The following is a 54685-nucleotide window of genomic DNA, read 5'->3' as shown; positions in this document are numbered from 1 at the left end:
TCGACTTGCCCTGAAGGAACTGGAGGTCGTCGATGACCAGCACGTCGATGCCGCGCAGCGCTTCCTTGAAGGCGAGCGCCGTCTGCGTCTTCAGCGCGGCGACGAAGCCGTACATGAATTTTTCCGCGGTGAGATAAAGCACCTTGCGCTCATTGCCGGAATTGCCGGCCCATGTCACCGCCTGGAGCAGATGCGTCTTGCCGAGGCCGACGCCGGCATGGATGTAGAGCGGGTTGAACATCACGGGGTCGCCGCGGCGTCCTTCGGCGACCTGGCGCGCGGCCGCATGGGCCAGCGTGTTGGAGCGGCCGACAACGAAGCTCGCAAAGGTCAGGCGCGGATCGAGCGGCGAGCCGCCGAGCGCGTCGTGATTGGCCGAGACCGGCGCGGTCGCGGTCGAGCGCAATTCCGGGGTCGGCGCGCGGCGCGCCTCGATCGGGGCGGGCGCTTCCTTCGGCTGCACGACCGGACGCACCGCCGAGCGGACCGTGAGATCGATGCGATGCACTTCCGGCATCTCGGCCTGCCAGCACGACAGCACGCGCTCGGCATAATGGGCCTGGATCCAGCTCTTCAGGAAGCGCGTCGGCACCGAGAGCCGCACGCTCTCGTCCTGCACGCCTTCGAGATCCATGCGCGCAAACCAGCTCGTGTAAACGTCCTCGCCAACGGTCGAGCGCAGCCGACCCTTCACGCGTGACCAGCGATCCTGTTCCATTGTCATCGTCAGAAAACTTCTCTTGAGAGATATAGTTGCGTTGTGAGCGCCATGCAGACTTCCTGCCAGGGTCCTTGAACGCGACCCTTGGAATGGCGCGACCTCGAAGCGAGTCCATCGTCAGGCATGGCTCGACCGTCAGGCGCGAACGCCACATGGTCAGATCAGCGATGTCAGAGATGGAGGGGGCGCGAGGTCAGCGCGTACTCGGCGCTCCGTCACACGCGGAAGGCTGGACATCGGACAGAGCTGGAAAGGCATCGTTGGAATAGGAAACGTGCTTCAATACCGCGTTGATTCCGTAAGACATGATACCTCCCCGTCCTGCCGTGATAACTCACGACAAGGTCCTGCGTGTCCTGAAGACAACCGCGCCGTACTCCTGTCGCGGATGCCTGCCCATGTACTGGTCGTCCGCTCGACTTCGCCCACCTTGCGTGCCGGGGTCGCTCTGCGATGTCTCTCATTCTTGGCGCGAGAAGATCCCGCTTGGAGACATTCAGACAAAAAGCTACCATTCCCATATTGCTATGGGTTGTGAACCGACATCGCTTGTTGAAGCGTCGCCTCCGTGCACACCGCCGCCGATTTGCACGCTCGCCCCGTTTCCTAAACCGCGCTGGTCTGAAGATCGTGGGCGCCGCTGACGACTTAAGAAATACACTAAGCGGAAAGACTCGCAATGAAATTGATTCACACTTGAGGCATCAAAAAACTTGACCTCGGTTAACGCCGCACCCGAGTTGTGCACAGGCTCCGGACCAAGTTTTTGGATTCGTGCACAGAATCGAAAATGCCGCGCCTCATGTGACAATTCTCAGCCACCGCCAAAATTTTTTTACAAATCCGTCACGCGCTGGACGTGCGGGCGAATTTTCCAAATGCTTGTCGCTGCTATGTTGATAAGTGATTATTGAGTCATCGCTTTTCGAGACTCGTTTTGCAGGGTAACTCCACCGTGACACATTCCGGTGAATCTACGGTGTGTAGAACTTTCGTCGCCGGCGAATTCAATTCGAGCCCGCGGCACAGGGGTTTTTGCAACGCAGTGAAAGTTTCGACTGTTGCAGAATGTCGGCAGGTAGAATTACGGAACGAACAACAGCGCCGACGATGCAGATCTTCCAATCGACGATCGCATTTGGCGTGATCGCTTGCCTGAATATGACAGGCAACAAAAAAGCCCGGCGCGAGTGCCGGGCTGTTTGACGTGCTGATCGGATCGACCGATCAGATGATGTCACGAAGATTGCTTCGCGATCTCACTTGGCGATCTTACTTCGCGAGCTTGGCGATCTGCGCGGTGAGGCGCGAGACTTTGCGGCTGGCGTTGTTCTTGTGAATGATGTTGCGCTGCGCGGCGCGCATCAAGGCCGGCTCGGCATTCGCCAGCGCCTTGACGGCAGCGGCGCGGTCGCCGGTCTTGATGGCTTCCTCGACGCTGCGCACGGCACCGCGCATCTGGGTGCGGCGCGACTTGTTGACGGCGGTGCGGCGGGCGATCTTGCGCGTCGCTTTCTTGGCGGAAGTGGTATTGGCCATGGTCTCAATGTCCTTTGCGGTACCGGTCGCGTCTTGGTCGGGTAGCGCCGGCTGCTTGACCGCTGAATCGACGCTCGGATTTAGGGTGTTCGGTTGCTGGCCGTTCCCGGAACATGAGCGACGGCCTTGCGGCTGTCTCTGAGGCTCCAGAGACTCCTCAAGCTCGAGATGAGTCTTGAAGCTCAGGGCGCCTGCAACTGCTCAAAGAACAGCGGCGGCAGGATTGCGCCCACCGCCAGTTGGCGCCCTTATAGAGAGGCTCTTCGGCACCGTCAACGCTTTCGGAGCTGGAAAACCGGCCCAAACGGGCCCGGATGGGTGCTGTAACGCCCTGAAGAGGTTGAATTTCTGCCCTCGCCCCGCTATTGGCTGGCGACGTCTTGAAGGGTCGCCCGATCGGACGACCATGGTGGGTGAGGCATGATCCGCGGCTTTTTCAGACTGATTGGGCTGTTGCTGCTCGCCGGCGGGTTCATCTTCATGGTCTATGACGGCGCCCGCTGGGTGGCCGACCAGACCCTGAAGTTCACCCGGTTCGGCCAGTTCTGGAACGACATCAATCAGGCCAGCCAGACCGCGTTCCGGACCTGGGTCGAGGCCAAGGCGCCCTGGCTCTGGACCTCGGTGATCCGCCTGGTGCTGGATCAGCCGGTCTTCGCCGTCCTCGGCGTTCTCGGCATCCTGCTGCTGATCCTGTTCCGTCCGCGGAAACCGCTGATCGGCTATTCCCGGGATTGAGGGCGTGCGGGCCGCGTAACGATGCTGCCGCCCGCAGCGTAGATGCCTATATTCCCACCTGATCGCGAGCATGCCGCCTGAGCTCTTGTCTCATGCGACGACAGCTCGCTTGCGGAGACCCATCATGCTGTTCATGCGCAAGTCCACCGCATTGCCGAGTGCAGCCGAAGCGCTGCCCGGCCGTGCGCAACCGATCCCGGCCGCGACCACCCATTTCGTCAACGGCGCACAATTGCAGCCGCCTTATCCTGCAGGCCTGGAGCAGGCCGTGTTCGGGCTCGGCTGCTTCTGGGGCGCCGAGCGCAAGTTCTGGCAGCTCCGCGATGGCGTCTTTGCGACCGCCGTCGGCTATGCCGGCGGCCACACGCCGAACCCGACCTATGAAGAGGTCTGTTCGGGCCGCACCGCCCATACCGAAGTGGTGCTGGTGGTGTTCGATCCGAAGAAGATTTCCTACGAGAAACTCCTGAAGACATTCTGGGAGAGCCACAACCCGACGCAGGGCATGCGTCAGGGCAACGATGTCGGCACGCAGTACCGAAGCGCGATCTACACATACTCCGACGCGCAGAAGAACGCGGCCGAGCAATCGAAGGCGCTCTACCAGAAGGCGCTTGCCGCAAAGGGTCTCGGTGCCATCACCACCGAGATCGCACCCGCCGGCGCGTTCTATTTCGCCGAGGACTATCACCAGCAATATCTGGCGAAGAATCCAGCCGGCTATTGCGGCCTCGGCGGCACCGGCGTGTCCTGTCCGATCGGCGCCGGCGTGAGCGCGTAAGTCAGCCAAGTACTCGTCATGCCCGGGCTTGTCCCGGGCATCCACGTTCTTCGTGACACGCAAAGGTCGTGGATGGCCGGGACAAGCCGGCCATGACGCCGCGGGGACAGGCGTAGAAGTTGGCCGCTGTATGCGATGCCGCCGGCGCAGCCGCCGCTCAACGCTTTATTAACCATAACCGGTGCATCACTGGAGCTGTCTCGTTTCGAGGGATGGGTCCGGTGCCGGTTGCACGCGCGTTTCGATGGTCGAGTTTTGCAGCGTTCTTGGCCGCGTCCGCCGCGCTGGCCCTCGGCGGCTGCATGCAGACTACCGGCCCCGTCGCAGTGATGCAGCCGCGCGCCGATCTCGACTCCATGGCCTATGGCCAGCCCTATGGCGCGCCACAGCCGGTCGTCGTTGCCAACAATGGCGGTGGTGCCATCGCGGCGCTCAGCAATTCCTTTGCCGCTTCGCCTGCGCCCATGCCGGTCGGTTACGCCGCGCCGATGGCGGTGCGCAATGGCGCCTCCTACCATCTCGACGCCGGCGACAAGCTTCGCGTCGTGGTCTACGGCCAGGAAGGTCTCACCAACAGCTATGCGATCGACGCCGGCGGCTCGATCACCATGCCGCTGATCGGCGCCGTGCCGGCGCGCGGCCGCACCACGGCAGGGCTTGCCGGCGAGATCGCTGCACGCCTGCGCAACGGCTACATCCGCGAGCCTTCGGTCGCGGTCGAGATCGAGGCCTATCGCCCCTTCTTCATTCTCGGCGAGGTCCTTGCACCCGGCCAATATCCTTACGTGCCGAACATGACGGTCGAGAGCGCGGTCGCCATCGCCGGCGGCTTCTCGCCGCGCGCCAAGCGCGACATGGTCACCGTCACGCACACCGAAAACGGCGGTGCCATGCGCGCCGTCGTCCCGCTCGGCACGCCCCTGGCGCCGGGCGACACCGTGTTCGTCGGCGAGCGCTGGTTCTAAGGTTTCAGCCCAACTGTCACCTCCGTCATTCCGGGGCGCGACGAAGTCGCGAGCCCGGAATCCATAACCACGATCGGGAGTATGGATTCCGGGCCTGCGCCTCGCGTCGCATCCCGGAATGACCGGGGTGAGTTGCGCACGCTACTTCTGCAAATGCTTCCCAAAAAATTCCATGCTGCGCGGCCAGGCGATGTCGGCGCTGGCCTTGTCGTAGCTGGCACGCTCGTCGCAATGGAAACCGTGCTGGGCGCCCGGATAGACGAAGACTTCGACCTCGGGCCGCTTCGCCTTGATGGTCTCGACGTCGGCGAGCGGAATGCCGGCATCCTTCTCGCCGAAATGCAGCTGCGTCGGCACCTTCGGCGTCTCGTCGGCGAAGCGCACCACCGCGCCGCCGTAATAGCCGATCGCCGCTTTCAGCCCCGCCAGCCGCGTCGCCGCGACGAAAGCGATGCTGCCGCCGAGGCAAAAGCCGATGATGCCCACGGGGCCGATGCTCTTCACGGCATCGATGGCGGCTTGCGTGTCGCGCAGCATCGCGGCCCAATCCGGATTGGCGACGAATTTGCGCGCCTCGGCGATCTCGTCGGGCGAATAGCCCGACTGGAAATTCGGTGAGGCCCGATCGAAGATCGACGGCGCGATCGCGACATAGCCTTCTTTGGCGAGACGGTCACAGACCGAGCGGATGTGGTGGTTGACCCCAAAAATCTCCTGGATCACCACCACCGCGCCTTTCGGGCTGCCGGCGGGATCGGCGCGATAGGCGCCGAACTGGAAATTGTCGGAAGCCGTCAGCTTGATGTCTTGTCCCACGCGGGTTGTCCTTCTTGGTTGTTGCGAACTCTGCTCTCTCTCCTCATCCTGAGGAGCGCGCCCTTGCGCGCGTCTCGAAGGATGCAAGGCCCGTGACGCTTACTGCCGGAGACTTCATCCTTCGAGACGCTTGCTGCGCAAGCTCCTCAGGATGAGGGGAGGCAGTCGAGCGACTGCCCTCACTCCCACATCCAGTTCTCGCCGTAATCTTCCTTCCATCCTGCCAGCCGTCCATGACGGAATTGCAGGAACAGACGGTGGCGATAGGGGATCAGGCCGCTGCCGCCGATGTTGCGAAGCGCGAGATAGATCTCGTTGCCGGGACGGCCCCGCACATATTGCAGCGGCTGTCCGAGGGCGCGCGCGGTCTGATCGGCATCCATGCCGAAGGCGAGGGGAACGTTGTTGGACAGGGTGTTGACGAAAGGCTGGCGCGCCGGCACGGCGCCGAACGGCTCGGCCTGCGCCGATATCGACAGCAACATCGCGCCCGCAGCCAGCATCGCCCGCTTCATCGCCAACATCCCTGCTTGATCGGCTATTCCGGCAAGTTCTTCAGGAAAGGCGTGACCGCGTCAACAAAAGCCTCGGGCTGATCGATGTTGACGGAGTGTCCGGCGGCGGGGATCACGACCTTTTGTGCGCCGGGGATCTTCACCGCCATGTAGTCGGACGCCGCCAGGAACGGGGTGTCGTCGGCGCCGACCACGATCAGGCTGGGCACCTTGATGTGCGGGAGCAGCTCGATCACGCGGGCATCGCGCTGGGTCAGCATGCCGCGCGCGGCGAGCGCCAGCCCTTTGGCGTTGCGATGATTGGCGGTGGCGCGTTCGCGCGTCGCCGATTTCAGGACGTCGAGGCCCTCGCGGTCGAGCCTGTCGGCGGTGGCGAGCGCCCGCGCGTTCCCCAGGCCTCGCGCGCGTCGTCCTTCTTGAATCCGGGGCCGGTATCGATGATCAGCAGCGCGCGGGCGCGCTCCGGATGCGCGCGATAGAACGCGAGCGACATGTAGCCGCCGAGTGAGAGACCGCCGATGATGGCGCGCTTTGCGCCCACTGCATCGAGGATCGCCGCCATGTCGCCGACGGTCATGGCTTCACTGTAGGCGCCGGGATCATCGGGATAATCGGACTGGCCATGGCCGCGCATGTCCCACAGGATCAGCTTGTGATGTTTCGCGAGCGCATCGACCTGCCCATGCCACATCGCTGAGGTCGAGGAATAGCCATGGGTCAGCAGCAGCGGCGGCCCATCGCCACGAACCTCGTAGTGAATCCCGACGCCGTCCCGATCGATCTTCGGCATGGTTTCCCTCCCTGTTGTTTTATTCTTGCCGCGTCAGCCGGCCCTTGCGCGCGCACGGCCCTCGCAATTTGCCTCTCAAGGGATACCCCATCCGGTGCCTCGCGCCACCTCATTCCGGTCTGATTGAACTTGAGAAAAAATCTCTTGCTTATCAATGGCATCTCTACTGTGCATGGGGTTGTTTTCGACGCATGTTGGAATCATCACCAGCGAATTCCCTAAATTTGCGTGCATTCCGGAAGGTTCCATTGAGCACGCCTCTTAAGGGCCGGAGAACCTGATCCGGCTTAGGCTGGAGGCAAATATGCCCGTGCTCTCGGTATCTTTGGGGAAGTCATGAACGCCTCAGCCAAATCCGCCGCCAAACGCCGGCTTCTGCTCGCCTCCGACCGGAGCGACGAGAGCAGCGAGCTCGTCAGCATCCTGAAGGCGGTCGGCGACGTCTCGACGGTGACGACCCAGGATATTCCCGAGAAGCCGTCGCGTGATCTCTCCGGCCTCGTCGTCGACATCAATCTGCGCTCGCCCGAGAGCGTGCAGCGGGTGCGCAACAAGCTGCGCGGCGATGCCTATCGTTCGATGCCGCGGCTGTTCGTGCTCGCCGACGCCTTGCATCACGGCACCATGCAGGCCTGGGCGCTGGGCGCGACCGACACCATCTCGCGCCCGCTCCAGGCGGACGCCATCCTTCAGCGCATCCGCTCCGCTTTCCCGGACACCGCCGTCTATGACGCGACCGATCGCGGCAAGACGCTCAACCGCGGCGTCGAGGCCGCGCATGCCGTGCTCGCCAAGATGTTCGAGAAGCTTCCGCTCGGCGTGCCCCTGACTTTCGACGACGTCATCGCCGCCGAGAGCAAGATCCTGAAGGCGATCAAGCATTCCTCGCTGCGCGAATGGCTCACCACGGTCGGCTGCCATCATGTCGGCAGCTACCGGCATTGCCTGTTCGTCACCGGTTTCGCCGTCGCCTTTGCCCAGCATCTCGGCATGCGCGAGGACGACCAGCGCCGCCTGACCCGCGCGGCGCTGCTGCACGACGTCGGCAAGGCCTTCGTTCCCGCCGCACTGCTCGACAAGCCCGGCAAGCTCTCCGACGAGGAGATGGCCGAGGTCCGCCAGCATCCGCACCGCGGCTATGACGCGCTCGCAGCCCAAGGCGGCTTCCCGCCGGAGATGCTCGACGTCGTCCTGCATCACCACGAATTCCTCGATGGCTCCGGCTATCCCAATGGTCTGTCGTCGAACCAGATCAGCGACATCGTGCGCCTGACCACGATCGTCGACATCTACGCCGCCCTGGTGGAGAAGCGCGCCTACCGCATGCCCTTCACCCATTCCCGCGCGTTCACGATGATGGAAGGCATGGGCGGCAAGCTCGACCAGCAATTGCTGCAGGCGTTCCGCCCGGTGGCGCTGGGGTCGTTTTGAAGCAGCATTCTCTCCTGCCGTAGGGTGGGCAAAGGCGCGCTTTTCGCGCGCCGTGCCCACGTTCATCGCATCGGAGACTTTTGGTGGGCACGCTGCGCTTTGCCCACCCTACGGCAGTGTGCCGTTCCTACGGCAGTGTGCCGTTCCTACGGCAGTGTGCCGTTCCGCGACGCTGCTACCCCACCATCTTCCGCAGTTCCGCCTTCGCCACCTTCTCCAGCGTCGAGCGCGGCATGTCGTCGACGAGCCTGATCTCGCGCGGCACCTTGAAGTCGGCAAGGCCGGCGCGGCAGGCTGCTATCACGCGATCATGCAGGTCGGGCGCGGCGCCCGCGACGCCGCCCTGCGGGATGATGAAGACGACAGGCACCTCGTCCAGCATCGGATGCGCCTTCGCCACCACGGCCGCCTCGCGCACGCCCGGAACGAGCGCGATCACCTGCTCGATCTCGGAGGCCGCGACGTTCTCGCCGCCGACCTTCAGCATGTCCTTGGCGCGGTCGCCGAACTTGATGTAGCCGTTTTGCAGCCGCTCGACGCGGTCGCCGGTGAGGAAGAAACCGTGTTCGTCGAAGCTCTCGCGCGTCGCCTTATCGTTGTGCAAATATTCGGCGAACAGCGACAGGCCCGGGATGCCCTTGATCGCGAGATTGCCGGTGCCGCCGATTTCCGTCGGCCGGCCGTCGTCATCGGTGATGCGGATCCGATATTCCGGCGCCGCACGGCCGATCGACATCGGGATGTTGGGCTGATCGACCTCGCCGACGATGCCGTGGGTGATGGTCTCGGTCATGCCCCACCAGCCGATCATCTTGATGCCGAACGCGGCAAAAGCCGGCGGCTCGTTGATCGCCGTGCCCCACAGGCGGAATTTGTGATCCTGCGGGATCTCCTGCTCGAGCAGCGCCTTCATGCAGAACGGGATTGTCGAGGTCCAGGTCGCGCCGTGCTCGCGCGCGACGCGCCAGAACCGGCTGGCGGAGAAGCGCGGCTGGATCACGCAGGTGGCGCCGACCCACAAGGTCGCCAGCATGGAATAGGCTAGCGCATTGGTGTGGAACAGCGGCAGGTAGGTCTGGTGCACGTCGCCGGCATGCAGGTCTTCGTGCGCGGCGTTGATCTTGGCGCCCCACAACGCATTGGCGTGGGTCCACAGCACCGCCTTCGGGCGCGACGTCGTGCCCGAGGTGTATTGCACGCTGCATGGCGCGAGCGGATCAGTCGCGCGCCTGGGACGGTCGGCGCTGTCGGCGAACAGGGATTCGAAACTGTCGCCGCGCGAAGCCGCGTGTGCTGGTGCCGTGCCCGCATCATGCGAGGTCACCGCCATCCAGCGAATGTTGCGGCAGTTCTGTGCGACGATTTCGGCATAGGCCGGCTGCGTGATCGCAGCGACCGCGCCGCAATGATCGGCGAAATACGCGATCTCGGCCGGCGCCGAGCGCGTGTTGGTGGTGACAGCGATGGCGCCGAGCTCGACGCAGGCGAACCAGGCCAGCATGGCCTCGATGCAATTGTCGAGATGGATCAGCACATATTCGCCCGGCCTGACGCCGCGTCTTGCGAGGCCGGCGGCAAGCGCGCCGACCCGCTCGTGGAACTCGCCATAGCTCCAGCGCCGCGCCGGCGCCTCGAACGGCGCCCAGATCAGGAATGGATGTGAGCTGCGCACCTCGGCGCGCATCCTCAACAGCCAGGGCACGTCGAGCCCGTCGAACGGCCCCACGATTCCGGCGGCGGTTTGTTGGACGGGCATGTGTCCTCCCGTGCAGCCCGCATCTTATGGCGGCTGCCTTATGATTATTGCGTCTTCCTGCCATCGGATGGCGCGGGGCGCAAATCGGGGAGGGCGCATCGTCTCTCCATCGTCATGGCCGGGCTTGACCCGGCCATCCACGTCTTGCCACTCGAAGAGCGCGGATGCCCGGGACAAGCCCGGGCATGACGGCTGAATAAGGCGCGCGAGCGTGCCTTAGTCCTCATACGACGATATCTCGATCAAACTGCCATCGGGATCCCGGCAATAGACCGAGCGCAGCGTGCCGCGGGCGCCCTGCCTCGGACCCGGTCCTTCCTCGATCGCGACGCCATGGGCCCGCAGATGCGCCACCACCTCGTCGGGGGTGGCGGAGGTGAGGAAGCACAGATCCTCGGCGCCGGCGGTCGGATGATCGGCGGTGAACCACTCCACCTTGTCGGCATCACGTTGCCGGACGTTGATCCTCTGGTTACCGAATGTGAGGAAAGTCCGCGGCGCTTTGCCGCCGCCCGGATCGAACACCTTGACTTCCATGCCGAGAATCTTGCGGTACCACTCCGCGGTCACCGCGACGTCGCTGACATTGATCACGAGATGATCCAGGGCGTGAACCTCGACCGGCATGCCTTATCCTTTCGTCGTGACGCGCCCCGCGCACTTTCCGCACTCCGCAAGCTTTGTTACAACCCCGCCGACGCCGCTTTCAAGACACCGGCCTTTCAAGAACAACACTGGGAGAACCCTTGAGATGATCACTCGCCGTACCGCGCTGGGCCTGCTCGCCGCCAGTCCGCTCGCAGCCACCCCGCTGTCCAGGGCGCTTGCCGCCGATTATCCGGCCCGCCCGGTGAAATGGGTGGTCGGCTATCCGCCGGGCGGCGCCACCGACATCCTGGCGCGGCTGATCGGCCAGCGGCTGTCGGAAAAGCTCGGCCAGCAATTCGTCATCGAGAACAAGCCGGGCGCCGGCAACAACATCGCCACCGAATCGGTCATCAACGCCGAGCCGGACGGCTACACGCTGCAACTGGTCAATCCGGCCAACTACATCAACGCCTCGCTCTACAAGAACCTCAAGTTCAACTTCGTGGAGGATATCGCGCCGGTCGCCTCGTTCCAGCGCGTGCCGAACGTGATGACCGTCAACAAGGACGTGCCGGCGAAGAACGTCGCCGAGTTCATCGAATACGTGAAGGCCAATCCCGGCAAGGTGAACATGGCCTCGTCGGGCAACGGCACCTCGGTGCATCTGTCCGGCGAGATGTTCATGGCGATGACCGGCTGCAAGATGCAGCACGTGCCCTATCGTGGCGCGGCGCCCGCGATCACCGACATGCTCGCGGGGCAGGTGCAGGTGATCTTCGACAACATGCCTTCGATCATCCAGCACATTCGCTCCGGCTCGCTGCGCGCCATCGGCGTCACCACGACGGAACGCTCGCCGCAGCTGCCTGACGTGGCGCCGATCGCAGACACCGTGAAGGGCTATGAGGCGAGCGCGCTGTTCGGCATGGGCGCGCCGAAGAAGACGCCGAAGGACATCATCGCCAAGCTCAACGCCGAGGTCAACGCGGTGATCAAGGAGCCCGACATGGCCAAGCGTCTGGTCGAGCTCGGCGGCGAGCCGCGGGCGCAGACGCCCGAGGCGTTCGGCGAGGAGATCAAGGCCGAGACCGAGAAGTGGCGGAAGGTCGTCGATTTCGCCGGTCTGAAGGTCGAATAGACCGGATAGCAACCTTGCGGCCTTGCCGGCGTTTTCTGGAAGAGACTTCATTCCCGAGGCGTTCGGCAAGGAGCCCGCAGATGCGCAAGGCAATGCTCGCAATGCTCGCGTTGGCTGGATTGGGTATCGGCAGCCTTGCCGGCACCGGTCCAGCGGCGGCTTATGATTATCCTTGGTGTGCCCAGGGCCGAGGCTATGGTTACCCCGGTGAATGCGCCTACCGGACCCTGCAACAATGTCAGGCCAGCGTCTCCGGGCGCCTGCTGACCTGCGGGATCAATCCGCGCGCGGCCTACAATCAGCAGCGGCCATCGCGGCGGTATCAGCACGACTACTACGCGCCCTATTGAGGGCGCGAACCGGCGCCTTGATCCGGATAACGTGACTTGACGCAAGCTGGCAAAAAGAGGCGCTCTGTCCTCGTTGCACTGGAGGACGGACCGTGAGCAGGATTCAACTCGTTCGGGTGGCGCTAGCTGCCATCGGGCTCGCAGCCTTTGCCGGCGTTACGCCGGCCGCGGCCCGCGACTATCCCTGGTGCGCCCAGGGTGGCGAATACGATTATCCCGGCGAATGCGCCTACGGCACCTACGAGCAATGCCAGGCCAGCGTCTCCGGCCGGCTGCTGTTCTGCGACCGCAATCCTCGTTTCGCGTATGGCCTGGATCGGCCGCCGCAACCCCGGCCGCACCGGCGCGCGCGGGCCGTCGCACCGTACTGAAGGTATGAAGGCCTACCGCTTCGCATCGGCTTGTTCCGTGGCATTGCACGAGATCAGCATCGTGTAGGCCCGGGCGTTGGCGGCGATCTCGGTCGTCTTTAGCTCGGCCTTCGGCTCCGCGGTCTGGTAGGGCACCACCGAATTGTCGAGGAAGTCGCGCAGCGCGCCCGTCTTGATGGCGAAGTTGATGTTCTCGGGGATATTGCCGGTCGCGACTGCGATCCGCAGATTGTCGAGTTTTCCCGTGACAACACCGACGATCTGCCCGGTGGTGTCGAATAGCGGGCCACCGCTGTTGCCGGGCTGCACGGGCGCGCTGATCTGCAGAAAACGCGAATCGTTGCGCATGCCGCTCAGCGAGCTCACGATTCCGGTGGTCACGGTGAAGTCGGAGCTCAGCAGCCCGCGATAGGGAAAGCCGATCGCGACGACCGAGTCGCCGGAGCGTATCGAGCGGTCGCGGATTCGGACAAATTCTTTAAACGCCACTGACGACGGCGCCTGTAAAAGGGCGAGATCGTTGGTTGCATCGCTCGATACAACGCGCAAAGCGACCGCGGCCTCACCCGTGAGATTGCCCTTGAGGTCGCTGCAGCCGTCAATCACGTGATGGTTCGTGACGACGTGCCCATTGCCGCTGACCACGAATCCGGTGCCACTCTTGGACTTGGCGGACTTGCTGGCCGGCGGTGACGCCGGCTTGTCCGCCGTGGCCGCCGGCTTCGCAGCCCCCTTCGCGAAATCGCCCGCCTTGCTGAGTCCGTCGGTTTTTACTTTGGTGACGCAGTTCGCCAACGCCGTGATCACAGGACCGGTCGAGGCCAGGTTGAAATTCAAAACCGTGCGGCCGCTCGTCGCGACCATCAGGCTCGCCTTCTGAAACGTCCGCACCACATTGGGCGGCATCACGGAGGTGAGCATGTTCGGCTGATTGGCGGTGGCGAACAGCCGGGCCTGCTCCTGTCCGTCGAAGATGACGTCGATCGCGGCGTTCTCGCCCTGCTTGAAGCGGTAGTTCGGGCTTGCGAAAGCCAGCGTCCAGGTGCCGACAGAATTGTAGCCCACGACGAGGATGACGCCGTTCGCGTAAGGCGTCGTCGCCGCGCAATGCGAGAAAGCGCCGGTCTCATCATTGCTGAAGGCGCCGCCGATCCAGTTGCCGACATTGACACTGCCAAATGGACCCGCGGCCTGCGCGGATCCAGCGACGCTCACCTGCAAAAGGCACACAACGACAAACGACCTAAGCCACATACCAGCCCCCGGGAATGCTTTTGGATCCATCTTATCCGTCGGGACAGGTGTGGCGCAACCGCCAGTTGTCATTCAGGCCCGGACCTCTGCCCCGCATGAGGACTTGCCTTTACTTTGCAGTCCGATATACTTTGCATTACAAAGTTACGGGATCGAGAGTCCCGGAAACGCTCGGTTGGAACGAGGTTTTGGCATTGCCGATGCGCGATCTCGACAAGGCGCTGGCCGACATCGTGGCGATCCGCAGCCAGATTGCCGCCGGCACCGCCTTCCGCGGCTACGGCCCGGCAACCATGGCGGCGACCGGTGCCGTCGCGCTCATCACCGCGGTCCTGCAATCCTGGTGGCTCGACGATCCCACCGCCGAGCCGCTCGCTTTCTTCATCGGCTGGTTCGTTGCCGCCGCGCTCTCCGGCCTGGTGATCGGGATCGAGATGCGCGCGCGCTCGCGCCGCCATCATTCGGGCCTCGCCGATGCCATGATCCACCAGGCGGTCGAGCAATTCCTGCCCGCTGGCGTCGCCGGCGTGCTGCTCGCGGTGGTGATGTGGAAGTTCGCCGCCGAAACGCTTTGGCTGTTGCCCGGTCTTTGGCAGATCCTGGTGTCGCTCGGCATCTTCGCCTCGGTCCGCTCGCTGCCGCGCACCGTTGCGCTCGCCGGCGCCTGGTATTTCGCGTCCGGCTTCGCGGTGGTGGCGCTGGCGAGCCAGACCAAGCTGCTGTCGCCATGGACGATGGGCCTGCCCTTCGTGATCGGGCAGTCGCTGATGGCGGCCATCCTGTATGTCGCGTCGGGAGACCATGATGTCGAAGTCTGACAGCGCGCCCTTCTCGTATGAAGGGCTCGACCGCGTGATCCACGAGAAGGCGAGGCTTGGCCTGATGACCTCGCTGATGGCGCATCCCAAGGGCCTGGCCTTCGCCGATCTCAAGCAGCTCTGCGGCCTCACCGACGGCAATCTCAGCCGGCACCTGGCCGTGCTGCAAGAGGCGGGCCTCGTCGAGGTGACCAAGGGCTATGAGGGCAATCGCCCGCACACCACCTGCCGCCTGACCAAGACCGGCCGCCGCCGCTTCCTCGACTATCTCGCCGTGCTGGAGCGGCTGGTGCGCGATGCCGCCAAGGCCGCCGGCCGCGACGCGCCGCCGCTCGGACGCCTCGGCATCGCATCGACCTGATCATCCCCTTTTTGACCGGAGACTTTGTCATGCAAAGTAACCTCGTGTCCCGCGACGACAAGCTTCACGTCGGCATCATCATGGACGGCAACGGCAGATGGGCGACACGTCGCGGCCTCTCGCGCGTGCGCGGCCATGAGGCCGGTGTCGAGACGATCCGCCGCATCGTGGAGGCCGCGCCCAAGCAGGGCATCGGCACGCTGACACTCTACGCCTTCTCCACCGACAATTGGCGCAGGCCGAAGGTGGAGGTCGCCGCGCTGATGACGCTGCTGCGCTTCTACCTGTCCAACGAGGTGCAGAGCTTGGTCGAGAACGGCGTGCGCCTCACCGTGATCGGCCGCCGCGACCGCCTGCCCGACGGTATCGCCAGCGCGATCGCGCGGGCCGAAGCAGCCACCGCCGACGGCGGTACGCTGCATCTGCGCATCGCGGTCGACTATTCCGCGCGCGATGCCATCCTCAACGCCGCGGCGAAGGCGGCGGCCTTGACCAGCCTCACCCGCGAAGCCTTCTCGCAGCTGGTCACCGGCGAGGCCGGATTGCGCGACGTCGATCTCATCATCCGCACCTCGGGCGAGAAGCGGCTGTCCGACTTCCTGCTCTGGGAAGGCGCCTATGCCGAGCTGCACTTCACCGAGCGGATGTGGCCCGAATTCGACGCGGGCGATCTCGCCGAGGCGCTGGCCGCCTTCCATGGCCGCGAACGCCGCTTCGGCGGCCTCCAGGCGATCATGCCCGAGGAGGTGCCGTCACTTTCTCGCGCGTGAGGCGCATCCGCCGCGCGAGGTGCCGGGCGCGTCGGCCGGCTTGCAGGAAGTCCGAGCAGCCGCGCATCGCGCTCGAAAAACGCTGCAAGCCTCCCCGGATCGTGCTCTACTGCATTCTCGCGGCGGAGGTTCGCAACATGCGCGCAGTTCTGGATTATTGCAGCGGCGGCAAGGAGCGGCAGGTCCAAGCAGGTACGCTTCTCGTCACCGAAGGCGGCACCAGCGGCCATCTCTACGTGCTGATGCAGGGCAAGCTCGAAGTGCTCAAGGGCGAGATGGTGGTTGCCACCGTCACCGAGCCCGGTGCGGTGCTCGGCGAGATGTCGGTGCTGCTGGGCCAGCCGCACACCGCCACCGTGCGCGCCTGCTCCGATGCGGTCGTCTACGAATTCGAGGATGCCGCCTCGTTCCTCGAGAAGGAGCCCGGCGTGGCGCTGTTGATCGCAAAGATGCTGGCGCAGCGGCTCAATGCGGCCAACACCTATCTGGCCGATCTCAAGCGGCAATATGCCGGCCACGGCACGCAGCTGGCCATGGTCGGCGAGGTGCTCCAGAGTATGGTCAACCTGCCGCCGCGGGAGGTTTCGCCAGGCTCGGATCGGCAATCCGATCCAAGGATGTGAGCCAGTCGGGTGGCATCGCGATGGCAGCGGCCGGCCGCTGCAGCGGCGCAGTCAGGTCGATCCATTGTGCTTCACCCGCAGCAAGCCAGAAGGCCTTGTCCGCATCGAAGTCCAGCACGATGTAGGTCGGCGGGCGACCGGGCTGCAGGCCGGCGTTGAAGATCCAGGTCCGGTCCAGCCGGTCGTACCATGATCCATCCTGGATGAAGGGCGATTGGTGCACATGGCCCGAGATCACCATCGATGGCTGGTGCTGCGTGATCCAATGCACCAGCTCGACGTCGCCGAAGAAACGCTTGCCGCCCCAGCTCGTCGGTGACTCCGCCGGCGGGGCGTGATGCACCCAGATCCAGCGCTGCAGCCGGCCGGAAGCGGCGCGACCGAGCTGATCGACGATGCGCTGCCTGACCAGGGGCCCGTCCCACCACGGGCACACCGTGAACATCGCCTCGCCGATGACGAGGCTGTCGCCGTCGCAGGCAATGCCGATCTCGCGCAATTGCGAGATCCAGCGCGAGATCTTCTCGCCGTCGGCATTGCGCTCGTCGAGGTCGTGATTGCCGGAGCAGACGATCACGCGGGTCTGGGCGGCGAGCAGCGCGAGGTACTTCTTCACCACCACGATCTGGGCGCGGAAGTCCACGATCGAACCGATGTCGAGCGCGTCCCCTGCGAAAATCACGAGGTCGAATTGCGCGGCCGCGCTGACCAGCCAGTCGAACTGGGGCAGCGAATAATGCAGATCGGCCACGACCAGGCAGCGCATGGGAGACGTCCGCGAGAGAGTGAAAATGTCAGGGATTCCGGACTTCATGAAGCAAGAAGCGGACCAGCATGCTCGATTTTACCCGCGCAATCACCTCGGGACTGGACCGTATTGTTGAATTCTGATGTCGTAGCGCGCCCTCAACACGGATCTCCGTATGCCCCCCTTCAAGACCATTCGTGCCCGCGCCGAGAAACGCAAGGGTGGGCCCAAGGCGCTGGAGAAGTTGATGCCGGCCAAGCCGGACCTGAAGCGGCTGGCCAAGCTCGGCGACGACCGCATCCTCGCGGAAATGACCAAGCGGGTGTTCTGCGCCGGCTTTGCTTGGAGCGTGATCGACACCAAATGGGACGGCTTCGAAGAGGCCTTCCTGCGTTTCCAGCCGGCCAAGCTCAGCTTCCAGCCTGAGGATTATTGGGAAGGCCTGCTGCGCGATGCGCGGATCGTCCGCAACGGCGCCAAGATCATGTCGGTGCGCGACAACGCCGCCTTCGTCCAGGAGATCGCGAAGGAGCATGGCAGCTTCGGCAAGTTTCTGGCGAAATGGCCGTCGTCCGACGAGGTCGGCCTGCTCGATCTCCTCACCAAGCGCGGCAGCCGGCTCGGCGGCAACACCGGCCAGATGCTGCTGCGCTTCGTCGGCTGGGACGGTTTCGTGACCTCGAGGGACGTCGTCGCTTGCCTGCGCGATGCGGGCCTCGACATCGCCGAGGAGGTGAAATCGAAAGGCGATCTCGCCAAGGTGCAGGCGCAGTTCAACGCCTGGGCTGAGGAGACCAGCCTGCCTTACACGTATCTGTCACGCATCTGTGCGCTGTCGGTCGGCGAAAATAGCAGTGATCATTAGCTCAAGAGAACCAGGAGAACAAAATGGCCAAAGCCTATTGGGTTGCCACCTACCGCGCGATCAAGAATCCCGATGCCATGGCGGCCTATGTCAACGTGTCGCGCCAAGCCATCGAAGCGGCGGGTGGTCGTGTCATCGCGCGCGGAATGCCGGCTGCCGTCTTCGAACTCGGCCAGATGGAACGGGTGGTTCTCATCGAGTTCGACAGCGTCGAGAGTGCCAAGGCGGCGTATGCGAGCCCGGCCTATCAAAAGGCGCACGATCTGCTCGGAGACGGCGCCGACCGCGACATCCGGATCGTCGAAGCCGTCGATTGACGCACCTCTCGGGAGATCGTGTGCATCCTGTGGCAATCCCGTGCCGTCAGCGCGGCGGATGAAACCCGCGATCACGAATTGGATTTCTCAGGAACATTTGTGCGCAGCACCTGTTCGGGAGTCTGAGCCAGGCGCATATCGGCGCAGGGAACGCCCGCTCTGGCTCAGTCCACTGAAACCCGACGTGAAAGAACGGAGCAGCTCATGAAGCTCACATCCGAACAGGTGAAGCAGACCGTCAACCAACTCGGCGCTCAGGTGCTGCCCGACGAACATCCGGCCATGCCGCAGCTCAACAGCATGTTCGGCGAGCACACCTTCTTCGTCGACGAGATGGGCCTCAAGGTCCTCGAGCCCACACCCTCGCTCGGCACCGACCGCCAGAGCGGTGAAGTCGTCAGTCTCGCCGATTGGGGCGACTCCGACTTGACGCGCCTGATGGCGCACGAGCCCGAGCCGACCGGCGTGGTCATCGTGTTCGAGCAAGTGAGGCATTGAGCAGCCCCGAACCGGACGTTTGAGACACGTGCGCCACGGTGACATACGGATCAGTCCCGTGGCGCACGTCCATGGCATGATCGCGACGTGGCAAATCAGATCCGCCGCCTTGCGAACGATCCGGCGCCGATCGCATTACCCGCCACCAATGCTCTGTGCGTAGCGCCGCATTTCTCCGCGACAGGCCGGAAACAGCGCGACGATCGTGAGCGAGACGGCATACGACAGGCCGAAGCAGGCTGCCAAATCGGGAATCCCGCCGATCGAATGCGCGAGCAGCCAGCGATGGAGCAGACACGCAGCTCCGACAGATGCGAGGGCACCGGCGAGATGAGGCCCGATCACTTTCAGGAGGTCTCGATGGCGCACGGGGCCGTTTCGTCCGATCAGCCACCACAGGATGGGCGTGCGTATGCACTCGCTGATCGAATATGCAATGGCGACGCCGACCGGGCCGAACGGCAGTCCACAGATGAAGGCGCCGATGGACGTTGAGACGTTGAACAGGCCCCAGCGCATGTATTCCTTGGCACGGCCCTGACTGAGGAACAGCCAGGTGGCGGGGCTGTTGCTGGTCTGCAGCAGGCCGGCAATGCTGAGCGCGACGAAGATCGGCGCCGCCTCGCTCCATTGGTCTCCCAGCAGAGTTTCGACGAGCGTATCGGCGGAGGCGATCATGAAGGCGACGCCAGGCAGCACGAGGAGGAACGCCGGCAGCACCGCGCGACGAAACGACTCCCGATAGCGTTCAGGCTCCTTCAGCAGGCCCGACAACGTCGGCAGCATGATCCGCACCATCGGGTTGCTGACTTGCTGAAGGGGAAACAGCAGGAGCCGGTAAGCGCGGTTATAGGCGCCGAGCGAGGCTGTCCCCCAGACTTTGCCGATCAGCACCCCGTCCGTGTTGCGGGAAAGGAACTCCGCAAAATTGTAGCCGGTCACGCCGAGCCCGAACGTCAGCATGTCGCGTGCGGCCCTGATCGAGCCGGGTCTCGACGGCAACCATCCCGAACTCAGCCAGGCGCCGCCTGCGAGCATCAGACCCGATGCTAGGCTGCCGGCGAGGATGGCCCAATAGCTGTGATAGACCAGCGCGACCACGACCGAGGTCAGTAGTCCGGTCAGTGCGGCCGCGGATTCCAGGCCTGCCAGCGTCCAGAACCGCATCTGGCGCGTCAGCAACGACAGATGCTGGACGTCGGCGCCGCTGAGCAGCAAAGTGACACTCATGCCCGAGGTCAGTGGCGCCAGATTCGGCACGCTGTAGAACCTGGCGACGAGCGGCGATAGCGCCACCTGGGTGACGGCCAGGGCCGCGCCGACCGAGAGGTTCACCCAGAACAGCGCGCTCAATTCGGTCTGGGTCAATTCGTCCTTCTGCACGGTCGCGTGTCCCAGGCCGAGATCCTGGAACAGCACCGCGAAGGCGAGCACCGGCGAGGCCATCGCGTAAGTACCGAAGTCGATCGGCGTCAGCAGGCGCGAGAGCAGGATCACGGATCCGGTCTGCGTCGCAAGGCGCACGACCTGCGTGACGACTGCGGCGAGCGCACCATTCCGTACCCTCCGAGACTGCTCGTCCTCGGAGAAATGCATGTTGAGTTGAGTCACGATCAGCTCCTCGAGCGGCGAACGACGAAAACTTCAGGCGCAGTTCGAAAGCGAGACGGTGAACCAATGACGTTTCATGTTTTATGATTTCATGCGAGGCGCGCTTCATGCATGTGCGATCAATCGGACGCCGCTCATGCGCGGATCGCCGCGCATGAGTGACGTCGAACTTGTCGCGCGTGAGCAACGCCGCGAAACGCTGACGACTATCCGTCAGTACGTGTCATTTGAATGGCGCGAGCAAAATGCGTGCGCAAAAAGATTCGCACCGATTGTGCATGAACGAGAAGCAATGAAATGCAAACGGTGCGTCGAAGAAATCGAGGCTGGTCTGTCAGGTTGATGTCAGACACTGCCTCGAAGATCGTCAAAGGAAGACAGTCTGCCTGCCATGCAGTCATTGGGAACTGCTCGCAATGGCGTCAGGTCTCGCCTGTTTGCTATTGTCCTGTAACGCTCCTTCGACGGGAATCTCGATGACGATCCGAGTGCCCGGACCCGCCTTGCTCTCGAGTCGCAAGCGCCCGTTGAGCGATGAGCTGACCAGATTGAATGCGATATGCAGTCCCAGGCCGGCATTGCCCTTCTCGCGGCTTGTCGTGACGAATGGATCGAACACATGCGCCTGCAGGTGCTCGGGGATTCCGACGCCTTCGTCGGCACAGACGAGACGGACTGATTTCGAATCCGTCTGGCTGACCGTGATGACGAACCTACCGCCCTTCTTGTCGGGGTAAGCGTGCCCGGCCGTGTTGAGAGCGAGGTTGCTGATGACCTGCGCGAGCGCCCCGGGGTAACTGTTGAGCGTAATTCCCGCCGGGCATTGCACCTCGACCGTCAGGCCATGATGCGACAGCAACGGCCCGAGCTTGGACGTCAACTCCGACAGCCAATCGCGAAGCTCGAAGCTGCGCCGGTCCTCGTCGGCCTGGTGCACCGCGACCTGCCTGAAACTCTGCACCATCTCGGAGGCGCGGTGCAGGTTCTCGAAGGTCAGGTTGAGCCCCTGCTTGAGCCTGTCGATTCCCTTGGTCATGTCGGATCGCCGAACCGACGCTCCGCCCAAGGCGTCGGCCATTGTCTGCAGGTCCGCCTGCATGGTCGTCGAGGTCGTCAAGGCAATGCCCAGCGGGGTGTTGACCTCATGCGCGACGCCGGCCACCAATTGTCCGAGCGAGGCGAGCTTCTCGGCCTGCACGAGCTGCTCCTGGGTCGCGCGCAGCTCGCGCAGCGATTTCTCCGAGCGTTCCTTCTCGCGCTGCAGCGCCTCGGCCGTCCGGAATTGCTTTCGCGCCCGGAATTCGCGCGCAGCCACGGCATAGAGCGATAACGCGTAGGCGTTGCCGACGAGCGAGTGATTGATGAAGCTCAAGCCCGCCGGCATCGTCTCGGCGAATGTCTCGGCGACCAGCAGTGCCGTCGACGAGAGCAGGCAGAAGATCGCCAGCGAGCCGATCCGCAAGGGCAGCATGGTCGAGACGAACAAGATGATCATCATCATGCCGGGCGCGGCAAAGGTGAAGCCCGACGGCAGGAAGAGGTAAATGCTCGGCAGGATGCAGCCGGGAATGACGCAATAGACGAGGAAGATCGTCTCGGCCCAGGGCTTCATCCTGCGCCGCGACAGCAGCGCGGTCAGCGGCAGCAGGATGAAGAGGGCGGTGCCGCCGCGGATGGCGAGCGTGGTCGGAACCACCTCCGGATACAGCACCCAATCCCACAGCGTGTAGCCGGCATAGGTGGCCGCACCCAGCAGCATCGCGATCTGCGTCCAGCCGAGACTGCCTCGGACGTACTGGTCGACGAACCGGCGTTCCTCGATGCGGTCTTCGAAGCGAAGACCGAGGCGTATCAATAAAGCAAGCATCCCAGCATCAATCGCGAAAAAGCGTGTTTTGGTGTCTCTACGACAGGTTTTGGGCCGCGTCGCGGACAAAGATGTCGCGTTTGGCGGGGGAGCCAGCCGGCTCGGTCAAATGCCGAGTGTCAGCTGCGGCTCGGCCTCGTCGCCGGCCTGCAGCGCGGACAGCGAGACGCCCAGCAGCCTGACGCGCTTGGGCAGCGGCATCTCGATTTCGAGCAGGCCCAAGGCCAGCCGTTCCAGATCGTCCCGCCTCGCAACCGGCAGCGCGACGGACCTGCTGCGCGTGATGATCTCGAAGTCGGCGAACTTGATCTTCAGGGTGACGGTGCGGCCCCGATTGCCGGTCGCTTCGCAGTGACGCCAGACCTTGTCGACCAGGGGCCTGAGCTCGGTGGCGAGCGCGTCGAGTGCGTCGAGGTCGGTCGAGAACGTGTTCTCCGCCCCAATCGACTTGCGGATCCGGTTGGCCCGGACCGGGCGCTCGTCGACGCCGCGCGAGATCCAGTAGTAATACGCGCCCGACTTGCCGAAATTCGCGTTCATGAAGTCCAGCGTCTGGTTGCGGATGTCGAGACCGGTGAACAGGCCGAGCGCGTTCATCTTCGCGGCGGTCGCGGGACCGATGCCATGGAACTTGCCGACCGGAAGCGTCTCGACGAAGGCGGGCCCCATCTCCGGCGAGATCACGAACTGACCGTTGGGCTTGCGATGGTCGGAGGCGAGCTTGGCCAGAAACTTGTTGTAGGAGATGCCCGCCGAGGCGTTGAGACCGGTCTCCGCCTTGATCTTCTCGCGGATCTTCAGCGCGATGTCCCGTGCCAGCGGAATGCCTTGCAGGTTCTCCGTCACGTCGAGATAGGCTTCATCCAGCGACAACGGCTCGATGATATCAGTGTGCTCGGCGAAGATGTCGCGGATCTGCCTGCTGATCGCCTTGTACACCTCGAAGCGCGGCTTGACGAAGATCAGATCCGGACATTGCCGCTTCGCCGTCACCGATGGCATCGCCGAGCGCACCCCGAACTTGCGCGCCTCGTAGCTCGCGGCCGCGACGACGCCGCGCTCCGCCGAACCTCCGACTGCGACCGGCTTTCCGCGCAGCTCCGGATTGTCGCGCTGCTCCACCGACGCATAGAAGGCATCCATGTCGATGTGGATGATCTTGCGCACGGGCGATGCGTCGCCGGTCATCGTGTCGGAATCGCTCATGCAGAGATGATACAATCGGGCGAAGGGAAGCGCGAGGTGAGGGATGCTGCAGTTGTTGGTCTTCGTGGCGGGCGTGGTCGGCATCGGCTGGCTGATTGGCGCCACCAACCTTCCCGGCGCGTGGTATGCGGGCCTCGCCAAGCCGGACTTCGTGCCGCCGAACTGGGCCTTCCCGATCGCCTGGACCGTTCTCTACGTCATGATCGCCATTGCGGGTTGGCGGACCTTTCGCCGTGAACCCAGCGGCAAGGCGATGCTGGCCTGGGCGACGCAGATGGCGCTGAACTTTGCCTGGTCTCCGGTCATGTTCACGATGCACCAGATCGGCGCCGCACTCGTCATCCTCATCGGCCTGTTCGTCGCGATCGTGGCTTACATCGCTCTGGAGCTGTCACGCGACAGGCTCGCCGCCGCCCTGTTCGTGCCCTACGCAGCCTGGGTCGCGTTTGCCGGCGTGCTCAATGCGGCGATCTGGCGTTTGAACTGAGGCGTTCACCTGAGAGTTCTTCAAAGAAGAATCTCAGGCTTGTGAGTGGCAAGCATAGCCGCGCGACCTCATATGGGGTCGCGGAGGACAAGCCAATGCAATACAGCTCCGAGCTCATTCACACGATGCGTCAAGCGCTGGAAACCGTGATGGCGAGCGTACCGGCCCATCAATCGGTGTTCGGCCTGAAGGCCGCCGTCGCCGAATGCATCCTGAACGCGGCCGCACACGGCCAGACGTCATATGACGGGCTGGTGACGACGGCGTCCGACCAGATCCAGGCGATTGTCGCGATGCTGACGTGAGGGGCGTTTGTATTTTCCGGGCAGCCTTTCGCGATTCAGGATCTCGCTCACTGATCGCGAAAATGGAACTCGACGCCGACCTAAGCCTAGATGAGATATCGCGATAGCTCTTCGCTGTGAGGCGGCCGGTCTCCGCGAGATCCTTTAATCGCCGCGCGAATAGCGAGGAGGTCGCGATTCGCTCCTCATCTCCTAAGGCGTCTATCCATTCCGCATCGTCACCTTTCTATAGCGGCACATCTGCGATGAGCGGCGTCTTGGCTAGGGTATCATAACTGCCGGCCGCCCGCGCTTCCTAGGCGTCCAGCCGTCGCCGTGCCGCGAACCGGCGCGATCCGAATGCGAAAGTCGTCGCGCATCGTCGCCTCGAGCTCGTCCACTGTATACGTGCGCCAGCCCAGAGCACGCGTGATCTCTCTCATCCGCTGCGTGTGCGCTGCTCTCTCGAGGTCAGTCAGCGTGGCCGGGTACTCGCCGAACTTGTAATCGAGATAATCCTCCCCAGCGTAGTCGTGCGCCCCGCAGAAGCGCGCCGGTGTCGGCCACCTTCAACGCCCCCGCGGCGACCAAGCATCATGCGTCATCTGGGTGCGCTCCATCTCCTGAAGCGTGGTCTGCTGCATCCGCACAGCGTGGATTTGGCAGGCGGCTTCACAGTCGAACCCTTGTGAGGAACGACAGAACCTACCAAAATCGAGGGATTGCCTATTGGAGATTTCAAAATGCCCCTTACTACCGACCCGTCTCGCGATATCGAATTCCGGCTTTTCGAAGGTATCGCGTTTGCGATGTTCGACAGCGAACAGCGCGTCCTTTGCTTCGTCACCTGGGCTGCCTTGCTCGATCGCGCTGCAAAGGATGGGACCCGTCAAACGGACGTCAGAGGCACGTTCGAGCAGTACCGCTGGAAAATCGAACTGATCGCGAGCAGGAACTACGACCAGGGGGAAACCAGGCCTGTGATCCGCACCGAGCAGCTCACCCCGCGCTAAGGGCTCCTGCGGATTTATGGCTCGCGACCCCAGGCAGCAGAGATGTGGCCGTCGTGAAAGCCATCCTGGACGTCATTGTCCAATACGCTGTTCCTCCGGCGGGTAACAGGCAAATAGCTGTGGCGACCGGCATCAGGCCGGCCGCTTGCATCCAGTCGTTGCCTTCCAATCCTCCGGCAAATCGTTCCGCGCACCAACTCGGTTGTTCGGTGTCTGATCGCTGATCTGCGCATGGTCACGATCGGCACAGAGCGAGGGGGCTGCGGCCCAGAGAACGACGGGCGGCAAGCCCTCCGATTCACACTGGCGGCGCCTAGCTCATCGAGAGGGCCTTGGTTGGCGGTGCAAACCGATCTGAGAATGTTGCGGCTTTTGCATCCCGGGCTGCGGAAACGGCGGCGGAAATAAACGTCGAACATCCGATCGTTGCCAGCGCCAGGAGAGCCGCACCAAAAATCAGGCTACGCATCTGAGCCTCCGTAGACGTGTCACCACAGCATCGGATTGTATTGTTTCAGTTTCGCTTCACGGGCCGCCCTAAGTGGTTTCGTACACGCGGCCGTGAATCGAACGCTGCCGGGCTCGAAATTGGTGTCCCGGCAGCGTTTCCATTCTCGAACTGAGCGCTGAAATCCCAGTTAGCCCAGCTTTAGCAAGGCTCATGCCATAGGTGCCTGACGAGACGCAAAACGGCCTCAAGCAGGTTCCGGGGCTGGCTCGGACGCTGAGGCCGTTCGGCGCGGCCCCAAAGAGACCCGCATTGCATATTTCTGCCGATCGTTGCCAGATTCGCAAGGAATACTTGGACCAACCGTACATTATCTGCCGGGCCGGGGGCAGCATCAAATGATAGACCCAAACCTGCCGAGAGACGGCGCCGGCTCGCAACTCCGCGGCTCTGTTGGCCTTATGCTTCGAGAACCCGAGAGCCAACAAACGTCCCCCCACTGCTGAAGGAAGCGGTGGACGAAGCCACGCAAGCCTTCACCGATCTTGTGAGTGCTTACCTGGAGTTCTTCGAGAAGAATGAGGAGCTGAGCAACTAGTTGATTTACTGGCGCACCCGACACGATTCGAACGTGTGACCTTTGCCTTCGGAGGGCAAAGGTGGGGAAATTGCCCCTGCTTACCTGAAATGCCTTGGAATTGCTGATCCCCACATATAGGCTAAAACTAGCCTGATTTGGGGGGCTACGGTCGTTACTCCGAATTTCCCTCGTTTTCCGGCGTCTGCTTACCCAGTGCTTACCCGAGGGAAAGTTGCCGAAGCTGACGATACGCACTGTCGATGCGGCGGAAACGACCGGCAAGGATCTGTTCCTCTGGGAGGAGGAGTTGCCGGGGTTCGGCCTGCGCGTCAAGAAGAGCGGCGCGAAGTCCTTCGTAGTGCAATATCGGAACGCGAACGGCCGCAGCCGACGGCTTACTCTGGGCCGGTATGGCGTCCTCACCCCTGAAGAAGCTCGCCGCGACGCCAAGCTGGCACTGGCGGATGCTGTCCGCGGCGCAGATCCGGTGGAAACCAAGAAGCTGGCCCGCGGCGCAATGACCGTCGAGGAACTCTGCCGGGAATACCTCGACAAGGCCGAGCGTGGCCTGATCCTGACCCGCCGGGGCGAGATTAAAAGCAAGACGACGCTGTACAGCGACAAGGGTCGCATCGAGCGCCACATCATCAAGCTAGTCGGCAAGAAGACCGTGAAGGGCTTCACCTCGACAGACGCGAAGGGGCTCCAACGTGACATCATCGCCGGCAAATCCGCGGCCGACGTGAAGACCAAAACCCGGGGCCGGGCGATTGTGACTGGTGGGAGAGGGACCGCGGCCAGGACGATGGGCCTTTTGGGCGGCATCTTCAGCTATGCCGTCGACGAGGGCTATCGGCCCGACAATCCGGTGAGCGGCATTCGGCGTCCGAAAGATCAAACCAGAGAGTGGCGCCTAGATGACGCCGGGTATCGCCGCTTGGGTAAGTGCCTCGCCACCGCCGAGGCCAATGGCGAGCACTGGCAGCGGGTCCTTGCGAGCCGGACGTCCGCCATGACGGGTTGCCGATTGGACGAGGTAGAGGGATTGCTGAAGACCGAAGTCGACACCTCCGGAATGGCCCTCCGCCTGGGCGACAGCAAGACCGGCAAGAGTATCCGCCCTGTCGGGCCCGCCGTTATCGCGGTCCTGAAGGTGGCGATGGCCAAGTCTAAGTCGAAGTATGTGTTTCCTGCCATCACGACCGAGTCGAAGCACCATACCGGATTGACGCGATGGCTTCAGAAAGTGTCTGCGAAGGAAGTGCCTGGCATCACCAGCCACGGTCTACGCCACTCCTTCAGTTCCACCGCCGAGGATCTTGGCTACACCATACCAACGATCAAGGCCCTCATCGGCCATTCCAAGTCGGGCAATGTGACGATGGGCTACATTCACAAGATCGATTCGGCGCTGCTCGCAGCTGCCGACCGGATCGCAAGGCACATCGATGACGCCATGAACGGGAAGAAACAGAGCAAGGTCGTCCCGTTTCGGAAGGCCTGACCCATCGGCGCGGCTAGGGTAGCTCCCGAAAAGCTGGTCCGCACCAGCCTGCCGCGTCGTCATATGCGGAGCACAAGCGGAAGTGCGATGAGTCTCGAGCTGATTCAGAAACAACTCAGCATGAGGGCTGAGTTCTGGAAGAAGTCACTAGGTTGGCCCAAAGACGATACCTCATACGTCTTTCTGGGCCGCGCGGTACATGTGATCGGCAGATCGATGTTCGGATCTGACTGGACTGGTGATGAGCCGTGTATCGACCCATTGCCGAAGCTCACAGTCTTTCCGGAGAGGTCGGGTTGGCGTGCTCGCTTGGTCCATGATCTGCTCGTCAAGCACCATCCGGAATACAACCGACAGCCTCCTAAGCCCTACCAGCAGTCGTTCGAGTTTTCTGGGAAGGAGTGGATGGATGCTGTGACGATTGTAGAAAGGTTAAGACAGGAGCAAGCACCCCGCCTACGTCGTCTCATTCAAGTGCAGGACCGGATAGTGCAGCTTGCAGAGGCGAGCTTCCTGATCACAGCAATTCGCGAGAAGGCTGGCGGCGATCCGACACCCATCCCTAGATCGTGGTGGAAATCAGAGCGCATTCGTGACCGGTTCGACCTGTGCCAGTTGAGACCAGATGATCCATACAATCTCGGGATCGGTAGTGACCCCTTCCAATGGATTTTCGTCACTCGCGAAAGCCTGATGAGTTGCGCTCCTGGCGGCCTCGCCGACGATTGGCAAGCTCCCAAGCCTGTCACTACGTCAACCGTTCCTCCTCCAACAGAGGAGCCCACAAAAGCTCGCCCCCGTCTGCCTGCGGGGAAGATCGAGCCCGCCTTCCGGCATTGGCGAGAGCAGCAGCCAGAGGGCTATATCCCAACTGAGGAGCAGGACGTCGCCCACATGCAGGCACTGGGCGTCGGGCGCGACAAGGTCCGCGAACTCCGCAAGAAGTTCCCTCGCAGGAAGCGCGGCGAGACAAGGTCCAGATAGCTGCGACCAAATAGGCGGCTAATGCGCGGGCCAAATCCGCAGCGATTTCAGTCGCGTATCTTTACCGCGGATTTCTCGATGCTCCATTTACCTCGCGCCCACGGAGATTGATCCGTGATTATGCGAGACCACAATGGACACTGAAGAAGCACATCTCACTGAGCGCCACCTTCGAAGGAAGGATGCCGCCAAGTACGTTACCGACACGTACAACGTTCCCTGCTCCCCCAAGACGCTCGCGAAGTTAGCCTGCGTCAGCTCGGAAGGGCCGCCCTTTCGGCTCGCTGGGCGCTTCCCGCTTTACCCCGTCTCCGGCCTCGACGCCTGGGCACAGAGGAAGATCGGACCGCTGGTCAGGTCCACCTCTGAGCTTCGCGTCGCCTGACACCATCCCTCAAAAGAAAACCCGGCTGCACGATCCGTATCTTGGCGGATCTGATCGTGCGCACCGGGCTTCCAGGAAATCGTACATGAAAAGACATAGCAAACGCATCCGGCAATCTCAATCCGTTTCTGACCTGCCGCTCTTCTCGTGGCGCGTCACCGTCCTGACGCCGAGCAGCCAAGCCGGCCTGTTCGTAGCCCGCCGCTACCGCGTGCACCCGGCCTTCGCTGATCTGATCGCCAACCTGGCCGGTCTCGGAAGCGAGGTGCAGCAATGAGCTATCCCGATAGCCCCGGCTTCAAAGCCGTCGGTCCGAGCAGCGAGGCGGCGCGGCAACTGACGGAGCGTGCCACCACCGTTCGCGAGCGCGTCCTCGAGTTCCTGCGATCGGAGCATCCGGCGAGTTTCACGCCGGACCAGATCGCTGCTCGTCTCGAGATCAGCTTCCTCAGTGTCAGGCCGCGGGTCTCCGAGCTCCACCTGCAAGGTGAGATCGAGCCAGACGGCACGCGATGCAAGAACGTGTCTGGCATGTCGGCCCAGTGCTGGCGAGCCGCAAAGATTTCAGCGGGAGAGCTCCGCTAATGGGAACGATCATGAATAGCTTCAACAACGCCCAGCGCGTCGATTTCAAGGCTGTCAGCTCGGCGGCCCTCGGTGCATTGGATTTCGTTATCCCCCAGCTGCTGCCCGGCGGACGGCGCGAATCCGGGGAGTGGGTTGCGCGAAACCCGACCCGGAACGACGGGAAGCTGGGCAGCTTCAAGGTCAACCTGAAGAGCGGCGTGTGGTGCGACTTCGCCACCGGCGACAAGGGCGGCGACGTCATCGACCTCAAGGCGTACCTCGACGGTAAGTCGAAGCTGGATGCGGCGCGGGATCTCGCGTCGATGTTGAACGTCCAGTCTGCTGGTTCGACCAACCTGACCGGCAACGTGGGCGATCCCCAACCGAAGGCGACCGCGAACGTCGCAGCGACGCCGGCCGAGGCCAAAGACGCGCCGGTCCTACCCGCGCGGACGAAGCCGGATGACGACGGCAAGCCGCGCTTCATGGTGGCGGGTGACGAGGGGCCGCGCCCGCGTGACAACGAGAAGCGACGCCACATCTACAAGCGCGGCGGCGTGCCTGTTCGCATCAAGATCATGACCAAGGGCGAGCAGAGGGCCTTCAACGCCTATCGCGTTGCAGACGTCGATGGCACCACGGGCTGGCAGTATCGCAAGCCCGATGGCTACAAGTCCGTCCCCTATCTGGCGGGTGATCTCGACAGCTCCAGCACGGTCTTCTGGCCCGAGGGCGAGAAGGACGTCGATTCCGTCGGCAAGCGCGGCGGCTGCGCCATCACGTTCGGCGGCGCCGGCGATGGGTTGCCGGCCGGGTGCGAGCAGTACTTCGCGGGCAAGCACCTCGTGATCCTGGCCGACAACGATGACGAGGGATCGGATCACGCTGATGCAAAGGCGGCGCTCGCCTTAGGCGTGGCTGAGACCGTGCGTGTCGTGCGGTTCCCAGAACTGGAGAAGAAGCAGGACGTCTCCGACTGGTTCGAAGCCGGGCACTCATTTCAGGATCTCGAGGATAGGGTTCGGGGGACCGAGGAATGGAAGCCGGCGGAAGAGCTGAGCCGGGAGGAGGAGCACATCCAGGCCCGGGCCGAGAAGAAGTCGGCCCTGCCGGCTGGCTATAGCTTCTCCGATCGGGGACTGATGTGGAGCAATCCGGACGATCTGGACAAGCCCGCGATCTTGGTTGCCGGCCACTTCGACGTCGCGGCGGAGACCCGTGACACGGATGGCGCAAGCTGGGGCGTGTTGTTGCGCTGGCGCGATCACGACGGCCGCGAGCACCAGTTTGCGTTGCCGCGGGCAACCTTGGCGGGGGACGGGTCGGAGGCGCGGCGGATCCTGATGGATGGCGGGTTCTTCATCTCGCCCAGCAACACCGCTCGCAACCTGTTCAACTCATTCCTGCTTCAGGTGCGATCGCCGAAGCGCGCTCGGGCTACCCAGCGCGTGGGCTGGCACGGCAACTCGTTCGTCATGCCAGACGAGTGCTTCGCCGTTGACGATCGAGACCTCCTGCTGCTGCAGAGCGCGTCTGCCCACGAACACCCGTTCCGGCAGGCGGGCAGCCTGGAGAGCTGGCAACAGAACGTAGCTCGGTACGCGGTCGGCAACAGCCGGCTCGTGCTGGCGCTGTCCGCTGCCTTCGCAGGGCCGCTGGTCGGCCCGTGCGCAGCCGAGGGTGGTGGCATCCACTTCAAGGGCGCCTCATCGACGGGCAAGAGCACGGCCTTGCATGTCGCCGGCAGCGTCTGGGGCGGCGGTGATACCAATGGCTACATCCGCTCATGGCGATCGACGGCCAACGGCCTGGAGGGCGTCTCACTCGCGCACTGCGACACGTTGCTGTGCTTGGACGAACTGTCCCAATTGGCGGCGAAGGATGCCGGCGAAGCCGCCTACATGCTTGCGAACGGCTCGGGTAAGTCCCGCAGCACGCGGGACGGCTCGGCCCGTCGGGCCGCGAAGTGGCGCGTCCTCTTCCTGTCGTCCGGTGAAATCGGGTTGTCTGACAAGGTTGCCGAGGATGGCCGTGGCAAGCGCCTGGCGGCCGGTCAGCAGATCCGGATCGTGGACGTGTCGGCCGATGCCGGCGCTGGCATGGGGATGTTCGAACAGCTGCACGGGTTCACCTCGCCGGACTCGCTTGCGGTTCACCTGAAAACCGCGACCCAGCAGCACTACGGCGTCGCCGCGAGGCAGTATCTCGCGGCCATCGTTCCGCACATCGAGGACATCCGAAAGACGGTGAAGGAAGTCGTGAAGAGCTTCTGCGACACCTATGTGCCGTCAGGAGCGGACGGACAGGTTGGCCGAGTGGCCCAGCGCTTCGGGCTGATCGCTGCCGGCGGCGAGATCGCGACCCTGTACGAGATCTCGCCTTGGTCGCGGGGAGACGCCGTGAAGGCAGCAGCCCTGTGCTTCGAGCAATGGCTCGCAGCACGCGGCGGGCATGAAGCCGCCGAGACGGCCGCTGGTATGGAGCAGGTGAGGACCTTCCTTCTGAAGGACGGGATGTCACGCTTCATCCCCGCGTGGGAAGAGCACCCGCCCAAGGGGATGCAGGCGCGCGATGTCGCCGGCTTCAGGCAGCAGATGGGCGATGGATGGGACTTCTACGTCACCACCACGGCGTGGAAGGAAATTTGCGCCGGTCTCGACCCGCGGCGTGTGGCGGCGACGCTGAGGCAGAAGGGCTACATCGAGGGCGAAGGCTCCCACACGGCGAAGTCAGTCCGGGTGCCCGACCACGGGAAGATGCGCCTCTATCACATCCGCTCGACCTTCCTGGAGGATGCGAATGAAGCATGACTTGCAAGCCTTCTCCCAGGACATCGTGGCCCTCATGAAAATGAGTGGGGACAGCGGTGGCAGTGGGGACACTTCCGAGAAGCCCCTGCTGCACAACGACTTTTTTGTCCCCACTCGCGAAACGATCGTGTCCCCACTCAAAAACGAGTGGGGACAGTGCCCGACGACGAGAGGGGACAGAAAAACGTCGGAATTTGAGTGGGTTACGCCGGGTGTCCCCAGTGTCCCCACTGCCACCACTAATTTTGAAGAGGAGCGAAACGCGCAAGTCTTCGAGGGCAACGCAGCCGGATGGCATGCAATTCTGCAGGAGCTGAAACGAATGCAAGCACCCGAGTGGGCCGGCGCAGATCGATGGTCCCAGGTGGTCGGCGACGCCGATTGCTTCCTATCAAACTGGGATCGCGCCGCTTGCGATCTCGGCTGGACCGCTCTGGAGCTGTTCGGTGTCCATCCCGTTGCGCCGGGATGCCGGTACGACGCAATGGGCCTGACGATGCTGCTTGGTGGCGGGACCGTGTTCGTATTGACCGAGCAGACGGCGGCTTTCCGGCGGCCGTCGGGGTCGAACCTAACGTATCGACGTAAGCCGATGTCCGGCGCTGTACTCCTGTGTGGAGGTCAGCATGCAATCCGCTGAGCAGACAACATGGCGGGTGCTCACACCGTACGATCCCCGGGAGGGCATCAGCCTCGCCGTGGCTGCGAAGCGCGCTGGCAAGTCGGAGACTACGATCCGGAATTGGTGCCCTCAGCATGGTCTCGGGCGTCGTGTCGGGGGTGGCGTTTGGGTTGTCAGCCAGGTCGCGCTGGCGATGTTTCTGGATGGCGATATGGCGGCTCTCGCCGCTTACCACGCGGGCGACCATTCGAGCTCGGAAGTTGCTCAGTACTTCGAACGCTTCGGTCTGCGAAAGTCCCAGCGACGGTTGAGCCAAGAGATAAGAGAGCCAATGCGCTGAACTTCACCACTCGCAATGGCTGTCCACGCTTAGTCGCATGGATGCGATATGCGGTGCATACCCTGCCATACAGGCTTTCATTGCCGTTTGAAATGTTGCCCAAGCCGCGGCACCATTCGACATTAGACCGGCCAAACCCGCTGCTGCTGCAGCCGTCTCTCCACAACTCCTGATTTTTGACTGAACTTCGTTCCAAACTTCGGCCGGAGCGCTTACGTCGGCGGTCACCTTGCCGGTAAGGGTTTGGCGAGCTGACTCGAGTCCGCCCTTGGGCCAAGTGTTTCCGTAGTCATCCTTGTAACTTCCGACTCTAGTGCACGGCGGCAGGTCCATCCAGCCGCTCCAAACGGTTTCTTCGTCTTCTATATGTCCGCGCGCCTTCGGGACATTCGCTGGCCCCCCGCGCCCGCAATTCGGATCAGCTCGTGAGCAGGCGGGAGTAGTCGGCGTCAATGACCACCCGGTTCGCATGCGGCCATCACATAAATTACCGATTGATTGTCTGGGTGCGATGGACGCGGTAGCTCCAGTACTAAAGGTAATCGCCCGAGCTCCCGTATCGTGGGTTTCGCAATGCGCAACGCCAATTGACCTTGCCTCTTGCACTGGGAAAGGTGGGCAATCCTTGTTCCACTGACCGGGTTTCCACTCAGGATTCAAGAATTTGACGAGAACTTCCCCGGTGGGAGTTAGCTTACACTCCATCGTGGTTGCGAACGCGTTCGCGCCGAACGAGATAAGCCCAAGCAAGGTAATAAGGATTCGCATGACCTTCTACCTCCTAAGCAATACTTAAAATACAACCAGAGAGTACACTTTCCTCGCGCCACCTGCAAACGCGGCATTGCGTCATGCTGCCGCAGAGTCGCTCCCTCCTCGCCAAGGCCTTTTCAACCTTATCCCCACGGGGACAGAGCTATTGAGCGGCGGCTGATGTGACCGCCAGAGACCCTGAACCGCTGAGTGAATGTGTTCACGGGCGACAGAAACCGTTCGTTACGCCCTCATCGAGGCCCAGCCCTTTGGAGATTGCGAGTGTTAGAGTTCTGCGACCGGTACGCGAGAGCAGGTCGCAGAAGCAGCAAAGTCCGCAAGATCAGCAGCCTTGAAGTGGTGGGCAAGCTCTATCGCTCGTACCGACAATCACATGCAATCTGCATGAGGACGAACGATGGACGACGCCGCCACATTCGAGCAACTGATCCAATTTCGCGCCCCTTCGAACCTTTCAAAGGCGATCGACAGGGCCGCGAGCCAGCGTTGCCAATCGAAATCGGACTACATCAGACAAGCGCTCGTTGACCGCCTCCAAGCAGACGGCGGCTCTCCCCTCGGCGAGCAGCAGTATTGCCTGGTCATCGACGGCGAGCTCATCGCAACCAGCTTTAAGCCTGCCAAGGACGATCGTGGCGGCGTGTGGCTACCGATTGAGAACGAGGACAATCAGCCCTTTGACCCGGCGCTGCACTGGCGCCTGAAGCCGCTTCCGCTGCGCCTGGACGGTGATCGGGTGGTGCGGACCTATCCCGTCATTGCCAAGTGCCAGGAGCACGCATGAGCGGGTTGGCGTGGTGGTCTCAGACCGCAAACAGCAACGCTAACGGCAACGGGGATGTCGCCATAAATATGGCTGAGGGAATGGCGCCTTCAGCCGTGAATGACAGCGTAAGAGCCCTGATGGCCTCGGCTGCGAAGTATCGGGACGATATTTCCGGCGCGATTGCGGCGACTGGAACGGGCGCTGCTTATGCCGTGGCGTCTTACCAGAGCTTCGACAGCCTCTCCCGGCTGGCTAATCAGGTGATCGCATTCACCCCGCACACGACGAACACGGGCACGACCACGCTCAACGTTGACGGTCTGGGCGCCAAGCCGCTGCGCTCGGCCCCCAGCACAGAGCTTGCTGCCGGCCATCTCGTCCAGGGCACGCCCTACGTCGCGGTCTACAACAACAGCGATGCGGCGTTCTATCTACGCGGCTTCTACGGCAATCCCTATTCGCTTCCGGTCGGCGGAGTGCTTCCATTCACCGGCTCGACGGCTCCCAATAGCTCGTTTGTTCTGGCGTATGGGCAGGGGATCAGCCGCACGACTTACAGCACCTATTTCAGTCTGGTGGGCACCACATATGGCACTGGCGACGGATCGAGCACGTTCAACATTCCCGATCTTCGCGGGCGGGTGATTGCTGGCCGTGACGACATGGGCGGTTCGGCGGCCTCGCGGTTGAGTGTGACGAGTATTACGAGTGGCGGACCGACCACGTTGGGCGGCTCGGGCGGCGCTGACACCAAGACGCTCGCGACCGCCAATCTACCGCCGTACACCCCGGCGGGCACCATCACGAACGGAGCTATTTCCATTTCGCATAACGCCGTCAGCTTGGCCGCCAATATGACAGGGGGTGGTGCCTTTTCGGCTGGCGCAAACGCCGCGACCATTACGGCGTCGCAGGGCGCCTCGACGTTCACAGGCACGGCGCAGGGTGGCACTAGCACGGCTTTCTCTCTCGCCCAGCCGACCATCATCCTCAATTACCTTCTGAGGATCATCTGAGAATGAAGCGCAAGGTCAACAAGAGCGCGCTCAACACCGAGCAGCTCCCAGCGACACCAGAGACCAAGGCGGGCATTGCCTATTGCCCACCTCCGGATGAGCTCGACACCGGCGTGCCCGAGTTGAAGCACCTGGGTGGCTCGAAGTCGGACCAGTGGAATCTGATGCTCTGCAATCAGGTCATGAGTACCGCCTGGTACGGACGCAACCCGCAGCCGGGCAAGGATCTGGACGACAAGAGGACCGCCATTCTTTCCTTCATGGCGGGGGTGAACCCGAAGGACACGATCGAGGGCATGATGGCAGCCCAGCTCTTTGCGTCTCACGCCGCTGCCATGGAGTGCTATCGCCGGGCGATGCTTCCTGACCAGAGCTTGGAGGGAAAGCAGATGAACCTGACGCTGGCCGCCAAGCTGACGAAAGCGAACGCCGAACAGGCCGCGGCTCTATCAAAGTACCGCGGCAAGGGTCAGCAGAAGGTCGTCGTCGAGCATGTGCACGTCTACCAGGGCGGCCAAGCGATCGTCGGCCAGGTTACCCCAGGGGGGTCTATGAAAAATTTGGAGGCTCAACCTCATGCTATTGGATATGCAGAATGCTCCCCGGTGCGGCGCGAGAACGAAGAGCAGAAGCGGGAAGCCCTGCCAGTCGCCGGCAATGCCTAACGGGCGCTGTCGGGTGCACGGAGGCCTTTCGCCAGGCGCTCCGAAGGGCAACCAGAATGCCTTCAAGCACGGGCGCTACTCAGCGCGACGGCTCGCGGAGCGACGGCACATGGCGGCCTTGATCAAGGAAATGCGCGACCTTGCCAGTAATCTTTAAGGCTGCGCATCTAAGTCGCCGACTGTCGTTGCGGTGTCGGAATTTCAACGACGTAAGCACAAGCTTCTAATTTTTGCCGATCTCAGGGATCACTTGGTCATATGGCCGATCGAAATCTATCAGTCTGCGTCCGGGTATCTTGTTGATCTCCAAATTTCGGATCAGAAACGCCCGAGCTCCAAACTTGTTGCGGTAGTCCCGCTCTGCCGCTTCCCGGCTGGTGTACTCACAGTATTTTGTGGTCGGGAGATTGCATCGATCCTCTCTCGGATTTTGAGAAAACCCAAGAGGATGCCAGTCATGCGATATACTGCCAACATATGCATGGGCAGAGTAGGTCGAGGGGTTACATGCGAATTGGTTGGATAGTGCACAGTAGTGGGGATATGTCTTGCCAAATTGATCATCCCATTTGTAGGAGGGGATGCTGGTAATCGCGAGATCCTTTGCCTGGTCACTATTCAGGGAATTTGTCCCGTCTAAGAATTTTTTTGTTAACAGCGTTTGGATTTCCGCGCGACTTTCGACCTCTTTGATCACCTGCAGAAGGCCTCGAGCGTTGGCGGGAAATAGAGGCGTTTTCAGAGGGAAGATGATTGCGGAAACCCGCTTGATGTCCCTGTTACTCGCACCGACCTTAGCTAATGCGTCCGACACCTTGTAGCCGACCAGTTCGTCATAGCTTGCAACAAACGAGTATAGCTGATCTTTGGGTCCCAGCTTGGTCAGGCGATCGATGGCAAGCCCGGGCTCAACTTCTGGATCATATGCAATCAGGCGGACGACATTCTTTACTTCGGAGTTGTCTTGAAGGTTCTTGAATGCTTGGTCGCTGGTCATCCTAGGAATAGATGCAGCTTTCACCAGTGCTAGGCTCGGCCCCGAAGCGGAAAAGATCATGCCGCCTATCAATGAGAGGAAAAGGGCTGCCTTCATCGAAGAGGGAAAGTCATCGGGCTTGGATTTGGCCGCCTTATAGGCGAGGGCGCCGGCTACCAAGAGAAGGGCTAGTCCGACTACAGAAAGAGTTGCGCTAGAAGAGGATGATGCCACAAGCCTGAAAACAGTGCTCAGGCCGTCGATAATCTCTTTGCTGTCCATGTGGTTACTCCTGAAATAGCAATCACAAGCGAGGTTGAGCGGGGGCGATTGCCCCTGCTCGCAATTCGAGGTGCGGTAAAGCTAACAACTCTCAGGGGAAAGGATCGTGAAAGTGCCGAGCGGAGGGCGGGTTGTGTGGTTCGCCAAACGGGCAAATCTATCGTCTGACAGGCGCCAGCGCTGCAGCGCGCTCCTGCAAGAGCGATGGGGGGATGAGAGCGTACAACCATGCTGCCCCCGCCTAAGTCACAGACAATATAACCTTATCAGCCTTTGGCCGGCGCAGGAAGTATAAAATTGCGCAACGTGCAGAATACACGTTGACCGGGAGCGTTGCCCCGCGGGATGGGCCGTTTAGAGCTCAATTGCAGGTCGTTGTGCTCATGATGCCGGTGCGCATGGTGTTGCACACCACAGGATCGGCTCTTGTCGCCGCGACTGGCGGGACGTAGGGCGCATTGCCCCCTCCACCCCTCAAGCTTGCCACCTCGACCCGCTGCCTGTCCGCCTCCATTGCGAGCCTCTGAGCCTCGCAGCCGGTTGCCCCAGAGCTAGTCAGGCAATCCTTATAGGCGGCTACTGAGGCGTCGTACGAATTGTTGGCCTGAACGTTTCGGACCACGCCGCAGCCCGACAGGACTATTGCGGCAAGCAGAGCGGAAACGCGCAGTACAGGGCAATAGACCAAATATAATCGGTTCATGGCAAAGCTCCCCTAGAGGGGATTCAACCGGAACGGGCGAGCGAAAGCAACAGTCGCGTCCTCGCAATGGCGGGCTGTTCGGACCTAGGGCGCTTAAATCCACTTTCGTAAGCAAATTCAAAGGCATGTTTTCAGCTCAGTGCGAAGTTCTAGCAAGTAGATAGCGTAGGCCATAAGCTGCATTCTGGGCCCGGCAGAAGGGAGAAGCTTGTGGCAGGCAGCGACGATGACAACAACGAGGAGAAGTCTCCTAAGTTGAGGCTCGTCAGCGGCAACCCGAATGCTCGCGCCGATCGACAGATTGAGTGGGCCAAAAGCGAAGTCCAGAGTGCACTGTCTCAATTCGCCGCCGCGTTGCTTCGTACGATTGCGGGCAACGACACGGAAGCGGTCTATCTCATCCGCCGTCTGGCTCTCGTCGTGGAGGCGATCAACAAGTTCGAGAAACAGGCGGATCGGGGGATGTCCGCCGCGGAGTTGCAGGAGGCGCTATGCTTGCCACAAGCCGAGATGGATCATTCGGCGGACGATGATTGGCGCTATCGTCGCTGGCGGCGCGAGGACGGCTTCGACGATATTGTGAAGGGTGCGCTCCGTCTGGCGGCGCATAAGGTTCTCGGCGAGGAGCCGGCCTTCGGTGGGATGCATTCCGAGAGAGTAATCGAGCGGGGCATAAAGACGCTCGAGGAGCTAAGGCGCCCTCCGCCCCCAGCCCGACCACGATCGAGGCAGACAAAGGACTTGGCCGGCAGTTGGGAAGATCTTGTCCTCAGTCGAACTACAGAGAAACCCAAGCGCAGGTTCGGCGAGCGACTTGGGTCAGCGCCCAAGGCCTCTGCCCAAAGGTCGACGCGCCGACAGGCTGGGTTCGATGAAGACGATCTGAAGGAACTTCGAAAGGCGATCAAGGCGAAGGACAACAAGCGGATTGCCGAGCTCACGGCAAAGATCGGCCGGCCTAAGCTCGAAGGACCCTAAGGTAACTAGAATCCAGCCCATGGCAAAAAAAGTTAGAGACCAGCAAGCTTTCCTCAAGGAAACCGTTGGCCGTCCCCTGACATCCGAAGAGATGCTCGAAATTCTGAACACGAACTGCACATACGAAGAAGCAAAGTCTCGCTTGCAGGAGAGGGCTAGAATCAGAAGCGCGGCAGACCAGATTAAAGAGCGCCCTCTAGAAGCTTGGCCTGCATTTGATGTGCGTTGGGATCTATCTCCTGCGAACTTCTACCGTGTGTTTGACGGGGCGGATCCGGATAGCATTGAGGAAAATGAATGTGTGGTCATCCCCGATGTCCTCCTGGAAAATATCGATGCAGCGCTAACGCCTTGGTGGCACCGAACCGCTGCCCAAGTCTGGAGCATCGGCGACCCCAATAAAGCGGCCCGGGCGATAGTGCATTGGTCAGAAGGTGGGTTAATGACTCCGCCCCTGCTCGCTCCCACCAGCGATGGGCAATTGGTCATTGCCGGCGGCAACCACAGACTAGCTGTAGCGAGGGCGAAAGGAGTAATCCGCTTACCAATATTGGTGAAGTCGGCAGAACAGGCGCGAGTGCGGCAGATCCTCAAAATTTAGGGCTCATCGGTGGTCGGCCGCCTCATCAGAACAGATGGCCGGCCTGCCGCCCGCCTTGACGCAAGCGCGGTACTGCCAAGGCTCAATGAAGCTTCCAGCCCATATCCCGCGGTTGGCCTTCTCTGCGCTGCGCTGGGCGTTCTCATACTTGCCCTTGGAGTACTTCGGCCAATCGAGAGCGTGGCCGTTGGAGACAAGCCAATGCGCGATATCGGGGCCTGGCGTTCCAAGTGAGCACGTTGCCACCATGCGCCCGTACTGGTCTCGGTCAACCGGAGAGCAACTCACGGGCCGCTTGATGGCCCATAGCAAACCGGCGAGCGCCGTCGCCGCGACGCGCCCACACTGGTACAGCTTGCTGTCGTCGTTCCGACAGAGCTGGTCACTCTTCGGAGCGTCGATACCCCAGAGCCTGATGCGCTGGCCATGGATCTCAATCGTGTCGCCGTCGATCACGCTGGCCTGCCCGATTATGTCGTCGGCACGGGCTGAGAGAACGGGCAGAACGGAAATTGCCAACGCGAGCCCGAAAATTCGATTTATTTCGATTTTCAAGATGATTTCTCACGCTTCAAAAATAGGGGAATCTTGAATTTTAGGGCAAAATAAGTCCCTCTTTTATGGGGTGCGTAAGTTCGTGGGATTTTCCGTCTGACTGCACTGCGGAAAATGCCCTTTTGTTGCTCGCAAGTCGGAGGGCTGGGGCCCCAAAAGGGGTGGGGTACCTCTGAATAAAAAAATCAACGCTTCCGCTTCCTCATCCTCACACCGGCGCCGCCTCCGTTCTCGGGGATGAACTCGACGCCGGCTTTCTCGAGCGCAGCACGGACTGCATCCCGCACATCTTCGGACACGGCCGAGCCGTCATCGCTCTCACGTTCTAGGCGCTTGATGGTAGGCAACGATCTTCCTGCGGCTTCCGCGAGATCGGTCTGAGACCAACCCAGTAGTCCTCGCGCGGCTCTTATCTGTTCGATCGAAATCATCTCGATTCCTGCTTGACACTTTTTGGATCATTGATATGATCCATTTTGTATCAAGACCGCAGCCCAAAGGCAACCCAGATGAGCAAAAGCACCTCTCCGGTGAACGGCGGAGCTATGCCTTCAGCCACCCTCACGATCGCCAACCTCACCGACGAGCAGACGGGCAGGCTCAACCGCGATGTCTATCAGGCGCTCGTCCGCCGGGAAGCCATGCGGACCTTTGGCTCGACCGCTCCCCGCTATCTGCGCCAGGCAGCGAAGCTCTACCGAGACCACGTCGCCCAGCAGCTAACGGCTTGGCGCCAGCGCCATGGTCTCGCTGTCTCGACCTCTCTAGTTTCGGCTTACGGCCGCCCGCAACAGGGTGTGCGCCGTTCAACCTTCTGAGGAGAAAGACCATGACTTCGCTCAATGACGCTCGCCTCGCGCTTCCTGCGTCCGTTTCGCCGGATGACCGGCTGCCGACGTTCAAGGAAGTGACCGGCTTTGATGCTGCATCGGCCTGGGCTCGCCTCACACCGGAGCAGCAAGCGTTCGTCGGCGAGCTGGCGGTTCGCTTTGCCGTCGTAGGGGGGCGCCTCAACTACCAACACGACGACTTCACGACAACCGAATCCCGGGAGATCGAGCACCTCGAGAGTGAAGCTCTCACTGATTTCCTCGACAAGACCGAACCGCTCTGGGCCGACCTGTACGGTTGGAGAACCAACTAGGCGTCATTCCAGAGCCAAGGGCGGCAAACTCGAAAGGAGGTGAAACCAACCGTAGCTTGCCGACATCAGACGCTGATTGAGCCGGGGCGGACCGGCTCAGTCCATCATCACACTCAAAGCTGAGACACGACATGAGCAACGCGGTAGCTAATGGCGCCACGGGCGCCGGACTATTTTCATCATCTTCCCCCAAGCAGGAAAGCGGGCGCGACGCATGTCAGCCCGGATCAGCGCGGCCAGAACCATCCGCCTACTCAGGCATTCCTGTGCCCGGGGCAATAAGCAGGAGGCTTCTCGTGAACTCACTCGTTTCGATTTCGCTGGCAGGTGCCACACCCGTCCCCGCTCCTGCTATGCAGGCACCGGATCGCCGAGCCCTCGAGGCCTACGCGTCCTGGCTGCACATGGAGCGGCGTCTGCTGTGCCTCGAGCTCTGGCCGCACATGGGCGTCGACGCCGAAAAATACATCTGGGCCGACAATGCCGGCCATGACTGGCATTTCCGTGGTGAAGGCGATTGGCGTGATCTACCTCAGCCCTCGAGCCGGGCGGCGCGTGTCTTGGATCTTGTGAGGGTCGACTGGAAAGATCCTCGATACGGCAACATAAGTCCTCGGGACAATGGCCTCAGGCCGGCGCTGCCGGACAATTGGCCGGCATCAGACGATCCGATCTTCGCGGCGATTGAAGCCCATAAGCACATTCACGAGCGACTTGCGAAAGAAGTGAGTAAGCACTCGGAGCTCGAACAGGAAATCCCGCTGGAGAAGCGCCAGTCAGAGGTCAACCCCTGGGAGGACGAGTTCATTGTGGAGACCGACGATCCGCGCTGGATTGCCAGCGAACGCGCGTTGCTCAAGGCGTTCGACGCGGAGATAGAAGCCGCTTGCGCACTGTGCGAAATCCGTCCCAAGACGCGGCCGGGACTGATGGCTCTCCTCAACTACGCTCTCACGCACGACAAGGATGGGCATGGCTGGCCTCGCGCTCTCGAAAGCGGCGACAGCAGAAACATCACTAGAAGCTGGCACCATTTTCTGATCGAGAATGTCACGGTCGCGCTGACACTGGGTCTCGGAGAAGTTTAACCGGGGAGGCGGCCCGCCGGTTCACGCTGGCGGGCCGATCACTTTGTATTCGAACGCGACACCCTCAGGATCGTTCTCGTCGATCCAAGCCTGAGCGGCTTCCTCCGTGGCGAACACCTTCAGCTCGTCGCCCTGATCGTAGATCCATACCGTCATGGCTCGCGCTCCGGGATGTCTGCCGAAGGCCTTGGGTGTACCCGCGCGTCTACCAGAGCCTCGGTTATGGCGTCCCGGAGGCTGTCGCGATCAAGAATGCTCAGTAGCCGATCGATGGTCGCCGCGGCATCCTGATCCCGCGTCAAATAGTCGGCGAGCGCCACCATTGCGAGGTCGTAGCTCTGCTCGATCTGCTCGGCAGGAGAAAGGCGCGCCATCACAGATCCTCCCTCAGCCCCTTGAAAGTCGGGTGCCGCAGATGGCCATTCGCAGACTTGGCGCGGTACTCGACCTCGGCATTGAGGCGGGGCTCCACCCAGACGCCGCGGTTGGGGATACGCTTGGCGAAGGGCTGGGTCTTGCGTACTAGCTTGTTCAGCCGCTGCTGCAGCTCCTTCACGGCCGCGGGCTCGAAGCCGTGCTCGACTTTGCCTGCATAGAGCAGCTTGCCGCCGTGCTCCCGGCCGACATAGATGCCGTCGAAGCGGTGGTCCTTGATCTTGAAGCCGGCGATGGTCAGCGTCTCGCGGTGTGCGCAGGTTTTTTTGACCCAGTAACTGCCGCGCACGCCGCCATAGGGCGAGCTGGCGATCTTGGAGACCACGCCCTCGAGCTCGCCGGCGCAGACCCGGCGAAAGAGCTCGGCGCCGTCCATGTCGAAATGCTCGCTGTATTGGATTGGGGATTTGGCAATCAGCGCCTTCAATGCGGTCTTGCGCGTGAGCAGCGGCAACTTCCGCAGGTCGCGACCATCGAGATAGAGCAAGTCAAAGGCCACCATAACCAGGTTGTCGGCCTTGCCTGTCAGGCTGTTCTGCAGCATCGCGAAGTCAGTCTTGCCGCCTTCGCCCGGCACCACGATTTCGCCGTCGATGATGGCTGAACTCGCATTGATTAGGTCGGCGTCGTGCGCCACCTTGCGGAAGCGGTCGGTCCAGTCGAGGCCGTTGCGGGTGTAGATTTTGACGTCATGGTTGGCGATGTGGAGCTGGGCGCGGTAGCCGTCGAACTTTACCTCATGGATCCATCTCTCGCCGCGGGGGACGCGATCAACGTGCTCGGCGAGTACGGGCTCGATGAAGCCTGGGAAGGGCGCCTTGATCCCGATCGCCTGGCGCTTCTGACGCTGCAACGCCACTGATGAACTCCACGCAACAAATACGTTGATTCGAATCATTTCGAACTGATTCGTTCCCTTGTTTGCTGACGCGATCTTTGCCGCCTTGGAACCTACTGAATCTTGTCGCGTTTTCGCGAGACAACGGAGGTTGCAGCAAACATGGCGAAGAAAGCAAAGAAGCAGTCGGCTCGCGGACGCAAGCAGGATAGGGCCCGCGTGGCTGGCGGGCAGGACTATGAGGTACAATACGAAGCGAAGAAAACCCGCAAATCAGCGTCCGCCGTGAAGAAGGCAGTGAAAAAGGTCGGCAGTAGCCGCAAAAAGGTAGAGCGCCGGTTGAGCTCGAGATAGATACCCTTTGCAACGAGCTCACCCAGTTCTCGGGTGATCCATTCCTTTGGCGGGGTCTTCCTTTACTCCGCGAGCGACGATCTGCAGCGTCCCGTCGGGGAGCGGACGCTGCAGTTTCAGCGCTTCCTCAGCGGGAGCATTCATCCACGTCTCTACCTCCTCGGGGGTGGTTAGGATGACAGGCATTGCCTTCGGATGGATGGCCCCGACTTCGGCGTTGGCTTCTGCCGTCAGGAACGCGAACAGATCGTTGGTGGTCTCGCCTTCCTTGACCTTCCGGACCGAGGTCCAGTTGGTCCAAAGGCCGGCAAAGCACAGAAGCGGGCGGCTGTCGTCGAGCGCGAACCAGATGTCGCCGCCCTCGACCTTGTTGAACTCGCTGAAAGAGTTGAACGGAACCACGCAGCGGTTCTCGACACCGAGCCAGCGGGCCCAATGCTTCGATTTTACGTTCCGGATGTTGGTGGTTCCGGAATCTGGCTCCATCCGGAGCAACTCCTTAAAATCGACTGTCTTGCCCTTAACTTGCAGTTTCTCGGCGCGCTTCTTCGTTGCATCCATCAGTGCCTTCGATGAGGAGGGCATTCCCCATCGAGCAAGCGCAAGCTCTCGGCCGCCGGTGCCCGTGCGGACGATCGGCGCCTTGTAGTCAGGGAAAACGCCCGGCATTGGGGCCAAGTTGCCGACGTATTGATTGACCACGCGAAACAGCGCGCTGATCGCGGCTTGGTTCGTGGTGATCGAATAGAGATTGCACATGGCCTCCACTAACCTGATTCGCAGCTCGACCTAACGTTCTTCACTCGGATGCACCCACTTGTAGGGGGTAATCTGTCTCGTCTCTGTTAGCTTGATCATGCGGGCAGGCGGCGCATAGCGAGGAGTACGGCAGGAGCGGCACTTGAGTGAGGCTTCCAACTTCCATAGCGGCGTATTATGGGGTCGGCGGACGGCGTCCAGCGGCAGGCTGGCGCGTGTCTTACATCGAGCGCACTCGACCTCCAGCCAGCCAAGCCCGCCGTTGAGGCATTGACCAATCGTTGGCGAGGGCTGCGCGGGGCCTCCGTAGCCTTCCATGCGGACCGACCAGGCCTCGGCCTCCGCTCGGTCGGCCTCGCGCACAGCCTGTTCCGCACGTTCACGGGCGCCGTCGGCATGGATCTTGGCGCCCATTATCCGGCCGCCCCAGATGACCTCTCGTGACTTAGTGCTCATGGCGGAGGATTCCGCGGGGCGCGCGAAATCACAAGCCGCTACGTCTTGCGGTCCTACCTCCAGAATCCACTAGTCCTTCGTCAACATAGACGAGCGGCTAAGCAATGCGGGCCCACCTCGCCGAGCGGCTTGGCCTCCTGAATAGCTACACTTCGACTAAATGGGGCTTGTGCTCGCCGGAAGGTTGCATGATGCTCATGCCTTTATTTCTAGGGGGCGAATCATGGCAAAACTCTCAACAAAAGTCGCTACTCGGATCACCACCCAGCTTAAAAGGTACCAGAGCGTACTGTCAGGGTTGCTGAAGCGCGACGTCAGCGAGGCTGATACGGTCACTGTCATCAACGATATGCTTTCCGACATTTGCGGCTATGACAAATATCTGCATGTCACTAGCCAGTACGCGATCCGCGGTACCTATGTTGATCTTGCCGTGAAGTTTGATGACGAGATCAGATTCATCATCGAGGTTAAAGCCATCGGGATCGACCTCAAGGATGCCCACGTAAAGCAAGCCATCGATTATGCTGCCAATGAGGGTATCGAGTGGGTAGTGCTGACGAATGGTGCCCACTGGCGGATCTACAAGGTGCACTTCGGCCAACCAATCGAGAAAATCCTCGTTTGTGAGTTGGATGCCATTGAGGCGAGCGCGAAGAGTCCCGAGGCCCTAGAGTGTTTTGGAAACTTGAGCCGCGAAGGCTTCTCGAAGGGCACGATGGCGGAGTTCTTGCTGCACAAGCAGGTCACGAACAAGTTTACTGTCGCAGCCGTTCTGCAGACCGACTTTATCCTAGAGGTTCTACGCCGCGAGATTCGTCGCATGAGTTCCGGCGTGAAGGTGGAAGTCGACTATCTGAAGACCTTGTTGCGTGAGGAAGTCATCAAGCGCGATTTGGTCGATAGCGATGAAGCAAAGGCGGCTCTCCAGAACATTAAGCGATTGCAGCGGGCCGCGACCCGGAAGAAGGCTGCACCGAAAGCTGCCGATGAAGAAGCGCCGATAGTCGCCCCGGTTGAGGATGCTTCAGCGTCCACGCCGCGAGCGGTCGCCATTCCTTAAACAATCCGGGCTTCGTTGAGGCAGGCTTGATGTGGGCTGTTACTGAACAAGAGGGTTGAAAGTGCCGAAGCCTTTCAATCAGTCATTCAATTCGCGTGAGCAGCTAGAGCGGGCAACTCCCGAGCAGGTAGGTGTCGCGCTGGTACTTCATATGCAGGTGGATGGTCGGCGGTTCTCCCCGCACAACTTCCAATCCGAGATCAACCACTTCTTCGGTAGTCCTGGATCACCGCCGTGGCTGATGCAGAGAGTTTCGGAAGGAATGATGTGGGCTCAGCAGATGCTCCTCGCGGTGCCAGACCTGAGCCAGCCTCACGCGGTATGGTACGTGTTGAGCCGAGCGGGCGTTGAGTTCGAGCCAACGGCCGATCTCGAAAGACTTCAGCTTGAACGGCTTCTACCTGAGTTTCTGTTGCACCCTGACGTGCGAGATGCATCAGCGGAGATATTCAAGATAGGTCGATACGACGCCGCCGTGTTCGAAGCGTTCAAGCTCGTTGAGACCGAAATCCGAGAAGCCGCGGGGTTGCCAGCGGAAGCGCATGGCATGCCGATGGTTGCCAAGGCGTTCAATACGGAAAACGGACCGTTGACGCTCGCTTCCGACCCGGCTGGCGAACGTCAGGGATTACAACAATTCATGGCTGGCGCGGTGAGCGTCTTCAAGAACCCGCGGAGCCATCGGAACGTTGATCTGTCGGATCCCAAGGAGGCAGCCGAGATGCTGATTATAGCCAGTCATCTCCTCCGTATTGTGAAGAGTCGAAGGTCCCCGAGCCTGCAGTCAGGCCCCCGTCCTCATCAACCAAGGTGTGAACGATCTGAATTTGATGGACAAGCAGACTGTGAATAGCTAGGAACATCAGCGATATCCGTTAGTTATTCCTTGACTCATCCGTGCTATCTTGGAATTACCGCTCATTTCTGATTCGCGAGCAAAGCCATGAAGACCCTGGGTTATGTTGCCTTGCTGGGTGCGTTCGTTGGCGTAGTGGCGGCACTCGGCCCGAGTTTTGTAGTCCTCACTGTCGGCTTAGTTGTCGCAGCCATTTCGCTCGTCTTCGCTTATAAGTTTATCCGCGCAGATAAGATCGAATTGCGGAAGAGCCAGACCCGGACTGACGACGTAAAGTCAGTTCTTCTAGGTAGAGCAAAGACTCGGGACGACTGGATACCAGACGCCCGGGTACAGGGCGGCATGATTTTCAATAAGAAGGCCAATCGGCTGGAAATAACTGGCAAGCTCTCGAACGACACCCTTGACCGCGTCTTTAGGTCCTGAAACCAACATCTCTTCTACTGTGGACCAATACGCTGGTTGGATACCGACCGCGAACGGACGCCTGTCGTTTCGTCACATTGGTGAGACTCGACACCCAACGCCATCCAAGTATGCCAACGTTGCTACCGCTATCGATCGGTACATTCTTGCGTATCAGCGACGTGATCTTAGCGACTCGGTTTTTCGTACCATTACCGATCGCGTTTGCCGAAGAAGCGGTGACTTTTGGTTCGCACTTGTCGCCAAGAGTGCAGCCGCGCCTGACAACGTGGACGGCAGCTTGTCGGGAACGATATTCGTGTTCAAGTCCAAAGAGGATTGGCGCACCGGGCCACAAGAAAAGATTCGAACGGCGATTAACGAAATGAACTCAGCACGGCTATCGCTAGCCTCTGACCGTGATCGAGTCATCGAGGTATCGTTGGACTATGGCCGAATGGCTTTGGCCGATTCTGCAGACGTCTGGATTGACTTCGTTCTTGAACGAAACGGCGAGCTGCGAGTGGCTCGGCCGGAATTTCGCGATGGTGATCTGGCGTACGCCTCGCGCGCATTCGCAAGCCAAGAAGGGCACGATTTCGACAAGTGGATTGCTGACCAGGGGTATTTCTTCCTTAGAGATATCGCTCACCAACATCAGCATCATGATCATGCTGTCGATACGATCCTCATACTTCAACGAAAGGACGATGCGGACGTCTCTTGGCGTCGGAACCTGCTGTTCTCTCTGCAATTCTACATCATCACCAATCGGCGGAGCCGCGACACCAGGGCACTCATTCAGGCGAAGGGAATACTTGCCTACTTCGAAGCATTCCTCGGAATATGTCAGAGCCAGCTCAAAGAGCGGTTCGCGCAGATTCCTGCCTTCGAAATAGACGCTCTCAGGTACTCTCTCGACGCTAGCATTGAAGAACGCACGTTCGAGCATTCAATCGACGCTCACCGTGCCGCAAACCTATCGAATTTTCGGGTTACCGTATTAGCTGTAGTGGCACCTACCCTGGCGCTTCTCGGCGTAGCTCTTCAGCCTCACATCGGAGGCCCTGACAACCTCAAGGATTTTCCTACGCTCAATCATGTGGCTCGTTTCATTTCGAGCTACGCAATTGAAATTCTTGCATTGACGGTGCTCTTGACGACCTCTGCGATGACAATTCAATTTGCATTGGCCTCTCTTGCTAGAAGAGGAAGCTACTCTCGACAACTGTTGGCCCTCGGCATCGCGAACGAGCGTGCCGCTTTTATTGCTTCGGTGACGATAGCAGCAATGAGCGCAGGTGCAGGGATGTACTTCGGGCGGGCATCACTGGGAGAGATGCTGGAATTGTTCGAAGGTCTGTTCGCTCGCTAATCCAGCGCTTACCTAGTCGTCCGTGAAGAAGGACTAAGCCACTGATCGGGAATCTCGATTTGGGCTAAGGGGCATTTCCAGATTGCAAGGTTTTGATGCTTTGGGCGTCAGAACCTTGCGATTTGGTTTTCGTGGATTCCCTCGAAGCGGGAAGCATGATTCCTTGTCTGCATCGGAGGGAACGATGCGGCCGAAGAAGCACAAGACGACGGGATCGAACGATCTGTTCCGGGCTCGGCTCGACCAGATCATCAATATGAAGCACGAGCTGGTTCTGCTCGCCGGCAAGGTCGATTGGGACTGGATCGACGGCGAGATCGCGCCGCTCTACAGCGAGAACGGCAGGCCCGGGATCGAGACGCGCTTCATGATCGGTCTGCTGTTGCTCAAGCACATTTACGGGCTGTCCGATGAGGAGGTGTGCGAGCGCTGGGTCCATGACCCATACTTCCAGTTCTTCACCGGGGAAGAGTTCTTTCAGCACACGTTCCCGCACGAGCGCTCGGACCTGAGCCATTGGCGCAAGCGGCTTGGCGACAAGCTGGAGTTGCTGCTGGCCGAGAGCTTGCGGGTAGCGCACGAGGCCGGTGCATTACGCAGCCAGGACCTCAAGCGGGTTACGGTCGACACCACGGTGCAGCCGAAGGCCATCACCTTTCCGACCGATGCCAAGCTGCTGCATGCGGCCATCAAGGGGCTCAACCGCCTGGCGATCAGGCACGGCGTCAGGCTGCGGCAATCCTATGCTCGCATCGCCAAGGCCGCCGCGATGATGGCCGGCCGCTACGCCCATGCCAAACAGTTCAGGCGGCATCAGCGGCAGTTGCGTATCCTGCGTAGCCGGCTGGGCCGGATCATCCGCGACATCCGCCGCAAGATCGAAGGCCAGCCAGCACTGGAGCAGGCGTTCGCCCTCCCGCTCGGCCGGGCCACGCAGATCCGCTCGCAGCAGCAGCGCCAGCGCGGCTGGAAGCTCTATTCCTTCCATGCCCCGGAAGTGGAGTGCATCGGCAAGGGCAAGGCCAGCGCGCCTTACGAGTTCGGCGTGAAGGCCTCCATCGTCACCAACAACCGCCGGGCTCCCGGTGGCCTGTTCGTGCTGCACGCCAGCGCACTGCCCGACAACCCCTACGACGGTCACACCTTGCGGGACGTCATTGACCGCACCGAGACACTCACCGGCTGTCCGATCGAGCGGGCCTATGTCGACAAGGGATACCGCGGCCACGACGCACAAAATCCCCGTCGCGTCTTCATCTCCGGCCAGAAGCGCGGCGTTTTCGGTGTCATCAAGCGCGAGCTGCGCCGCCGCTCCGCCATCGAGCCCATCATCGGACACCTGAAGGCGGAAGGCCACCTCGGGCGCTGCTACCTCAAAGGCCGCGCCGGCGATGCCGCCAACGTCGTCCTCTCAGCCGTCGGACACAACTTCCGCCGCATCCTCGCCTGGCTGAGATATCTCTTGTGCCTGTTCCTGGCCCAGCTATGGCGCACGCTCGCCCGGCCAGCCTCGATCAATCCGGCTTCTTAACGGACGACTACCTAGTGCTTACCCAGCCGGCCAGTTTGAACAACCGAAATTAGATAAGCCGTTGATTCTATTGGCGCACCCGACACGATTCGAACGTGTGACCTTTGCCTTCGGAGGGCAACGCTCTATCCAGCTGAGCTACGGGTGCAGTGAGGGTTGATGTAGCCGATTGACGAGGGGCGGGCAACCGCTTCTCGCCACCCGGCTCAAGCCGTCTTGCGGCTGACCGGGGCCGGAACCTGTGCCGCTTCCCGGCCGAGGGCGGCGAATTCGGCGAGAACCCGCTCGGCGCAGATGACGCGGTTGCGGCCGAGCCGCTTGGCCACATAGAGCGCCTCGTCGGCCGCCCTCAACAGTCGGTCGGGGCCGCCATCGGCGCCGGTGGGGATTTGGCTGGCGACGCCGACGCTGAGGGTGACGTGGTCGCCGGCACCCATGGCACCGTGGGCGATCTGCAGAGCCATGACGGCGCAGCGGATCTCCTCGGCGACGGCGCAGGCGGAGTCGCAATCCATGTCCGGCAGGATCAGCGCGAACTCCTCGCCGCCGTAGCGGCCGGCAAGGTCGAGCGGGCGTATGGCATGCCGGCTCACGGCGGCGGCGACCGCGCGCAGGCATTCGTCGCCGCTCTGATGGCCGTGACGGTCGTTGAACAGCTTGAAATGGTCGACGTCGACGAACAGCAGCGCCAGCGGCTTCTGCGTGCGCTGGGCGCGCGCCCATTCGCTCATCAGCATCTGGTCGAAGGCGCGGCGGTTCGACAGGCCGGTGAGCCCGTCCTTGGTGGCGAGCTCCTTCAGCGCCATCTCGGCGCGCTTCTGGTCGGTGAGATCGCGCAGCGTCTCCACCACGGCGATCAGATTGCCGGCCTCGTCGTGGATCGGGCCGGCGTCGATGGCGAGATAGAGCTGGCTGCCGAGCTTCGGCATCACGCACCAGTTCTCCGCGGAGAAGCCGAGGCCGTTGTGACCGCGCGCGGCATATTCCGAATAGAATTCCGGCAACTGCTCTGGACGGTCGAGCGCGACGAGGTCGGCGAGGCACGGGCGCCGGGTCTCGTAGAAGGCCTGCCAGTGCTTGGCGGTGCCGATCACCTCCGAGGCGGCGACGCCGGTCAGGCGTTCGCAGGCCCTGTTCCAGATCACGACGCGGCGCCTGGGGTCGATCACGAAGGTCGGCACCACCAAATGCTGCATCAGCCGCACCGCGTAGGAATCCGCGACGTCGATGGTCTTGGTGGAGGTCGTGCGCGATTTCGCCATCACGCCACCGCCGCCACCGGCGCGGCATCATCCGGGCCGAACAGCTTTCGCACCTCGGCGGCCGGCTTCGGCGCGCTGAACAGATAACCCTGCATCTCGGTGCAGCCCAGGGTGCGCAGCATCTCGCGCTGTGCTTCGGTCTCGACGCCCTCGGCGACCGTCGTCATGTTGCTGGCGGCGGCGATGTTCACCACGGCTTGCACGATGACGGGCGCGCCGCTGGTTTCCGCGATGTCGGCAACGAAGCAGCGGTCGATCTTGATCTTGTCGAACGGGAAGCGCTTGAGATAGCTGAGCGAGGAATAGCCGGTGCCGAAATCGTCGAGCGCGATGCGCACGCCGATGGCGCGGAGCTGGTGCAGGATCGAGAGTGCGGCCTCGTCGTCGCGGATCAGCACGGCCTCGGTGATCTCGAGCTCGAGTCGGCGCGGGTCGAGCCCGGAGGCCGCGAGCGCGCCGGCGATCCGCAAGGCCAGCGTGTCGCATTTGAGCTGCACCGGCGAGACGTTGACCGCGACGCGGACATGCGCGGGCCAAGTCGCGGCCTCGTTGCAGGCCGTCCGCAGCACCCAGTCGCCGAGCTCGTTGATCAGGCCGGTGTCCTCGGCGACCGGAATGAATTCCGCCGGCGACACCATGCCGCGTTCGGGATGGCGCCAGCGCAGCAGCGCCTCGCAGCCTGAGACCTCGCCGGAGCGCAAATCCACCAGCGGCTGGTAGTGAATCTCGAAGCCGCCGTTCACAAGGGCCTGGCGCAGATCCTGCTCCATGGTCAGGCGCGCCTTGGCGCTCGCATCCATCGCGGGCTCGAAGAAGCGGTGGGTGCGGCGTCCTCCGGCCTTGGCGCCGTACATCGCGAGGTCGGCATTCTTGATGAGCTGGTCGAGATCGGCGCCGTCCTGCGGCGCCAGCGCGATCCCGATGCTCGCGTCGGTGGAGAGCTGGTGCCCGAGGCAATGATAGGGCTGCCGGATCGCCTCATAGATCCGCGTCACGAACGCCACGACGTCGGCGGGGGAGGAGATTCCGGTCTGGATGACCGCGAACTCGTCGCCGCCGAGCCGCGCGATCAGGTCGCCCGGCGTCAGGCAGCCACGCAGACGAGTCGCGATCGCCTTGAGCAGCTCGTCGCCGACGTGATGGCCGAGCGAGTCGTTGATGCCCTTGAATTCGTCGACGTCGATGTAGAGCAGTGCGAACTGGCAGCCGTCGGCGACATGCGCCAGCTCGCGCTCAATCTGCTCGCGGAACAGCGTGCGGTTCGGCAGGTCGGTCAGCGCATCGTAATGCGCCATGTGCTCGATCTTCTCGTCGGCCCGTCGCTGCTCGGTGACGTCCTCGACGACGTTGATGATGTAGCGCGGCTCGCCGGACTTGTCGCGGATGCCGATCCTGCGCGAGGTGATGTAGCGCCGTCCGATATTCGGCGTGTTCCAGATATGCTCGTCCAGGAACAGCCCGTCCGGCGATTGCAGCAGCCTGTCGTCGTCCCGGGTGACGACGCCAGCGTCGTCCGCCGGGTAGAGGTCGAACGCGGTCTTGCCGACGATGGTCCCAGCGGAGTCGTCGAGCTGTTCCTCGGCCACGCGGTTGGCGAGGAGGTACCGGCGCGTCCGGGCGTCCTTCACGGTGATCCGCGAGGGAATGTGATCGATGATCTCGCGCAGGAAGGTGTGGTTGCGGTCGCGCTCCTGCTCCAGGCTGCGGCGCTCGGTGATGTCTTCGATGGTGGCGACCCATCCGCCCTGCGCGAGCGGCGTATTGATGACCTGGAAGGCGCGGCCGTTGGCCAGCTGATGAATTCTCGTGGAGACGGTACCTTCGGCGACGACTCTCATCACGTCGGCGCAAAATTCCTCGACATTGCCGTCGAACGCACCACGCTCCTTGCGATGGTACATCGCCTCGCGGATGTGGCAGCCGGGCTTGATGACGTCGTGGGACAGGCCGAACATGTCCGCATAGCGGCGGTTGCAGGTGACGATGGTGCCGCTGGCGTCGTACAGGATCAGCCCTTGCGACATGTTGTTGAGGGCGGTGTCGAGCCGCTGCCGCTCCGCCTCGATCCGCTCCTGGGCCTCGCGGTTCTGCCGGTTGATCTGGCGTATGATCAGATAGAGGATCAGCGCGATGACCGCGGCCGAGAAGCCCGCCGTCGCCACCATGAAGCCGGTCTGCTGCCGCCAGTCGGCCAGCGCGGCGCTGGTGAGGTTGGTGGCGACGATGACCAGCGGGAAATGCGTCAGCGACGCCGCCGAGCCGAGCCGCTCCTCGCCGTCGACAGGGCTCCTGACGCGCAGCGTGTGCTGACCGCCCTTGGCCAGCACCCTCCGCATCAGCGG

Annotated in this window: 61 protein-coding genes, 1 tRNA gene and 1 pseudogene (2 of these 63 cut by a window edge); 39 read left to right on the top strand and 24 right to left on the bottom strand. The window is 61.9% G+C overall.

From position 1 onward, the window contains the following. A protein-coding gene (dnaA, locus tag LPJ38_RS03380) for a chromosomal replication initiator protein DnaA (RefSeq protein WP_145630552.1) crosses the window boundary here: on the bottom strand, positions 1-724 show its 5' portion. Its footprint begins 686 nt before the window's first position; the window shows 724 of its 1410 coding nt (coding positions 1-724); it begins with the start codon at positions 722-724; its stop codon lies beyond the left edge, outside the window. A 1269-nt stretch (positions 725-1993) separates the two neighbouring features. Continuing rightward, positions 1994-2260, bottom strand: coding sequence for a 30S ribosomal protein S20 (gene rpsT / locus LPJ38_RS03375; protein WP_060737422.1), 267 nt, complete (start codon positions 2258-2260; stop codon positions 1994-1996). 420 nt (positions 2261-2680) lie between these two features. Here rpsT and LPJ38_RS03370 point away from each other — a divergent pair, with 420 nt between their 5' ends. The 3 genes from LPJ38_RS03370 to LPJ38_RS03360 all read left to right on the top strand — a co-directional run bounded on the left by LPJ38_RS03370 (position 2681) and on the right by LPJ38_RS03360 (position 4744). Beyond that, positions 2681-2998, top strand: coding sequence for a hypothetical protein (locus tag LPJ38_RS03370; protein WP_145630553.1), 318 nt, complete (start codon positions 2681-2683; stop codon positions 2996-2998). Between the two features lie 124 nt (positions 2999-3122). Next, entirely contained in the window at positions 3123-3779 is a 657-nt protein-coding gene (gene msrA, locus LPJ38_RS03365; protein ID WP_145630554.1) for a peptide-methionine (S)-S-oxide reductase MsrA, read from the top strand. 221 nt (positions 3780-4000) lie between these two features. Then, positions 4001-4744: a polysaccharide biosynthesis/export family protein gene (locus tag LPJ38_RS03360; protein WP_145630555.1), complete on the top strand. Its 744-nt coding sequence runs from the start codon at positions 4001-4003 to the stop codon at positions 4742-4744. 141 nt (positions 4745-4885) lie between these two features. On the opposite strand, the gene LPJ38_RS03355 is transcribed toward LPJ38_RS03360, so the two are convergent. From LPJ38_RS03355 to LPJ38_RS03345, 3 genes and pseudogenes are all read right to left on the bottom strand, one after another. Continuing rightward, positions 4886-5560, bottom strand: coding sequence for a dienelactone hydrolase family protein (locus LPJ38_RS03355; RefSeq protein ID WP_145630556.1), 675 nt, complete (start codon positions 5558-5560; stop codon positions 4886-4888). 179 nt (positions 5561-5739) lie between these two features. Beyond that, the gene (locus LPJ38_RS03350; RefSeq protein WP_060738034.1) at positions 5740-6075 is read right to left on the bottom strand and encodes a hypothetical protein; all 336 of its coding nucleotides are present in this window, start codon (positions 6073-6075) and stop codon (positions 5740-5742) included. Positions 6076-6098: 23 nt separating this feature from the next. After that, positions 6099-6766, bottom strand: a pseudogene (locus LPJ38_RS03345) (alpha/beta fold hydrolase). A gap of 435 nt (positions 6767-7201) precedes the next feature. Here LPJ38_RS03345 and LPJ38_RS03340 point away from each other — a divergent pair. Beyond that, positions 7202-8296, top strand: coding sequence for an HD-GYP domain-containing protein (locus tag LPJ38_RS03340; RefSeq protein WP_145630557.1), 1095 nt, complete (start codon positions 7202-7204; stop codon positions 8294-8296). A 175-nt stretch (positions 8297-8471) separates the two neighbouring features. Here the strand turns inward: LPJ38_RS03340 and LPJ38_RS03335 are convergent, their stop codons facing one another. Together LPJ38_RS03335 and LPJ38_RS03330 are read right to left on the bottom strand one after the other, a co-directional pair. Further along, positions 8472-10052, bottom strand: a complete 1581-nt coding sequence (locus LPJ38_RS03335) for an AMP-binding protein (protein ID WP_145630558.1) — start codon at positions 10050-10052, stop codon at positions 8472-8474. Positions 10053-10268: 216 nt separating this feature from the next. Beyond that, positions 10269-10679, bottom strand: a complete 411-nt coding sequence (locus LPJ38_RS03330) for a VOC family protein (protein ID WP_145630559.1) — start codon at positions 10677-10679, stop codon at positions 10269-10271. A 124-nt stretch (positions 10680-10803) separates the two neighbouring features. Here LPJ38_RS03330 and LPJ38_RS03325 point away from each other — a divergent pair, with 124 nt between their 5' ends. The 3 genes from LPJ38_RS03325 to LPJ38_RS03315 all read left to right on the top strand — a co-directional run bounded on the left by LPJ38_RS03325 (position 10804) and on the right by LPJ38_RS03315 (position 12499). Next, positions 10804-11778, top strand: a complete 975-nt coding sequence (locus LPJ38_RS03325) for a Bug family tripartite tricarboxylate transporter substrate binding protein (protein WP_145630560.1) — start codon at positions 10804-10806, stop codon at positions 11776-11778. Between the two features lie 80 nt (positions 11779-11858). Beyond that, entirely contained in the window at positions 11859-12128 is a 270-nt protein-coding gene (locus LPJ38_RS03320) for a DUF3551 domain-containing protein (protein WP_145630561.1), read from the top strand. Between the two features lie 101 nt (positions 12129-12229). Further along, complete coding sequence (locus LPJ38_RS03315) at positions 12230-12499, top strand: DUF3551 domain-containing protein (protein WP_231088711.1); 270 nt, start codon at positions 12230-12232, stop codon at positions 12497-12499. Positions 12500-12511: 12 nt separating this feature from the next. On the opposite strand, the gene LPJ38_RS03310 is transcribed toward LPJ38_RS03315, so the two are convergent. Further along, positions 12512-13753 (bottom strand): S1C family serine protease, encoded by a 1242-nt coding sequence (locus LPJ38_RS03310; RefSeq protein ID WP_145630563.1) that lies wholly within the window; start codon positions 13751-13753, stop codon positions 12512-12514. 200 nt (positions 13754-13953) lie between these two features. Here LPJ38_RS03310 and LPJ38_RS03305 point away from each other — a divergent pair, with 200 nt between their 5' ends. From LPJ38_RS03305 to LPJ38_RS03290, 4 genes are all read left to right on the top strand, one after another. Next, the gene (locus tag LPJ38_RS03305; protein WP_145630564.1) at positions 13954-14571 is read left to right on the top strand and encodes a hypothetical protein; all 618 of its coding nucleotides are present in this window, start codon (positions 13954-13956) and stop codon (positions 14569-14571) included. Further along, positions 14558-14932: a winged helix-turn-helix domain-containing protein gene (locus tag LPJ38_RS03300; RefSeq protein ID WP_167520365.1), complete on the top strand. Its 375-nt coding sequence runs from the start codon at positions 14558-14560 to the stop codon at positions 14930-14932. Before LPJ38_RS03305 ends, LPJ38_RS03300 begins: the two co-directional genes overlap by 14 nt. A gap of 29 nt (positions 14933-14961) precedes the next feature. Next, a complete protein-coding gene (locus tag LPJ38_RS03295; RefSeq protein WP_145630566.1) occupies positions 14962-15702 on the top strand; it encodes a di-trans,poly-cis-decaprenylcistransferase in 741 nt (246 codons plus the stop codon). 137 nt (positions 15703-15839) lie between these two features. After that, positions 15840-16325 (top strand): Crp/Fnr family transcriptional regulator, encoded by a 486-nt coding sequence (locus LPJ38_RS03290; protein WP_145630567.1) that lies wholly within the window; start codon positions 15840-15842, stop codon positions 16323-16325. On the opposite strand, the gene LPJ38_RS03285 is transcribed toward LPJ38_RS03290, so the two are convergent. Further along, positions 16264-17091 (bottom strand): metallophosphoesterase family protein, encoded by an 828-nt coding sequence (locus LPJ38_RS03285; protein ID WP_145630568.1) that lies wholly within the window; start codon positions 17089-17091, stop codon positions 16264-16266. The genes LPJ38_RS03290 and LPJ38_RS03285 overlap by 62 nt on opposite strands. Before the next feature lie 157 nt (positions 17092-17248). On the opposite strand from LPJ38_RS03285, the gene LPJ38_RS03280 reads away from it, so the two are divergent. From LPJ38_RS03280 to LPJ38_RS03270, 3 genes are all read left to right on the top strand, one after another. Continuing rightward, positions 17249-17938, top strand: coding sequence for a DNA-3-methyladenine glycosylase I (locus LPJ38_RS03280; protein ID WP_145630569.1), 690 nt, complete (start codon positions 17249-17251; stop codon positions 17936-17938). A gap of 23 nt (positions 17939-17961) precedes the next feature. After that, positions 17962-18255 carry a DUF1330 domain-containing protein gene (locus LPJ38_RS03275; RefSeq protein ID WP_145630570.1) on the top strand — a complete coding sequence of 98 codons (294 nt, stop codon included), beginning with the start codon at positions 17962-17964 and terminating at the stop codon, positions 18253-18255. A gap of 204 nt (positions 18256-18459) precedes the next feature. Next, positions 18460-18753: a hypothetical protein gene (locus LPJ38_RS03270; protein ID WP_145630571.1), complete on the top strand. Its 294-nt coding sequence runs from the start codon at positions 18460-18462 to the stop codon at positions 18751-18753. A 135-nt stretch (positions 18754-18888) separates the two neighbouring features. Here the strand turns inward: LPJ38_RS03270 and LPJ38_RS03265 are convergent, their stop codons facing one another. Continuing rightward, positions 18889-20364: a lipopolysaccharide biosynthesis protein gene (locus LPJ38_RS03265; protein ID WP_145630572.1), complete on the bottom strand. Its 1476-nt coding sequence runs from the start codon at positions 20362-20364 to the stop codon at positions 18889-18891. Between the two features lie 154 nt (positions 20365-20518). Between LPJ38_RS03265 and LPJ38_RS03260 the strand changes: the two genes are divergently transcribed. Next, positions 20519-20707: a hypothetical protein gene (locus LPJ38_RS03260; RefSeq protein WP_145630573.1), complete on the top strand. Its 189-nt coding sequence runs from the start codon at positions 20519-20521 to the stop codon at positions 20705-20707. A gap of 54 nt (positions 20708-20761) precedes the next feature. Here the strand turns inward: LPJ38_RS03260 and LPJ38_RS03255 are convergent, their stop codons facing one another. After that, the gene (locus tag LPJ38_RS03255) at positions 20762-22231 is read right to left on the bottom strand and encodes a sensor histidine kinase (protein WP_145630574.1); all 1470 of its coding nucleotides are present in this window, start codon (positions 22229-22231) and stop codon (positions 20762-20764) included. Between the two features lie 105 nt (positions 22232-22336). Beyond that, on the bottom strand, positions 22337-23437 hold the full coding sequence (gene dinB, locus LPJ38_RS03250) for a DNA polymerase IV (protein ID WP_145630575.1): 1101 nt from the start codon (positions 23435-23437) through the stop codon (positions 22337-22339). Between the two features lie 43 nt (positions 23438-23480). On the opposite strand from dinB, the gene LPJ38_RS03245 reads away from it, so the two are divergent. From LPJ38_RS03245 to LPJ38_RS03235, 3 genes are all read left to right on the top strand, one after another. Beyond that, positions 23481-23924, top strand: a complete 444-nt coding sequence (locus LPJ38_RS03245) for a TspO/MBR family protein (protein ID WP_145630576.1) — start codon at positions 23481-23483, stop codon at positions 23922-23924. Between the two features lie 95 nt (positions 23925-24019). Next, positions 24020-24229 carry a hypothetical protein gene (locus tag LPJ38_RS03240; protein ID WP_145630577.1) on the top strand — a complete coding sequence of 70 codons (210 nt, stop codon included), beginning with the start codon at positions 24020-24022 and terminating at the stop codon, positions 24227-24229. Positions 24230-24951: 722 nt separating this feature from the next. Beyond that, the gene (locus tag LPJ38_RS03235) at positions 24952-25221 is read left to right on the top strand and encodes a DUF1488 family protein (protein ID WP_145630578.1); all 270 of its coding nucleotides are present in this window, start codon (positions 24952-24954) and stop codon (positions 25219-25221) included. Positions 25222-25534: 313 nt separating this feature from the next. Here LPJ38_RS03235 and LPJ38_RS03230 read toward each other — a convergent pair whose 3' ends face one another. Then, positions 25535-25690, bottom strand: a complete 156-nt coding sequence (locus tag LPJ38_RS03230; protein WP_167520356.1) for a hypothetical protein — start codon at positions 25688-25690, stop codon at positions 25535-25537. A gap of 791 nt (positions 25691-26481) precedes the next feature. Here LPJ38_RS03230 and LPJ38_RS03225 point away from each other — a divergent pair. The 10 genes from LPJ38_RS03225 (at position 26482) to LPJ38_RS37900 (ending at position 36839) form a co-directional block, all read left to right on the top strand. After that, positions 26482-27753, top strand: coding sequence for a tyrosine-type recombinase/integrase (locus LPJ38_RS03225; RefSeq protein ID WP_145630579.1), 1272 nt, complete (start codon positions 26482-26484; stop codon positions 27751-27753). An 87-nt stretch (positions 27754-27840) separates the two neighbouring features. After that, on the top strand, positions 27841-28737 hold the full coding sequence (locus tag LPJ38_RS03220; protein ID WP_145630580.1) for a hypothetical protein: 897 nt from the start codon (positions 27841-27843) through the stop codon (positions 28735-28737). 470 nt (positions 28738-29207) lie between these two features. Beyond that, positions 29208-29399, top strand: coding sequence for a hypothetical protein (locus LPJ38_RS03215; RefSeq protein ID WP_145630582.1), 192 nt, complete (start codon positions 29208-29210; stop codon positions 29397-29399). Beyond that, positions 29396-29707, top strand: a complete 312-nt coding sequence (locus tag LPJ38_RS03210; RefSeq protein ID WP_145630583.1) for a hypothetical protein — start codon at positions 29396-29398, stop codon at positions 29705-29707. Before LPJ38_RS03215 ends, LPJ38_RS03210 begins: the two co-directional genes overlap by 4 nt. An 11-nt stretch (positions 29708-29718) precedes the next feature. Then, positions 29719-32499, top strand: a complete 2781-nt coding sequence (locus LPJ38_RS03205; RefSeq protein ID WP_231088568.1) for a DUF927 domain-containing protein — start codon at positions 29719-29721, stop codon at positions 32497-32499. Beyond that, a complete protein-coding gene (locus tag LPJ38_RS03200) occupies positions 32489-33139 on the top strand; it encodes a hypothetical protein (protein ID WP_145630585.1) in 651 nt (216 codons plus the stop codon). Before LPJ38_RS03205 ends, LPJ38_RS03200 begins: the two co-directional genes overlap by 11 nt. A 1493-nt stretch (positions 33140-34632) precedes the next feature. Continuing rightward, entirely contained in the window at positions 34633-35019 is a 387-nt protein-coding gene (locus LPJ38_RS03195) for a hypothetical protein (protein ID WP_145630587.1), read from the top strand. Next, positions 35016-36017 (top strand): phage tail protein, encoded by a 1002-nt coding sequence (locus LPJ38_RS03190; RefSeq protein WP_145630588.1) that lies wholly within the window; start codon positions 35016-35018, stop codon positions 36015-36017. The genes LPJ38_RS03195 and LPJ38_RS03190 overlap by 4 nt, the downstream gene beginning before the upstream one ends. A 2-nt stretch (positions 36018-36019) precedes the next feature. Beyond that, positions 36020-36682, top strand: coding sequence for a hypothetical protein (locus tag LPJ38_RS03185; protein ID WP_231088567.1), 663 nt, complete (start codon positions 36020-36022; stop codon positions 36680-36682). Further along, a complete protein-coding gene (locus tag LPJ38_RS37900) occupies positions 36594-36839 on the top strand; it encodes an HGGxSTG domain-containing protein (protein ID WP_145630589.1) in 246 nt (81 codons plus the stop codon). The genes LPJ38_RS03185 and LPJ38_RS37900 overlap by 89 nt, the downstream gene beginning before the upstream one ends. Before the next feature lie 66 nt (positions 36840-36905). Here LPJ38_RS37900 and LPJ38_RS03180 read toward each other — a convergent pair whose 3' ends face one another. Next, positions 36906-37940: a hypothetical protein gene (locus tag LPJ38_RS03180; protein WP_145630590.1), complete on the bottom strand. Its 1035-nt coding sequence runs from the start codon at positions 37938-37940 to the stop codon at positions 36906-36908. 913 nt (positions 37941-38853) lie between these two features. Between LPJ38_RS03180 and LPJ38_RS03175 the strand changes: the two genes are divergently transcribed. Together LPJ38_RS03175 and LPJ38_RS03170 are read left to right on the top strand one after the other, a co-directional pair. Next, positions 38854-39621, top strand: a complete 768-nt coding sequence (locus LPJ38_RS03175; protein ID WP_145630591.1) for a hypothetical protein — start codon at positions 38854-38856, stop codon at positions 39619-39621. A 19-nt stretch (positions 39622-39640) separates the two neighbouring features. Next, the gene (locus LPJ38_RS03170; protein WP_145630592.1) at positions 39641-40222 is read left to right on the top strand and encodes a ParB N-terminal domain-containing protein; all 582 of its coding nucleotides are present in this window, start codon (positions 39641-39643) and stop codon (positions 40220-40222) included. Between the two features lie 3 nt (positions 40223-40225). Here LPJ38_RS03170 and LPJ38_RS03165 read toward each other — a convergent pair whose 3' ends face one another. After that, positions 40226-40777 (bottom strand): thermonuclease family protein, encoded by a 552-nt coding sequence (locus LPJ38_RS03165; RefSeq protein ID WP_430640286.1) that lies wholly within the window; start codon positions 40775-40777, stop codon positions 40226-40228. A gap of 185 nt (positions 40778-40962) precedes the next feature. Then, positions 40963-41208: a helix-turn-helix domain-containing protein gene (locus LPJ38_RS03160; RefSeq protein ID WP_145630593.1), complete on the bottom strand. Its 246-nt coding sequence runs from the start codon at positions 41206-41208 to the stop codon at positions 40963-40965. 78 nt (positions 41209-41286) lie between these two features. On the opposite strand from LPJ38_RS03160, the gene LPJ38_RS03155 reads away from it, so the two are divergent. From LPJ38_RS03155 to LPJ38_RS03145, 3 genes are all read left to right on the top strand, one after another. Continuing rightward, positions 41287-41595: a hypothetical protein gene (locus LPJ38_RS03155; RefSeq protein WP_145630594.1), complete on the top strand. Its 309-nt coding sequence runs from the start codon at positions 41287-41289 to the stop codon at positions 41593-41595. Between the two features lie 11 nt (positions 41596-41606). Further along, positions 41607-41921 (top strand): hypothetical protein, encoded by a 315-nt coding sequence (locus LPJ38_RS03150; protein ID WP_145630595.1) that lies wholly within the window; start codon positions 41607-41609, stop codon positions 41919-41921. Between the two features lie 296 nt (positions 41922-42217). Further along, positions 42218-43009, top strand: a complete 792-nt coding sequence (locus LPJ38_RS03145; protein ID WP_145630596.1) for a hypothetical protein — start codon at positions 42218-42220, stop codon at positions 43007-43009. A gap of 21 nt (positions 43010-43030) precedes the next feature. Here the strand turns inward: LPJ38_RS03145 and LPJ38_RS37895 are convergent, their stop codons facing one another. From LPJ38_RS37895 to ligD, 3 genes are read right to left on the bottom strand one after another with little or no spacing between them, the layout of a single operon-like run. Continuing rightward, positions 43031-43165, bottom strand: coding sequence for a hypothetical protein (locus LPJ38_RS37895; protein WP_283811461.1), 135 nt, complete (start codon positions 43163-43165; stop codon positions 43031-43033). Next, entirely contained in the window at positions 43162-43383 is a 222-nt protein-coding gene (locus LPJ38_RS03140) for a hypothetical protein (RefSeq protein WP_145630597.1), read from the bottom strand. Before LPJ38_RS03140 ends, LPJ38_RS37895 begins: the two co-directional genes overlap by 4 nt. Beyond that, positions 43383-44303, bottom strand: coding sequence for a non-homologous end-joining DNA ligase (gene ligD / locus LPJ38_RS03135; protein ID WP_145630598.1), 921 nt, complete (start codon positions 44301-44303; stop codon positions 43383-43385). The genes LPJ38_RS03140 and ligD overlap by 1 nt, the downstream gene beginning before the upstream one ends. Before the next feature lie 141 nt (positions 44304-44444). On the opposite strand from ligD, the gene LPJ38_RS03130 reads away from it, so the two are divergent. Continuing rightward, on the top strand, positions 44445-44636 hold the full coding sequence (locus LPJ38_RS03130) for a DUF3606 domain-containing protein (protein ID WP_145630599.1): 192 nt from the start codon (positions 44445-44447) through the stop codon (positions 44634-44636). Positions 44637-44654: 18 nt separating this feature from the next. Here the strand turns inward: LPJ38_RS03130 and LPJ38_RS03125 are convergent, their stop codons facing one another. Beyond that, a complete protein-coding gene (locus LPJ38_RS03125) occupies positions 44655-45395 on the bottom strand; it encodes an SOS response-associated peptidase (RefSeq protein ID WP_145630600.1) in 741 nt (246 codons plus the stop codon). 30 nt (positions 45396-45425) lie between these two features. After that, positions 45426-45809, bottom strand: coding sequence for a hypothetical protein (locus LPJ38_RS03120; RefSeq protein WP_167520357.1), 384 nt, complete (start codon positions 45807-45809; stop codon positions 45426-45428). 265 nt (positions 45810-46074) lie between these two features. On the opposite strand from LPJ38_RS03120, the gene LPJ38_RS03115 reads away from it, so the two are divergent. From LPJ38_RS03115 to LPJ38_RS03095, 5 genes are all read left to right on the top strand, one after another. Next, positions 46075-46914 carry a type I restriction enzyme HsdR N-terminal domain-containing protein gene (locus LPJ38_RS03115; protein ID WP_145630602.1) on the top strand — a complete coding sequence of 280 codons (840 nt, stop codon included), beginning with the start codon at positions 46075-46077 and terminating at the stop codon, positions 46912-46914. A gap of 61 nt (positions 46915-46975) precedes the next feature. Further along, on the top strand, positions 46976-47767 hold the full coding sequence (locus LPJ38_RS03110; RefSeq protein WP_145630603.1) for a TIGR02391 family protein: 792 nt from the start codon (positions 46976-46978) through the stop codon (positions 47765-47767). Between the two features lie 90 nt (positions 47768-47857). Further along, positions 47858-48196, top strand: coding sequence for a hypothetical protein (locus tag LPJ38_RS03105; RefSeq protein ID WP_145630604.1), 339 nt, complete (start codon positions 47858-47860; stop codon positions 48194-48196). A 298-nt stretch (positions 48197-48494) separates the two neighbouring features. Then, positions 48495-49550 carry a hypothetical protein gene (locus tag LPJ38_RS03100; protein ID WP_145630605.1) on the top strand — a complete coding sequence of 352 codons (1056 nt, stop codon included), beginning with the start codon at positions 48495-48497 and terminating at the stop codon, positions 49548-49550. A gap of 184 nt (positions 49551-49734) precedes the next feature. Beyond that, positions 49735-51081 carry an IS5-like element ISBj5_B family transposase gene (locus LPJ38_RS03095; protein WP_011084757.1) on the top strand — a complete coding sequence of 449 codons (1347 nt, stop codon included), beginning with the start codon at positions 49735-49737 and terminating at the stop codon, positions 51079-51081. 71 nt (positions 51082-51152) lie between these two features. On the opposite strand, the gene LPJ38_RS03090 is transcribed toward LPJ38_RS03095, so the two are convergent. From LPJ38_RS03090 to LPJ38_RS03080, 3 genes are all read right to left on the bottom strand, one after another. Then, a tRNA-Arg gene (locus LPJ38_RS03090) sits at positions 51153-51229 on the bottom strand. 58 nt (positions 51230-51287) lie between these two features. After that, entirely contained in the window at positions 51288-52343 is a 1056-nt protein-coding gene (locus LPJ38_RS03085) for a sensor domain-containing diguanylate cyclase (protein WP_145638347.1), read from the bottom strand. Beyond that, positions 52343-54685 carry the 3' portion of a bifunctional diguanylate cyclase/phosphodiesterase gene (locus LPJ38_RS03080; RefSeq protein ID WP_167520597.1) on the bottom strand. 768 nt of this gene lie beyond the right edge of the window, so 2343 of the gene's 3111 nt are visible here — the last part of the coding sequence; the start codon falls outside the window, past its right edge; its stop codon occupies positions 52343-52345. Before LPJ38_RS03080 ends, LPJ38_RS03085 begins: the two co-directional genes overlap by 1 nt.

Origin of the sequence: Bradyrhizobium daqingense (assembly GCF_021044685.1) — a bacterium.
In the GTDB taxonomy this organism is placed as follows: domain Bacteria; phylum Pseudomonadota; class Alphaproteobacteria; order Rhizobiales; family Xanthobacteraceae; genus Bradyrhizobium; species Bradyrhizobium daqingense.
This window is presented reverse-complemented; position numbering and strand designations above follow the sequence as displayed.

Coding starts and splice junctions, on each gene's coding strand:
- rpsT (WP_060737422.1), bottom strand. CDS start 2,260: ATGGCCAATACCACTTCCGCCAAGAAAGCGACGCGCAAGATCGCCCGC.
- LPJ38_RS03370 (WP_145630553.1), top strand. CDS start 2,681: ATGATCCGCGGCTTTTTCAGACTGATTGGGCTGTTGCTGCTCGCCGGC.
- msrA (WP_145630554.1), top strand. CDS start 3,123: ATGCTGTTCATGCGCAAGTCCACCGCATTGCCGAGTGCAGCCGAAGCG.
- LPJ38_RS03350 (WP_060738034.1), bottom strand. CDS start 6,075: ATGAAGCGGGCGATGCTGGCTGCGGGCGCGATGTTGCTGTCGATATCG.
- LPJ38_RS03340 (WP_145630557.1), top strand. CDS start 7,202: ATGAACGCCTCAGCCAAATCCGCCGCCAAACGCCGGCTTCTGCTCGCC.
- LPJ38_RS03335 (WP_145630558.1), bottom strand. CDS start 10,052: ATGCCCGTCCAACAAACCGCCGCCGGAATCGTGGGGCCGTTCGACGGG.
- LPJ38_RS03330 (WP_145630559.1), bottom strand. CDS start 10,679: ATGCCGGTCGAGGTTCACGCCCTGGATCATCTCGTGATCAATGTCAGC.
- LPJ38_RS03325 (WP_145630560.1), top strand. CDS start 10,804: ATGATCACTCGCCGTACCGCGCTGGGCCTGCTCGCCGCCAGTCCGCTC.
- LPJ38_RS03320 (WP_145630561.1), top strand. CDS start 11,859: ATGCGCAAGGCAATGCTCGCAATGCTCGCGTTGGCTGGATTGGGTATC.
- LPJ38_RS03310 (WP_145630563.1), bottom strand. CDS start 13,753: ATGTGGCTTAGGTCGTTTGTCGTTGTGTGCCTTTTGCAGGTGAGCGTC.
- LPJ38_RS03305 (WP_145630564.1), top strand. CDS start 13,954: ATGCGCGATCTCGACAAGGCGCTGGCCGACATCGTGGCGATCCGCAGC.
- LPJ38_RS03300 (WP_167520365.1), top strand. CDS start 14,558: ATGTCGAAGTCTGACAGCGCGCCCTTCTCGTATGAAGGGCTCGACCGC.
- LPJ38_RS03295 (WP_145630566.1), top strand. CDS start 14,962: ATGCAAAGTAACCTCGTGTCCCGCGACGACAAGCTTCACGTCGGCATC.
- LPJ38_RS03290 (WP_145630567.1), top strand. CDS start 15,840: ATGCGCGCAGTTCTGGATTATTGCAGCGGCGGCAAGGAGCGGCAGGTC.
- LPJ38_RS03285 (WP_145630568.1), bottom strand. CDS start 17,091: ATGCGCTGCCTGGTCGTGGCCGATCTGCATTATTCGCTGCCCCAGTTC.
- LPJ38_RS03280 (WP_145630569.1), top strand. CDS start 17,249: ATGCCCCCCTTCAAGACCATTCGTGCCCGCGCCGAGAAACGCAAGGGT.
- LPJ38_RS03275 (WP_145630570.1), top strand. CDS start 17,962: ATGGCCAAAGCCTATTGGGTTGCCACCTACCGCGCGATCAAGAATCCC.
- LPJ38_RS03270 (WP_145630571.1), top strand. CDS start 18,460: ATGAAGCTCACATCCGAACAGGTGAAGCAGACCGTCAACCAACTCGGC.
- LPJ38_RS03260 (WP_145630573.1), top strand. CDS start 20,519: ATGAGTGACGTCGAACTTGTCGCGCGTGAGCAACGCCGCGAAACGCTG.
- LPJ38_RS03255 (WP_145630574.1), bottom strand. CDS start 22,231: ATGCTTGCTTTATTGATACGCCTCGGTCTTCGCTTCGAAGACCGCATC.
- dinB (WP_145630575.1), bottom strand. CDS start 23,437: ATGAGCGATTCCGACACGATGACCGGCGACGCATCGCCCGTGCGCAAG.
- LPJ38_RS03245 (WP_145630576.1), top strand. CDS start 23,481: ATGCTGCAGTTGTTGGTCTTCGTGGCGGGCGTGGTCGGCATCGGCTGG.
- LPJ38_RS03240 (WP_145630577.1), top strand. CDS start 24,020: ATGCAATACAGCTCCGAGCTCATTCACACGATGCGTCAAGCGCTGGAA.
- LPJ38_RS03235 (WP_145630578.1), top strand. CDS start 24,952: ATGCCCCTTACTACCGACCCGTCTCGCGATATCGAATTCCGGCTTTTC.
- LPJ38_RS03230 (WP_167520356.1), bottom strand. CDS start 25,690: ATGCGTAGCCTGATTTTTGGTGCGGCTCTCCTGGCGCTGGCAACGATC.
- LPJ38_RS03220 (WP_145630580.1), top strand. CDS start 27,841: ATGAGTCTCGAGCTGATTCAGAAACAACTCAGCATGAGGGCTGAGTTC.
- LPJ38_RS03215 (WP_145630582.1), top strand. CDS start 29,208: ATGAAAAGACATAGCAAACGCATCCGGCAATCTCAATCCGTTTCTGAC.
- LPJ38_RS03210 (WP_145630583.1), top strand. CDS start 29,396: ATGAGCTATCCCGATAGCCCCGGCTTCAAAGCCGTCGGTCCGAGCAGC.
- LPJ38_RS03205 (WP_231088568.1), top strand. CDS start 29,719: ATGAATAGCTTCAACAACGCCCAGCGCGTCGATTTCAAGGCTGTCAGC.
- LPJ38_RS03200 (WP_145630585.1), top strand. CDS start 32,489: ATGAAGCATGACTTGCAAGCCTTCTCCCAGGACATCGTGGCCCTCATG.
- LPJ38_RS03195 (WP_145630587.1), top strand. CDS start 34,633: ATGGACGACGCCGCCACATTCGAGCAACTGATCCAATTTCGCGCCCCT.
- LPJ38_RS03190 (WP_145630588.1), top strand. CDS start 35,016: ATGAGCGGGTTGGCGTGGTGGTCTCAGACCGCAAACAGCAACGCTAAC.
- LPJ38_RS03185 (WP_231088567.1), top strand. CDS start 36,020: ATGAAGCGCAAGGTCAACAAGAGCGCGCTCAACACCGAGCAGCTCCCA.
- LPJ38_RS37900 (WP_145630589.1), top strand. CDS start 36,594: ATGCTATTGGATATGCAGAATGCTCCCCGGTGCGGCGCGAGAACGAAG.
- LPJ38_RS03180 (WP_145630590.1), bottom strand. CDS start 37,940: ATGGACAGCAAAGAGATTATCGACGGCCTGAGCACTGTTTTCAGGCTT.
- LPJ38_RS03170 (WP_145630592.1), top strand. CDS start 39,641: ATGGCAAAAAAAGTTAGAGACCAGCAAGCTTTCCTCAAGGAAACCGTT.
- LPJ38_RS03160 (WP_145630593.1), bottom strand. CDS start 41,208: ATGATTTCGATCGAACAGATAAGAGCCGCGCGAGGACTACTGGGTTGG.
- LPJ38_RS03155 (WP_145630594.1), top strand. CDS start 41,287: ATGAGCAAAAGCACCTCTCCGGTGAACGGCGGAGCTATGCCTTCAGCC.
- LPJ38_RS03150 (WP_145630595.1), top strand. CDS start 41,607: ATGACTTCGCTCAATGACGCTCGCCTCGCGCTTCCTGCGTCCGTTTCG.
- LPJ38_RS37895 (WP_283811461.1), bottom strand. CDS start 43,165: ATGACGGTATGGATCTACGATCAGGGCGACGAGCTGAAGGTGTTCGCC.
- LPJ38_RS03140 (WP_145630597.1), bottom strand. CDS start 43,383: ATGGCGCGCCTTTCTCCTGCCGAGCAGATCGAGCAGAGCTACGACCTC.
- LPJ38_RS03130 (WP_145630599.1), top strand. CDS start 44,445: ATGGCGAAGAAAGCAAAGAAGCAGTCGGCTCGCGGACGCAAGCAGGAT.
- LPJ38_RS03125 (WP_145630600.1), bottom strand. CDS start 45,395: ATGTGCAATCTCTATTCGATCACCACGAACCAAGCCGCGATCAGCGCG.
- LPJ38_RS03120 (WP_167520357.1), bottom strand. CDS start 45,809: ATGGGCGCCAAGATCCATGCCGACGGCGCCCGTGAACGTGCGGAACAG.
- LPJ38_RS03115 (WP_145630602.1), top strand. CDS start 46,075: ATGGCAAAACTCTCAACAAAAGTCGCTACTCGGATCACCACCCAGCTT.
- LPJ38_RS03105 (WP_145630604.1), top strand. CDS start 47,858: ATGAAGACCCTGGGTTATGTTGCCTTGCTGGGTGCGTTCGTTGGCGTA.
- LPJ38_RS03095 (WP_011084757.1), top strand. CDS start 49,735: ATGCGGCCGAAGAAGCACAAGACGACGGGATCGAACGATCTGTTCCGG.
- LPJ38_RS03085 (WP_145638347.1), bottom strand. CDS start 52,343: ATGGCGAAATCGCGCACGACCTCCACCAAGACCATCGACGTCGCGGAT.